This window comes from Pseudomonas sp. CFBP2511 (genome assembly GCF_030209255.1).
Classification (GTDB): Bacteria; Pseudomonadota; Gammaproteobacteria; order Pseudomonadales; family Pseudomonadaceae; genus Aquipseudomonas; species Aquipseudomonas avellanae.
This window is the reverse complement of record NZ_JARVSI010000016.1, coordinates 1-56260: the sequence shown is the minus strand read 5'-3', so window position 1 is coordinate 56260 and position 56260 is coordinate 1. Positions and strand designations below refer to the sequence as shown.

The following is a 56260-nucleotide window of genomic DNA, read 5'->3' as shown; positions in this document are numbered from 1 at the left end:
TTGAAGTATTCCTTGATAAGCCAGAAACCGCCGTCGTTGACGTGGGAAAAGATCACCGAGCCTGCGCCCGTCGCCAGCACCAGCAACTCGGGATGGGGGTAACCCAGGCCCATTGCCACAGGCGCAACGATCCCCGATGCGGTGGTCATCGCCACCGTCGCCGAGCCCGTCGCCACACGCATCAGTGCTGCGAACAGCCAGCCCATCAGCAAGGGCGACAGATGAAAGTCCTGCGCCAGACCGACGATCTGGTTGGTCACGCCGCTGTCGACCAGAATACGGTTCAAACCGCCACCGGCACCGACCAGTAAGGTGATACTGGCGGTAGGTGCCAGGCACTCATTGGTGAATTTCAGAATCGAGTCGCGATTGAATCCCTGAGCGATGCCCAGCGTCCAGAAGCTCAGCAAAGTGGCCAGCAGCAGAGCGATCACCGAGTTGCCGATGAACAACAGAAAGCCATTGAACGCGCTGCCCGGCGTGCTGATCAGGTTGGCCCAGCCGCCCAACAACATCAGCACCACCGGCAACAGGATGGTGGCCATGGTCAGGCCGAAGCTGGGCAGCTTTGCGCGGGGTTCCCGGTCGAGAAACTGCTTCGCCAGCGGGTTTTCAGCCGGCAAATGGATGCGCGGCACGATAAATTTGGCATACACGGGCCCGGCAATGATTGCTGTGGGTATGCCGATCAGAATGGCGTAAAACAGGGTCTGCCCCACCGACGCCTGATAAGCCTGAACGGCCAGCATCGCCGCAGGGTGCGGCGGCACCAGCGCGTGTACCACCGACAGACCGGCCACCATCGGCAGGCCGACCATCAGAATCGACACCCCGACACGACGCGCTACGGTAAACGCAATCGGCACCAGCAGCACAAAACCCACTTCAAAAAACAGCGGCAAGCCGACCAGGAACGCAATACAGACCATGGCCCAGTGCGCATTACGCTCACCAAAGCGGTCAATCAGCGTGCGCGCCACCTGCTCGGCCCCGCCGGACTCGGCCATCATCTTGCCAAGCATGGTGCCCAGCGCCACAACCAGCGCGATATGCCCCAGCGTTTTGCCAACCCCGGCCTCATAAGAGGCAACCACGCCACTGGCCGGCATCCCTGCAACCAGCGCCAGCCCGACCGAAACAAGCGTAATGACAATAAACGGATTGAGCCGATACCGCGCGATCAGCACGATCAAGGCAATGATTGCGACAGCGGCGTAGACCAACAGCGAAATACCGGGTGACGGCGACATAGCGACGGTTCCTTGCAGAGGCGACAGGCGAGGGCGCAACAGCAACGGCTCTGGCCGTCAGCTGGGAGGCAACCCGGGAGTACTCGGCAGGGGTGAGGCAATGAGAGAGTGCAGGGAGGTTTCAGGGCGATCACAGGCATTCATTGTTTTTATCTCTGTTTTCGTGATGAAAATAAATTACACGAAAACCAGATATAAACAAATATATGAAAATAAATTTCTTTTTGTGCTGTGCTGTGCTGTGCTGTGCAGGGTGGGGTCAGGAATGTGCGTCTGTCACGTCTCCCCGGCCCTGCTTTTCAGGAGCGGATGTCAGGACGCCAGCAACTGCTCCGCATAGCGTGCAACGACGTGGCCAAAGGCGACCTGCTTGCCGGCATCTCCTGAGCGCAAACTCTGCACCAGATGCGTCAACTCCGCCTCACTGGCGCTCAATATGAACTGGTCATCAAAAATGCCTGTGATCGCTTCCTGACGTCTTCTCGTCAGGTAGGCGATATCGAGTGCGAGTTTCTCGATCATCGTGGCGGCGGCAAGGTCTGCGGATTCAGTGTTTTGAATTTTTCCTGTCAGCAGATAGCGAAATCGCTGTTCGCAATCGTCTGCCAGTGGAGAAATGTGCAGCGTTTCATCGAACCAGTTGCTCTTGTAGCAGGCTGTTATGCAATTCGCGTTTTTGTGGGTTCTGTAAGGTTGGATAAGTGGGCATCCAGTCTTCATTTGCGCTGGCTTTCCATTCGGTAAATGACGCAGGCTCAGTTCCCTTGATGATGCGTCTCATCGTCCAATAAGCTCCTTGCGCTTGAGCAGTGCTTCGGCACCTGCGAACTCGGGTAGATCGGGGGCTTTTTTCTTTAGTGCATCAAGCTGCAGCCTGGCTTTTTCAAGTTCATTGTTTTCCAGCGTGCTGAACAGCTCATCAAGCAGCACTTCAATTTCGGGTTCGCGCTGCGGTACGCCCATGACTTCTTCCAAAATGGTGCTGGAGTCCAGGCCATAGGTTGCTCGCGGGTGAGAGCTGTCGCCATTCTTCAGCAGGATGACCTCGCCCGGTTGCAGGCTGCCAATCACTTGAGGCGAGTGGCTGGCGGCGATGAACTGGACGTTGGGGAATGCTTTTTTCAGTGCTGGAGCAATAGTGCGTTGCCAGCCGGGGTGAAGATGGATATCGAGTTCGTCGATGACGATGATCCCGTTTGTTTTGCTCAGGACATCCTTTCCCATGTGCGGGTTGAGCAGGCAGATACGTCGGGCTATATCGGCAAAGAGCGCGACCATTCCGCGTTGTCCGTCACTCAGGTCGTTGAAGGGGATTAATTTCTCTCCTAGATCGACAACCAAGCCTCGAAGCTCCATGTCGTACTCTATCCCCTTGGAATCGGGTAATGCACACTGGATTGCTGAATTTATCCAGGTCAGCTCATCGTCGAAACCCCCGTTATGGCGGGCCCGTGACATCCTTTGTAAGCGCTCCAGCGTTTTGCCTATGAGCCAGTTTTCAAAACTCTCTAAATTAGAGGCTGCGTCAAACCAGCCGGTGTAGGCGTTCAGTCTTGATGGTTTGCTTTGCGCTGCCTGCTCGGGGGTCACAGGAGATGCTAGCCAGCGTCGATTGGCTTTATAGAAAGCGAACACCGGTAAATCAGTCGGGAGAGTCGCATCCAGTATGCGTAGCTTCTCCTGAAGTTTTAGGCTTATAGGCACGCTGTAGCTAGGTATGGGGCTGTTACGCTCGAATGATACGTCCCATTCAGGGAAGTCAAATGCATCACCGTTGGCCGAAATTTTAATAGGGAAGTTGCGCTCAAAACGAAGTCTGTCCTCAAATTTCACAATAGTGAATCTGGCGTCAGTCTCCGTGATAAGAGAATGATTTGGTGAGTAACTTGTCTCCATCGTTTGCAGAAAGTTTCTGAAACAACAAGCCACCCCCAACAGCAGCGACGTCTTCCCACTCCCATTAACCCCCACCACCAGATTGAAACCCGGCTGGAAGTCAAAATGAGCATCTTCGTAACAACGAAAATTCTGCAGGTGGAGGTGGTCGAGGCGCATGTCGGTTTCCTTTACCAGAGCGGGCGGATGCGCCAGTGTACCTTGGCTCACCCGATGCGCCATCGCCCGATGTGTGACTAAACCCTCGCCCCCAACGGCTGCAACCTCGCCAACCTCAACGCCACGCCCAGCGCCATCAGTAACAGTGCCCCGATAAACAGCCCGATGCCGTTCCAGCCCGCGTAATGCCAGAACACGCCACCGCCGGTTCCGGCTACGCTTGAGCCTGCGTAATAGCAGAACAGGTACAGCGACGCAGCCTGACCTCTTGCCGTTGTGGCCCTGCGGCCTACCCAGCTGCTGGCCACTGAATGCGCGCCGAAGAAGCCGAAGGTGAAGATCAATACACCGGGGATAACCAAGGCCAGTGGTGTGAACAGCGTCATGATCAAGCCCGCCAGCATCATCACGATCACGGCCCAGAGCACTTTCCGACGACCCAGCCGGTCGGCCAGCGAGCCGATCTTCGCCGAACTGTAGATGCCCGACAGGTACACCACGGAAAACACGCCGACCACGGCCTGGCTGAGGTTGTAGGGCTCGCTCAACAAGCGGTAGGCGATGTAATTGAACAGTGTGACGAAGGCGCCCATCAGCAGAAAGCCAATCAGAAACAACAGCGGTAACCCTGCGTCTTTGAACTGCACCACAAAGCCGTCCAGCAGGCTGCGCGGGTGCAGCGAGCGGGGGCGGAAGTTGCGTGACTCCGGGAGGATTTTCCAGAACACCACAGCGGCGATCAGCGCCAGCCCGCCGACCACCAGCATTGCTGCGTGCCAGCTCACATAATCGATCATGACCCCGACAATCAGCCGCCCGCTCATTCCGCCGACCGCGCTGCCACCGATATACAGCCCCATCGCCAGACCCAGATGAGTGGGGTGTATTTCCTCGCTCAGGTAGGTCATCGCCACTGCCGCCAGCCCGCTCAGCGACAGGCCCACCAGTGCCCGTGTGATGAGCACGCCTTCCCAACTGGGCATCAACGCGCTGGCGATGGTGAACAGCGACGCGCAGAACAGCGCCATGACCATCACCGACTTGCGCCCGAGCCGGTCGGATATCGGCCCGGTGATTAGCAGGCCGATGGCGAGCATCGCTGTGGCAACTGACAGAATCAGGCTGCTCTGGGCGGCCGAGAGGGAGAACTCGGTGGACAGCGTCGGCATCATCGGCTGGACGCAATACAGCAGTGTGAACGTCGAGAACCCACCCGCGAACAGCGCCAACGCGGTGCGTTTGAACAGCGGCGTGTTCTTTTCGATGTAGCTGTCGCCAGACGGTTTAGCGGACGTATTCAGGTCGGTGGTGGGCGGGGCGACGGCAGGATTCAAGGGAGACCTCGGAGCACGGTTGGGCTGGCATTGAAAAAATCATATAGCCCGTCAATCATTCCATCCAATATATTGTTCGACCTGTTTGATAGGTAAAACGTCTTAATGGAGGCCGCATGGAATTGCGCCATCTGCGTTACTTCATCGCAGTTGCCGAAGAGCTGCATTTCGGCCGTGCAGCACTGGCGCTGGGCATTTCTCAGCCGCCACTCAGCCAGCAGATTCAGGCGCTGGAGCAGGAACTGGGTACGCGTCTGTTCGAGCGCACCAACCGGCGCGTTGAGTTGAGCGAATCCGGGCGGCTGTTTCTTGATGAGGCGCGTCTGGTGTTGGCCCAGGTTGATAAAGCCACTGATGTCGCCCGACGCGCGCAACTGGGTGAAATCGGTGAGCTGAAGATCGGCTTTACATCGTCTGCGCCGTTCACTTCCAGCATTCCGCAGGCGATCTTTGCGTTCCGCCAGGCCTACCCCGACGTGCACCTGACCCTGACCGAAATCACCAGCCAGGAAGTGGCCGCAGGGCTTGAAGACAAGACCATACAGGTCGGCATCATGCGCCCGCTGGCGTTGCCTGATTCACTGGTGGTGTTTGAATTGCTGAACGAACCGCTGGTAGCCATCATGCGTGCCGACCATCCGCTGGCGGCCAGCACCGAGGACGGAATCTACATGGCAGCGCTGGCCGCCGAGCCCTTTGTGTTCTTTCCACGCACCTATGGCAGTGGCATCTACGCACAGGTCCTGAGCCTGGCCCGCGCCGCAGGGTTCAGCCCGTTGATCACTCAGGAAGCAGGGGAAGTGATGACCATCATCGGCCTGGTCGCAGCCGGCTTGGGCGTGACGGTGTTGCCTGCGTCCTACCGCCGAATGCGCATTGACAGCGTGGTCTACCGCAACGTCCTCGACCCCGGCGCGACCAGCGCGGTGTGGCTGGTGCAGCGCAAGGACGAACAGTCACCTATGGCCAAGGCGTTTACCGAACTCTTGACGCGGAGCGTCGCACGGTAGTGCGGTTATCGTGCCTCACGCCCCGGAGATTGAGGTCTTAACCCCAACGCTTGAAGATCAGGGAGGTATTCACCCCGCCAAAGGCAAAGTTGTTGTTCATCACGTATTCATTGCTCATCTGCCGGGGTTCGCCGAGGATGTAGTCCAGTTCGCCGCAGTGTGGGTCTACATCGACCAGGTTCAGCGTGTGGATGTAGCGATCACTGTTGAGCATTTCGATGCTGAACCACGACTCCAGTGCGCCGCAGGCACCCAATGTGTGACCAAGAAAACTTTTTTGTGAGCTGAGCGGCATGCGTGGGCCGAACAGGCTGCTGGTGGCGAGGGTTTCGGCGATGTCGCCTTGTTCCGTAGCCGTGCCGTGGCCGTTGACGTAGCCGATGGCTTCGGGAGGCAAACCGGCGTCTTCCAGCGCCAGTTCCATCGCGCGGCGCATGGTGGCCTGTTCCGGGCGAGTGCTGTGCGCGCCGTCGGCGTTGCTGCCAAAGCCGACGATCTCGGCATAGATGTGCGCGCCACGCGCCTGGGCGTGTTCAAGTTCTTCGAGCACCAGCATGCCGCCGCCTTCGCCGATCACCAGCCCGTCGCGTCCGCTGTCGTAGGGCCGTGGCGTGGTGTGCGGTGAGTCGTTTTTCAGGCTGGTTGCATACAGAGCATCAAAGACCATCGCTTCGGTCGGGCACAGTTCTTCGGCGCCGCCCGCGAGCATCAGCGGCAGACGCCCGAACTTGATCGCCTCGTAGGCGTATCCGATACCCTGACTGCCACTGGTGCAAGCGCTGGACGTCGGGATCAAGCGTCCGGTCAGGCCGAAGAAGATACTGAGGTTAGCCGCCGTCGTGTGCGGCATCATCCGCACGTACGAGTTGGCGTTGAGGTTCAGCGCCACCGAGTTGATCAGCATGTTGCCGAACGCCTTGATCTCGTCGGTACTGCCGGTGGACGAGCCGCAGGCAGTGCCCATGCGGCCGTCACGAATGATCGGATCATTCAGCAGCCCGGCGTCGATCAGCGCCTGTTCTCCAGCCCCGACCGCCAGCCGCGATACACGGCCCATGCTGCGCAATTGCTTGCGCGTCCAGTGCGCGGGCACGGCGAAATCATCGATGGGCCCCGCAAGCCGGGTGTTCAGCTCGATGAAACGGTCCCACTCGTCCATCCGCCGAATACCACTACGGTTTGCCGTGAAGCTCGCATTGATGGTGGCCCAGTCGCTGCCCACCGAGGTAATGCCGGACATGCCGGTAACCACCACACGCTTCATCAGCACAACCCTCCATTGACGGCCAGCACCTGACGGGTGATGTAGCTGGCTTCCGCCGACATCAGGAAATTCACTGCGCCTGCAACTTCTTCGGGAGTGCCCATGCGCTGCGCCGGGATCATTTTCATCAGTTCATCTACGGGAACGTTCTCGTCGAGCATCGCGGTGTCGATCAGCCCTGGCGCTACGCAATTGACGGTGATCTTGCGTTTGCCCAGTTCGATGGCCAGCGCTTTGGCTGCACCGATCAGGCCCGCTTTGGACGCGCTGTAGTTCACCTGGCCGCGGTTGCCGATCAGGCCTGAAACCGAAGTGATACAGACGATACGCCCCGCCGCGCGACGACGGATCATCGGCATGGTCAGCGGGTGCAGCACGTTGTAGAAGCCATCAAGGTTGGTGCGCAGCACCTGATCCCAGTCGTCGTCGCTCAGTGCCGGAAATGCGCCGTCGCGGGTCAGGCCGGCATTGAGCACCACGCCGTAATACGCGCCGTGGGTTTCTACGTCATCTTCCAGAATCGCCTTGCAGGCGACGCGGTCCGAGACGTCGAATTGCAGCACCCGCGCCTGACGGCCCAGCGCGATGATTTCGGCTTGCACCGCTTCTGCTTCGCTGCGACCGGTGCGGCAGTGCAGGACCAGGTCGTAGCCAGCGCGGGCCAGACGCAAGGCAATGGCGCGGCCGATGCCACGGCTGGAGCCGGTGACCAGTATCGATTCAGTCATGCCGGGGCTCCTTCAGCCAGGTAGTCAGCAGTGTTGGGTGGGCAATATACATTGAGGCGGGCAAACGCTGTGATGTCCGGGCCGGTGAGGGTGCATTCGAACACACCCATACCGCTGTCGTCCTGCAGGGAGCGGATGGCATGAATGTGCAGTTCGCTGCCAGCCGGGAAGCGCGCCACGTTGCAGTCGAACTTGCGGCTGCCGAGCAAAAAGCCCAGCTTGACCGCTTCGCCCTTGCTGCGCGCCTGACAGCCTGCGTAGGCCGCCACGCTTTGCGCCATCAGCTCGATGCCGAGCCAGGCGGGCAGGCTGCCGTCCGGCTGGTTGAACAGACCATCGGCGCGCACGGTCAGGCGGGTGTTGATCTGCTCTTCGTCGAAATTCAGCACCTGATCGATGAGGATCATGTCGCCAGCATGGGGGATGAGTTCGGCGAGCTGCCACTCGATCATGGGGCATCTCCGATAATCAGGCTGATGTTGTTGCCACCGAAAGCAAAGGAATTGCTCATCATGTAGCGCGTGTCGGCAGCGGCCAGGCGTGCGCCCGGCACGGTCCAGTGCAGCGCGGGTAACAGCGGGTCGGCGGCGCCATCCCACACCTGCGGGGGCAGGGCGTGTTCAGTGTTTTGCGGCACCAGACTCAGCCAGCAAAAGGCGATTTCCAGCGCCCCTGCCGCGCCCAGCGTGTGGCCGCTGAGTGATTTGGTCGAGGAGCAGGGCACGCCCTCCGGGAACACCGCCTGTACCGCCAGGCTTTCCATGGCATCGTTGAGTTGCGTCGCGGTGCCGTGCAGGTTCAGGTAGCTGATCTGCGCAGCCTCAAGTCGGGCGTTGCTCAAGGCTTGCAGCATGGCATCCCGCGCACCGCGCCCGCTGGGTTCAGGGGCGGAGATATGGTGAGCGTCGCAATTGGCACCTGCGCCCAGCAGCGCAATCGAGTGCGTGCTGCCAGCCTCGCGGGTCATGAGAAACAGCGCCGCCGCCTCGCCAATGTTGATCCCGTTGCGATTGAGGGAAAACGGGTTGCACAGCTGTGGCGACATGGCTTCAAGTGCCGAGAAACCGTTCAGGGTCAGTTTGCACAGGCTGTCGACGCCGCCGCACAGCACCGCATCGCACAGGCCCATGTCCAGCGCCCGGCGCGCACTGAGCAGCGCCCGCGCGCTGGAGGTGCAGGCGGTTGAAATCACATAGGCCGGACCGCTCAATTGCAGCCAGGTGGCCAGAAAGTTAGCGGGTGCACCGAGTTCCTGCTGCCGATAGTCGTAATCGGCGGGGAAGGTCTGGTCGCGTAGCCAACTGGCCATGCTGCTGCTCGCTTCATCGATGCCCGACGTACTGGTGCCGATGATCACGCCAATGCGCCCGGCACCGTATTGCTCGATAGCCTGACCAATCTCGTCTTTGATTTGTAGGGCCGCGGCCAGCAGCAATTGATTATTGCGGCTGTGCTGCGAACGCATGGCAGGCGGCATGGCGGGCAGTGCACCCTTGACCGCGCCCACCGGCAATGCCCGCTCCGGCACCCAGCCGCTTTCGACCACCATGCCCGAGCTGTCGCCTGCGAACAGCCTGCGCGCGACTTCTTCGCGGCTGTCACCCAGCGCGCAGATCACGCCCAGCGCATTGAGGTAGGCGGTCATTGCGCGCGCTCGTCGTTCAGCGGTGTGACCTGGTAGCTCAGCCCGTCCTTGAGACGAATGGTGAAGGCGTTCGCCGATTGATACTCAACCAGCCAGCGATCATCCAGGCGGCGTTGCATACCCTGGCGGTAAGCGCTGGGATAGCGGCCATGCATTTCCATGTCCGGAGTCATGGCGAACATCAGCGCCGCAAACAGCTCGCGGGCTTCAGGGTTGGGCGGCAGCAGGCCGTCGGCTTGCCATTGCCCGTTGATCAGCAACTGGCGGGCCTGAGGAATGCCCAGCGGGTCCATCATCGACCAGCGCAGCCCGGCGTTTTCTCGCTGAATGACCAGCATCCAGTCCTGACGCTGATCGGTTTGCCGACGTTCGATGTGCAGTTGCATCGGCAAGTTCAGGGTCGGTGCAGTGGTCGGCAGCGGTGCCTGCGCAGCGCAGCCGCCGAGCAGCAGAAAAACCACGAACAATAGGCGAATCATGAGGCGTCACCTCGCAGCGGCTTGCGGGCCACGACATTGACCAGGGTTTCTTCGCGCTGGCCGAATGGCTTGGGCTTTTGCAGCTTCAAGGCTTCGAGCAGGCCGAAGTCTCTGGCGCGGCTCCACCACAGATAAGGGTAGGAAACATTGCCGGCATCGAACTCGAAACCTTGCTCGCGGATCATCTGCAGATAGTCGGCGGCGCTCTTCTGTACGTGCATCGGGTGGCGGAACAGCCAGCGGATTACCCACGTGTCGATGTAGGCCTCGGTGGACTCGGCAAACAGCAGATAGCCGCCCGGTTTGAGCACCCGGTAGAACTCGGCGAGCGCCTGTTGCTGCTCGACCAGATGATGAAAGGTCTGGTGACAGAACAGCACATCGACGCTGGCGTCCGGCAGGTGCAGGGCTGCGCAATCGCTGCCGATCAACTCGACATCGATGCCGCGGGCCTGCGCTTCGAGGCGACTCATTTCAAGGCTGTCCGGGTCTGCATCGACGCCGATCAGTTTCGACGGGGAAAAAACCTTGCTCAGGTGCTGGAACGACTTGCCCTGCCCGCAACCTGCATCCAGCAGCACGGGTGCCGTCGGTGGCGGGCTGGCGAACAGGCTGCGTAAATCGTTTATAGCAACGCGCAACACCCGGTATTGCCAGATGTGGCTGCGCAGAAACCACAGACCAAAGCGGGTTTCCTCGACGTAGCTGTCACTCATAAACGGACGACTCATGAGCCGCCGTCCGCACAGATTTCCGACAGCATGCGCAGGCGGCGTTTTGGCTCGCTGACGAACGGGTTGCGCTCGTCCCAGGCATAACCGGCCAGAATCGCACTGATCATACGGCGAATATCCGGGGTGCTTTCGGGGTAGAAAATCACGCTCTGGAACGTGCCGTTGTACCAGCCTTCGACGTAGGCCCGAAAGGTATCGACGCCGCGTTTCAAGGGGATGGCGAACTCGGTTTCCCAGTCCACGTTTTCGCCCTGCAACTGTCGGTTCAGCACGCCGGCGGCCATGCTCGCCGAGCGCATGGCGATGGTCACGCCCGAGGAGAATACCGGGTCGAGAAACTCCGCCGCATTACCCAGCAGCGCAAAGCCCTTGCCGTGCAGGGTTTTGACGTTCGCCGAGTAGCCACCGATGGTCCGCGCAGGCGTGTCCCAGACTGCATTTTTCAGCACGCTGGCCAACTGCGGCGTTTCATCGATAAAGGCGCGCAGGCAGGCGTCCAGATCGTCGGGCTTGCCTTTGAAGCGCTCGGCCGAGGCCACGACGCCCACTGAGCAGCGGCCCTCGCTGAACGGGATCGACCAGAACCATACGTCGCTGTGCTGCGGATGGATGCTGACGAGGATCTTCTGGCGGTCGAAAGGCGGGCTTTCGATGCGGTCTTCGATGTGCGTAAACACCGCCTGACGCAGCGGAAAGCCTGAGGGCGCTTCCAGGTCCAGCAAGCGCGGCAGCACGCGGCCGTAACCGCTGGCGTCCAGCACAAAGGTCGCATGCACGCTGTATTCGCTGCCGTCTTCGCGCCTTACCTGCAAAACCGGCTGCGGGCCGTCGAAGTCGGCACTGATGATTTCCTGCTGATAGCGGATATCCACGCCCTGCAACTCGGCCTGATCGGCCAGCAGTTTGTCGAACTCGCTGCGCTGCACCTGAAACGTGGTGGTTTTGCCGTTGCTGAACGTGTCGCCAAAGTCGAAATCGCTGTACTGCTCGCCGCGTGCAAACGCTGCACCGTTCTTGCGCTGAAAGCCGGCGGCGTTCACCGCATCGAGCATCCCCGCTTCTTCGACGAAGTCCAGGCAGTGGCAGAGCAGGCTTTCGCCGATCGAGAAGCGCGGGAACAGTTGGCGCTCGATGATCAGCACGTCGTGGCCCTGGCGTTTGAGCAAGGCAGCAGCGATTGACCCGGCAGGGCCGGCACCGATGACGACGACCTGACGAATTTCCCTATCAGTGATGGGCACAGGTATTCCTTTCCGGTTTGGCGGTTGCAAGGGAGGGCTGCACGGTAACGCGACCCATGCCGGTGAGTGCCGGCAACAGCGTCGCGAGCAGGCCCATCAGCATCAGGGCGAAATACAGCGCCGGGCTGATGAGTTGCTGTTGCAGCAGCAGATTGAGGAAAACGATTTCGCTCAAGCCACGAATATTCAGCAGCACGCTTTCACGCCAGCGGCTGGCCCCGGCGAACGACGGCGGGGCCCAGCGTAGGCCAATCCAGTTGCCGAGCAGCTTGCTGACAATCGGCAGCACGATCAGCACGGCCAGTTGCAGTGCGCTGAGTTCGCCGAGGGCGCTGTGTACGTTGATCTGCACGATGCCGAAGGTCAGCAGCAGCGGGATGGCCAGGCGGTTTTGCACAAAGCCCCGCTGTGCGGCGCTCAGCGGCGGCACCCAGGCCTGGCCGAGGCGCGCCATGCACAGCAGATACCCAATACCGAAAATCAGCGCGTTGAGCCGGTAATGCTCAGCGACCATCAGCAGAATGAAAAACGTCAGGCTGTAAAGCAGCGGCTGGCGCAAACGCAGCAAGCTGAACAGCAGCGGCACGCAGGCACCCAGCAAGGGTAACAACAGGCTGCTCAGGTGCAGGCTGCCCTGAGCGATGGCGAACAGGCTCCAGCAGGTCAGGTCGATAAGAATCGCGGTCTGCACGAGGCGGCGAGTGGCGGCAGGCGGGTAATCGATGTGCTGCAGATACAGGTAAAGCACCGGGATCGCGGTGATGGCGAACACTAGCCCGATGGCCAGCGAACTGATCCACGCTTGCTCCGGCAGCAGCCATGCGGCACAGGCCAGCCCGCTCAGAAATGGCACCAGAAAGCTCGGCACGGCGATTTTCAGGCTTTGGCGGTCAAGTCTCAGGTCGATCACATCGCTGAGAATCTGCCCCAGCACGATGGCAAACGCCAGGCCGTACAGGCTTTTCAGCCAGACGGGAGACACCAGTTGCGCGCCGCTGAGTTGCCAGTGGGGTTCTATCCAGAACAGCATCAGCAGCGGCAAACCGAAGGTTGCCAGCAGCAGTTGGCTGACGATAGGGATCAGGCCCAATTGCCGACCTGCCCAAGTGGCCAGCGCGAACAAGGCCAGCGCCATCAGCCAGAACGCCACCACCATCATGCGTGCGGCTCCCCGGAGTTGACCTGCGTGCGAGCAGTTTTTCGCGGGCTTGCCCACGGTGCCAGCAGAAAACTGAAGGCCAGCCCCAGGCTGACCGACAGGCCGAAATTGCTGATCGCTGGCGTGCCGGAAATGGCCAGCAACCCGAACGATAGCCAAGTGGTGACCGCCGCCAGCAGGGTGCCCAGCAGGCTGACCGCCGCACCGCCGATCTGCTCGCGCATCAGAATCGCGTAATCGACACTGATCGCCGTGACCAGCAGCAGGCCGAACAGGCTGAACAGGGTCAGTGGCTGGCCGAGCCAACCCAGGCTGGCAAGGCTGCACAAGGCGGCGAGCAAGGGCAGGGCGACGACGCGTAACGCGCCGTTGAAGCCGAACGGTGCGATCAGCAGCAGAACGATCAGCACGCACGAGGCTAGCTTCAATTCGGCTGCGCTGATTTGTGTGTGGGCGAACACATCGTTGAGTTCACCCAGGCGGTCCACCAGTTGCACACCTTCCAGGCCGATGGCTTGCACACGCAGCAACGCCATGCTGTTCAGGCCGCGCAGGCTGACGATGCTGGCTACCTGAGCGTCGCCTTCGGCATCTTCGCTGGCGCCCAGCCAGAGCGTGCGCCACGGTTCGCTGAGCGGGCCTTGAAGCGCCTGATCAATGTCTTGCGTCGGCAGTGCCTGCAATTGAGCGAGTTCGGTTTTCAAGGCGCTGGCCGGAACGCCGAGCTGCACCAGTGGTGTCCAGTATTGCGCCAATTTGCCCAGTGCATCACGGGTCGCCTGTTGTTCGGCTGGCGAATCGAGCAGCTGATTGATCGCCATGTAGCCTTGCAGCTTGTCCATGCTGACCAATTGATCGAGACGCTGGGTCAGCGCCGACTGGCGGTCGAGCAACTGCTGTTGGTCTTTGCCGCGCACCAGAAAAAACTGGCTGGTGGGCTGATAGCCGGTAATTCGCGCGATGGCTTGTGCTTCGTCGGTCAGCGCCTGAGGTGCCGAGACCCATTGGCGAATATCGTTCTTGGTGGTCAGGTGCCAGAGCCCGCCGCCACAGAAGGCCAGCAGCAGCGCGAGCAGGATCGGCGTGTTGATGCGCTGCAACAATGCGGCGCGGCAATCGAGCATCTGTTGCGCCAGTTTCAGCGGCCATTGCGCGGGACGAATTTCTACCCTGGCGAGCAATGCAGGCAACAGGCAGACGGCTGTCAGGTACGCACCGATCAGCCCCGCTGCCGAGAACACGGCAATTTGCGTCAGTGCCGGGAACGGCGTCCAGGCCAGGGCGAGATAGCCAATGCAACTGGTGATCAGGCTCAGGCTCAGCCCCGGCAGGGTCAGGCGCAGGGCGGGCCAGCTGCGCCAGGGCTTCATGCTCCAGCTTTTCGACAGGTAATGCAGCGGGTAATCCACCGCCACGCCGATCAGGCTGGAACCCAGCACCAGCGTCATGACGTGCATGCTGGCAAACAGCGCCACGCAGGCCACCGCACCAAACAGCATGCCGACCACCACCGGGACAAAGGCCAGCAATACACTCCAGCGCCGGAAGGCCAGCAACAGCAGCAATAGAATGCCAACCGTTGCGCCACCGCCCACCCAGGTGATCTCGCGACTGGCCTGTTTCTGGCCGTCTGCGGCGTACAACAGGCCGCTGGCTGCCAGCAACTGACCACCCGCCTGAGCGGCCTGCCCCCGCGCTTTTGCCAGCAGGTCGGCGACCTGACCGGGCAAGCGCATGTCGAACGCATCGCTGCGGGTTCGCGAGCGCAGCAGCACCCAGCTTTTGCCTTCGGCGGTCGCAATCAGCGCGCCGCTGGCCAGGTCCGCCTCGACCGAGCCCTGTTTCGGCAGCCCGTTCTGAATACGTCCGGTCAGGCCCAGCCAGTCATCCTGGCCCGGCACCAGGCTGAAACCGGCAAACGGGTCGAACAGGGTTTGCACGCGCTGCTCGATGAAGGCCTTCGGGTCGTCGATCAGCAGCGTGCGGTCCACAGCTGGCAACATCGCGATTCGGCCTTGCAGCAACTGGGTGCGCAGCGCGGGCAGATCGGCCTGCAGCGACCACTGGACCTTTTCGAACGGGCCACTGGCCTGCCATTGCTCGGCCAGCGTGCGCGCCAGCTCGACGGCTTGCTGGCGATCAGCGTGACCGACCAGCACCAGCATTTCGCGATTAAGCGGCGCCTGCATGCGCTTTTCGGCACTCGTTACCAGCGCGTCATTGTCAGTGCCCGGCACCAGCTCCATGAGGTTGGCCGACAACGGCGAGCGGTCGTGCCACTGCCAGCCGGCCAGCGCCAGTACGCCCGCCAGAATCAGCAGGAACAGCCTCGGCAGCAGCCGCTCAGTTGTTGAAGTCATTACGCTGCGCATCGGTCAGGGTAGGGGCGCTGTTGCTGTCGATCATTTTCAGGACCGTGCTGTCGCCCTGGGTTTCCAGCAGTTCAATGCGCTGGACCAGCTCGCCGCCATCGATGTTGATCTGCCTGAACACCTGTTGCAGCAACAGCGAGCGCGGTGTCAGCGTGAGGTGCCAGGCGTTCGCTTCGCCCTTGAGCTGCAAGTCGAAATCCCGTTGCAGGCCGCTGCTGTCGCCTTGCAGCACGGCCAGAAACAAGCGGTTCTGCTCGGCGCCGGCATTTTTGTTTGGCACCGGTTTCCAGGTACTGACATCGCCGACGGTTTCGCGACGGGCAATGCCGGTGGCGTTGATGCGGTAATCCTGTTTCAGCGGTGTTTCCAGCAGCCAGAGCAGCCCGAAATCCTTGGCGAGCACGAAGCGGCCTTTGCTCAGCAGCGGCTGCGGCAGGGCGCGCAGGTGTTTTTCCTGAATGAAACGGCCTTGCACCACCGCAGGTTTGGCCAGTTGGTCGCTCAGTTGTTGCAGATCGAAAGCCTGCGCCAGTGAAGACAGGCACAGCAAACCCAGCAGCATCAAGGCTCGGCACAGACGGTTCATGGCAACGCTCTCTTTACGGCATCGATAAAGACCTGGGGCGAGGCCAGCTGCATTTCGTGGCTGTCGCGGTCAACTGCGACCTGCACGGTGCTGGCACGGGTCAGGCGCTCGCCGGTGTCGGCGTCGGTGATCAGATAGTTGATTTTCAAGCGGTTCTCCCACTCCACCAGACTGGCGCGCACGTTAAGCTTCTGGCCGAACACGGCACTGCGCACATAGCGCAATTGCAGGTCGATCACCGGCCAACCATAACCGGATTCGAGCATTTGCATGTAGTTATGGCCAATGTGGTCGAGCAGCGCGCAACGCGCCACTTCCAGGTATTTGACGTAATGCCCGTGCCAGACGATGTTCATCATGTCGACGTCGAAAAACGGCACCACGATTTCAGTGTTCAGGTGCAGAAAACCCTTACTGCGCATGCAACCTCCAGCGGCGGTTGGCGATGTGTTTCAGGCACAGACGCAGTTCGCTTTCCAGTGCACGGTCTTCGATGACCGGAGCAAAGTCTTCGCCCAGTTCTGCGTGCATGCTGGCCAGCGCCGGTGGCAGCGGGCGCGCATCGGCGCCCTTGCTGCGCAGCCAGACACCCTGATTGGCGGCGATCAGCGTGGCCGCGGCGACCTGTTCGGTCAGCTCCAGCACACGAATGGCGTCACGCGCAGCGATTGTGCCCATGCTTACCTTGTCCTGATTGTGGCATTCGGTGGAACGTGAGAACACACTGGCCGGCATGGTGTTTTTCAGCGCTTCGGCGGTCCACGCGCTGGTGCCGATCTGCACTGCCTTGAAGCCATGATTGAGCATCGCCCGCTCGGCGCTGGCACCCGACAGGTTGCTCGGCAAGCCGTGGTTGTAGCGCTCGTCCACCAACAGCGCCAGTTGCCGGTCGAGCAAGTCCGCGACGTTGGCCACCAGGGTTTTCAGGCTGTCCATTGCAAAGGCGATATGCCCGCCGTAAAAATGCCCGCCGTGCAACACGCGCTCGGCTTCGGCATCGATAATAGGGTTGTCATTGGCGCTGTTCAGCTCGATCTCGATGAACGAACGCAGCCAGTTCAGGCTGTCGGCCAGCACGCCCAGCACATGCGGTGCGCAACGCAGCGAATAGCGATCCTGCAAACGGTGCAGCGGAGCGGTTGGCGCGTCGATGGCCAGGTCCTGACGCAGCCACGCCGCCACTTGCATCTGGCCCGGGTGCGGCTTGGCGGCGAACAGGCGCTCGTCGAAGTGCTCCGGATTGCCTTGCAGCGCCACCACATTCATCGCGGTGATGCGGGTGGCCAGTTGCAGCAGGTAATCGGCGCGGGCGAAGGCCAGGCAGGCGATGCCGGTCATGACAGCGGTGCCGTTCATCAGCGCCAGTGCTTCCTTGGGGCGCAGCACCAGCGGCGTCCAGCCCAGTTCGCGATGCACATCGCTGGCCAAACGGCGCTCGCCACGGAACATCACCTCGCGCTCACCGGACAGGGTCGCGGCCACGTACGACAGTGGCGTCAGATCACCGCTGGCACCCACCGAGCCTTCTTCCGGGATCAACGGCAGCACGTCCTGATGGATAAATGCCTGCAAACGCTCGAGCAGTTCGACCCGCACCCCGGAAACGCCCTGACACAACGACTGCAAGCGCGCCGCCAACACTGCGCGGGTGGCCTGGGCGTCGAGCAGTTTGCCCAGCCCGCAACCGTGAAACGTGTACAGATAACGCGGTAGCGCCTCGACATGCTCCAGCGGCACCGCCACCACGCAGGAATCCCCGTAACCGGTGGTGACGCCGTAGATCACGCCTTCCTTGCTCAGCAACGAATCGAGAAACTGCGCGCCCCTGGCGATGCGTGCGCGAAATTCATCGTCGCCTTGCAGCGCGCTCGGTGCCTGACGATTGGCCAGGGCCAGCACGTCTTCGATACACAGGGCGCGTTCGCCGAACATGATCGGGTCAGGAACTTGATTCGTCATCGGACTTCCAGAATGGGTAGAAATTGAACCACTGCTGTGGCGCTTCAAGGCAGTAATGACCCAGGCGCTCGGCATAGCGCGTGGCCCAGTGGGCGATCACCTGAGTGCGGTCGCTGCGACGCCATTCGATGGCGTCGGCGAACGGTTCGAGAATCACCCGATAGCCCTTCGGGCCCTTGAGGCAGAAAAACAGATTGACCGGGCACTTGAGCAGACCGGCCAGCAGCCACGGGCCTTGCGGGAACGTCGCGGGCTGGCCGAGAAAGTCGACCCGCACGTTGCGCCCGCCATGCAGCGCAACGCGGTCGCCAGCAATGGCCAGCCACTCGCCTTCGTCCAGACGCTGACTCAGTTGCAGCATGATCGCCGGGTCCAGCTCGCTGACCTGAATCAGCCGCAGGTTGGTTGCCCCGGCTTCACCGAGCAGGCGATTGAAGCGTTCGGCATGCTTGGTGTGTACCAGCACGTTCATGGTGATCTTCTCGCCGAGTTCGGCCAGCGCGCGGCACACCTCAAGGTTGCCCAAGTGCGCGCCCACCAGCATCTGCCCGCGTGCGCCACGCAGGCTCTGGCGCAGCAATGCCGGGTCGATGATCTCGATCTGCTCGATGCCCAGCCTGCCGTTCCACACGTCGAGTTTGTCGAGCAGCGCCTCGGCAAATGCCATGAACTGGCCGAACACCCGCCGTTGGCTTGGGCGCAGCTCAGGCCGGGCGCTCCAGTCCGCCAGGCGCTGCTGGTATTCCCAAATGCTGTGCCGGGCACGACGGCCGAACACAAAGAAATACAGCACGATGCCATACAGCACAGGGGTGAGCAGGCGACGGCCGAGCACGCGCATGCCCCAGGCAGTGAGCTTCATGAGCATGAAGCTGCCGCGCTCCTGGTGGCTGGCCCAATGCTCCCTGGGCGATTTGTCGATGCTCATGAGCGCCACCGTCGCCAGAGGATCAGCGGCAGGCGCATCAGCATGCCAAAGAACAGTTTGGCGTGCATGGTCGAGATCAGCGCGTTGTCGTGAAACAGGCGGAAATGCGACAGGCCGTCCTGTGGATAATGAACGCGGGTCGGCAGCCAGCGCATCGCCTGACCGCGCCACGCCAGGCGCACGAGGATCTCCGAATCAAAATCCATGCGCTTGCCGATCCGCACCGCGTCGATCAGCACGAGCACCGGCGCCAGCGGGTACAGGCGAAAGCCGCACATCGAGTCGCGAATCTGCAATGACAGGGTGTTGATCCATACCCACACGTGAGTGAGATAGCGGGCGTACAGGCGGCCTTTCGGCACGCTTTCGTCGTACTGCGGATAGCCGCAGATCAGCGCTTCGGGGTACTGACGCGACTGCTCCAGAAACACCGGAATATCGCTCAGGTCATGCTGGCCGTCGGCATCGACCTGCAAGGCATGACTGAACCCCAGCCGCGCTGCCTCCCTGAACCCGGCCATGACCGCGCCGCCCTTGCCTTGGTTGACCGGCAGGCACACCAGATAGATTTCGTCGCCTTGGGCGAGCTGTCGCAGCACGGCGGCGCAGGCCGGGCTGCTGGCGTCGTCCACCAACACGCAGGGCAGCCCGGCGGCGCGCACGGCCTTGACGACGTCGGGCACGGCCAGCTCGTGGTCGAACACCGGAATGATCACGCAAGGCTTATGCATGCGCACCTTCCAGCACAACCCGACCGCTGGAGCACGGTGCGTTTTCGCTGTTGTGAAAGGCGAAATGCAGCTTGGCGCGTGTAGCATCGAAGCGCAGGGTCAGTTTCAGTCGGTCACCGGGGCGCACCAATTGCTGAAATTTGAGCACTTCCATGCCGGCAAAATCGGGTGGCAGGTCGAGCAATTGTTGGCCCAAATTGATTGCCCATTGCACCTGAAGCACGCCGGGCAAGACCGGTGCCTTGGGGAAGTGGCCGCTGAAAAAAGCCAGGTCGGGCGGGACCATCAGGTTCAGGTGCCACTCGCCATCAACCATTTGTTGGTCGAGTACTTCCGGCTGTTTGGGGCGTGGCGCCATGAGCAGTGCCTGAACGTCCGTCTGCGCCAGTTTGCCCTGGGTATTGAGGGGCATTTGCCGCAATAGACGCCAGCGGCGCGGCAGGGCGATGGTTTCGCAATGCGGTCGCAGATGCTCGCGTAAGGCTTCGGTGAGTGCGCGACGGCCCTGATTACGCAGGGCCAGCAAGCCGCTGTCGCTCAGCACCAGCAGAGCGCCGAGTGACGCACGATTTTCCTGCACCACACCCAGGCGCGCTTCGCTGACCCAGCCATGGCTGGCAAGCGCTTGCTCGATCAGCGGCAATGACACGCGCTTTTCTTCCAGTTTGACGATACGGTCCAGCCTGCCCAGCAGCTCGAATCGCCCGTCATCGCCAATCAGCACGGCATCGGCGGTTTGCTCGACATGGCCGGATGGCAGGTAAGGCGAACGGATGCGCAACGCACCTTCGCTGTCCTGACTCAGTTCGATGCCGTCGAAAGCCTGCCAGCGCTGTTCGCCCTGACGCCAGGCGATACCACCGGTTTCCGAGCTGCCGAGAATTTCCGTTGGCCATTGTCCCAGACGCTGATGCAGGCTTTGCGCAGCCTCGCCAGGCAGGGCGCCACCGGATGAAAACACCCGGCGCACGCTGCTCAGGCTGTTCCAGTCGAGGTTGTCGCCCATGCGCTTGAGCAGTGCCGGGCTGGCGACCCAGGCAAAGGACGGGTATTGGCGGCTGGCCCGTTGCAGGTCTTCGGCAAATGGCAACTGGCGACGCACGAACGGGCGCGCCGCGCACAGCGGCCATAGCAGTCGGAACAGCAAGCCATAAATGTGCTGGGTCGCGACGCTGCCGATCATGCACGCCGAGCCAAGCTGCGCGCCCCACAGCTGCTCCAGCCCGCAGACTTCGTTGGCCAGTTGGCGCAGACGCTTTTCAATCAGTTTGGGTTCGCCGCTGGAACCCGAGGTGCACAGGCTCAACCGGCACTGGTCGAGGTCCAGCGTGGCCGCTGCGAGAGGCGCAGCCTGTAAATCGCTCAGTTGAGCGTCGCCCGGCAGGTCGGTCAGCCACAGATCGACCTGGCTCGCCCAGCGCTCGCGGGTCTGGCCCTGCAAATCGGCGGGCAACAACACATGCACGCCCGCGCGCCAGGCACCGAACAGCGCGACTGCCAGCTCGGCGGCATCTTCAAGGTGCAGCGCAAGGTTTTTGATACCACGGGCTTGCAGCCCTGCCGCCACGCTTAACGACTGCTCACAAAATTGCGCGTGATCCAGCGCAGGGGTCTGGGTCAGCAGCCGGTCGGGCAGGGCGTCGAGCAGCAGGTCTTGCAGATTCAACCAGTTCATGCGATCCATTTCACTTGCCGTCCGTAGCGGGTGGGCGAGCTATCCATTCAGCAGCGAACAGCAGCCCCATCAATCCATAGGAAATCAGGCCGGTGTACAGCGCCCACCACGACAACGGTGCCCACAGCGTAAGCATCGCTGCAGTCAGGCCATTGGCCAGAAAGAACAGGCACCAGATCTGTGTGACTTTGCGGGTGTAGCAGATGCCGGATTCGGGCAGTTGCGGGCGGGTGATGCGCGCCATTCTTTCCACGATCGGCGGACCGTAGATCAGGCTCGAGCCAAACAGACCGAGCATGAACGTGCTGACCAGCACCGGGTACCAGCGCAGCATCAAATGGCTGTCGAGCACACCGAGCACCACGCAAAAGGCCAGGGCCACACTCGCCATCGCCAGGCTGCCGGGTTTGCGTTCGCCGGTCAGCGCACGCGCCGCCCACAGGCTGCCAAGCAGCAGCGCGAACTGCCACGGGGCGAAGTGCTCGGTGCCCCAGTAGACGGCAAACGGATACAGCACACCGGCCAGTACCAGAATCAGGCCAATCAGCCGCTTCATTCGGCTGCGTTGACCAGGCGGTAGACGGCCTCGACCACGTCGTCGACGGTTCTGACCGACTTGAATTCTTCTGCAGCAATCTTTTTGCCGGTCTTGCGTTTGATGTGGTCGATCAGGTCCACGGCATCGATGCTGTCGATTTCCAGGTCCTGATACAGGTTGGCGTCCAGCGTGACCCTTTCAGGCTCCAGTTCGAACAGTTCCACCATCGCGGCGCGGAGGATTTCGAAGATGTCTTCACGGGTTTGCATGTTCAATTCTCAGGCCGGTTGTCTGGCGCTGACGAAGGCCGCAAGGCTGTCGACGCTGGCGAAATGGTTACGGGTGTCCTTTGCATCGGCGTCTATCTTGATGCCGTAGCGTTTCTGGATGGCCAGGCCCAGTTCCAGTGCATCAACCGAATCCAGGCCCAGTCCTTCGCCGAACAGGGTCATGTCGTTGCCGATGTCTTCGGGGGTGATGTCTTCGAGGCCCAGGGCATCGATGATCAGCAATTTAATGTCCTGGTGCAGATCGCTCATCTGAGGCGAGCTCCTTGGTGAAATAGTCATGCAGGTAATCGTTGAGCTTGCGGGACGCTACGGGCGGTGGCCCGAGCGCACTGAAGGCATTGGGGTCTATATCGGCGCCGACGCACAAACTGAAGTGCACACGGCGCTGGGGAATGCGATACCAGGGTTCGGCCTTGGTCAGGGTTGTCGGATGGACCTTGATGGTCACCGGCGTGATCATGCTCGCGCCCCGCAGCGCAATGGCCGCCGCGCCACGGTGAAAGACCGGCGGCTGGCCGGGCTGGGTGCGCGTGCCCTCGGGGAAGATGATCAATGTCTGGCCGCTTTGCAGGCGCTCCACGGCGGCGTCGAGCATATCCATGCTGCCGTCGTTGCTTATGTAGCCGGTCGAGCGCACCGGGCCGCGGGTAAACGGGTTTTCCCAGAGGCTGCGCTTGACCACGCAGTTGGCGTCACGCACCAGCCCGATCAGGAACACCACATCGATCAGCGACGGGTGATTGGCGATGATCATCTGGCCGGGACGTCCCAGCTTTTCTGCGCCCCGAACCTCGTAGGTCAGCACGCCCATGCGCGCCATTATGCGGATGAAGCGCCAGAACAGTCGGCTGATGGTGCGCCGGGCGCGGCATTGATGACTGGCGGCGCTGCCGGGCAGGCAATCGAGTACCGGAAAAACGAACAGTCGCAGGCACAGGCCGCTCATCCCGAACAGGGCAAAGCTGATGCCGGTTGCCAGCAGCCGCCAGTAATAAGCGTCACGGCCTTTCTTCAGTGGTTGCGTTGCCAGTTCCATAACCGGTTATTCCAGGGGTGCAGGCAGGCGGATTGATCAGTGTGCAAGGCTTGCAGCAGGTTCAGCGCATGGGGCCACTGAGTCCGCTCTGTGCCTTGCGTATCGGTGTTCAGAGACAATTGCCATTCATTGCCGGGCGTCAGCAGTAAGCCGACGGCGTAAGGGAACGGCACGTCATCAATCCATTGGGCATAGGCTTGCGGTGGTTGCTCTTCTGTCACCACCAGCAGCACGGCTTCGGCTCCTTCAGCCAGCAGCGCCGCTGCCTCGAATGCTCCATATTCCAGGCCATCGCCTGCGGCTGCCAACGCCGTCATTTCACTGGTTTCGCCACGCATGATCGACCACAGACCAATCACTGCGTTATGTACCGACAAACTGAATTGCGTGGGTGAAAGCGGTTCTTCTGCGGCCAGGTCACGCAGAATTTCGAATGTTCTCGGGGTTTCGCCGTGGCGCGAGACGAACACCAGCGGCACGCGCCCGTAGCCTTCGGTCAATGGCCAGCCCACCGCAAACGCCATGCGCGCCATGCGACCAAGCCGTCGGCGTTGCATGGCGGGAAGAAAAGACACGTCCGGCGCTTCGTCACTGGTTTCCAGCAGCGTCGGGGTCAGGCTCCATTGTCGCCAGTCGTCCGCGCTCGCCAGGCCCGGTGCCCAGGCTTGCCATCGTGCAATATTGAAGGTGATCAAGACTTCTCTTCCCGCCCCTGCGGGCATGTTTCTCACTACATCGATATCAGGTCGATATCAGCCTGGGTGCGGTAATTGACTGAGTGCGCGCATTATCCCGATGGGGCTCGTTACTAGCAAATTTGTTACATAAAAACCGTTTACAGACGTGTATTTTAAGGTTCAAGTCGCATTTTTGATGACAAACAGGCAGAGGTGCTTTGCTGTAACCTCACGGTTGTCATCTGCAGTGCCTAGACTCGACCGATCCTGAGGTCTTTATCGGCCACTCCTGCTGTTTCTTCATCTTTCAAGGAATCCAAAGCATGCGTCGCGTGGTATTCAATCAGAAGGGCGGTGTCGGCAAATCGAGCATCGCCTGCAATCTGGCTGCAGTCAGCGCTCACGAAGGCTATCGGACGCTGTTGATCGACCTCGATGCCCAGGCCAACTCGACTCAGTACCTCACGGGCCTCACGGGCGACGACATTCCGATGGGCATCGCCGAGTTCTTCAAGAACACGCTGTCGGCGGCACCGTTTGCCAAGAAAAACCACGTCGATATCTATGAAACACCTTTCGACAACCTGCACGTGGTGACCGCCACCGCCGAGCTGGCTGATCTGCAGCCCAAGCTTGAGGCCAAGCACAAGATCAACAAACTGCGCAAATTGCTGGACGAGCTGAGCGAAGATTACGAGCGGATTTACCTGGATACGCCGCCAGCATTGAATTTCTATGCGGTTTCGGCGTTGATTGCTTCAGATCGCGTCCTGATCCCGTTTGACTGCGACAGCTTCTCCCGGCAGGCGCTGTATGGGCTGATGCGCGAGATCGAAGAGCTGAAAGAAGATCACAACGAGGATCTTCAGGTTGAAGGCATCATCGTCAACCAGTTCCAGCCCAGGGCCAGCCTGCCGCAGCAGATGCTCGACGAACTGATCGCCGAGGGCCTGCCGGTACTGCCGGTCTACCTCAACGCATCGGTGAAAATGCGCGAGTCGCATCAGGCCAACCTGCCCCTGATCCACCTCGACCCACGGCACAAGCTGACACAGCAGTTCGTTGACCTGCACCACTTGCTGGAGACCAATGCCCATCCGTGATGGGTATGTACCGCGCTTAGCGTCGCACGATAGTTGAGATTAGATGAGCTGGACGCGGAGCACTGGCCAGAAATCATCGCGGCCGGAGCACCTCGGGCGTGTAGCTGCCGTCTCTGAGTGAGCAGGCCAGATGCTCGGCATGCAGCCGCGCCGCCAAGGCAAGTTCGGTGGAGATGGTGACAGCAGCGTCCATGTCGGCGTGGACGTGTTCCTGCGAGGCGCTCAGGCGGTTGCTGCCGGGTTTGCAGCCGCACTCCACTGCATGTCCCTGCGTGGCAACCGCCACCAGATCGTCGACATACGTCGGGTTGCCCTGAGCAATGAAACCGATGCTCGTGCACATCGGGCACCACACCGGATCACCCATGCGGGCAACGCGGCGCTGGTCGATGACTTCGCTTGAAGACCCGCTCAGCACAAACCCGCCGGTGGTGGTTGGATCGCCTTCCCTGACTATGAACGACATGGCAGTGCTTCCTGTGGGTTCTGGAAGCCTGAAGGCTAGGCGAGAATCGGCTGCCCGATTGTGCAAAAGCCCTGTTAAAGACCGGTCCTACGCAAACATCAGCAGGGCGTTTCGCAAATGTTACGCAGTCCGGCAAAAAATGATCACATTCCCCATCGTTACTCCAGCCGTAATGATCCGTCTCGCTGCTTGATTGATGCCTGCCGCTATCGCTCCTAAGGTGGCCCTCGACAGCAAAATCGTGGAGCGATCATGACAACAACAACTTCCCCCGACGCACGCTGGACACGTCGTCGCACCGAGAAACAGCGGCGTCTGGAGCAAGTACGGGCGCTTGCCGATGGCGTGGTGTTGCCGACCGATAAAATCGTCGCGGCGCTTGAGGCCTTGCTGGTTTCCGGTGATCGGGTGGTGCTTGAGGGCAATAACCAGAAACAGGCGGATTTTCTGTCCCGCGCGCTGGCCAAGGTCGATCCGGGCAAGGTGCATGACCTGCACATGATCATGCCCAGCGTGGGCCGCGCCGAGCACCTGGACCTTTTCGAGCAAGGCATCGCACGCAAACTGGACTTCTCGTTTGCCGGCACGCAAAGCCTGCGCATCAGCCAGTTGCTGGAAGACGGTTTGCTGGAAATCGGTGCGATACACACCTACATCGAACTGTATTCGCGGCTGGTGGTGGACCTGATTCCCAACGTGGTGCTGGCCGCAGGCTTCATGGCCGACCGGGCCGGCAACATCTACACCGGCCCGAGCACCGAAGACACCCCCGCGTTGATCGAACCGGCCGCCTTCAGCGATGGCATCGTTATCGTTCAGGTCAATCAACTGGTGGATGACGTCAGCGAGCTGCCCAGGGTGGACATTCCTGCCTCGTGGGTCGACTTCGTGGTCGTGGCCGACAAGCCGTTCTACATCGAGCCGCTGTTCACCCGCGACCCGCGCCACATCAAGCCGGTCCACGTGCTGATGGCGATGATGGCGATTCGCGGCATCTACGAAAAACACAACGTTCAGTCGCTGAACCACGGCATCGGTTTCAACACGGCCGCCATCGAACTGATCCTGCCGACCTACGGCGAGTCGCTGGGGCTCAAAGGCAAAATCTGCCGCAACTGGACGCTCAACCCGCACCCGACCCTGATCCCGGCCATTGAAAGCGGCTGGGTCGAGAGCGTGCATTGTTTCGGCACCGAACTGGGCATGGAAAACTACATCGCCGCCCGCCCGGACGTGTTCTTCACCGGGCGCGACGGCTCGCTGCGTTCCAACCGGCAACTCTGCCAACTGGCTGGCCAGTACGCCGTTGACCTGTTCATCGGCGCGACCCTGCAGGTCGATGGCGAGGGGCATTCCTCGACCGTCACCCGTGGGCGCCTGGCAGGTTTCGGTGGCGCGCCGAACATGGGTCATGACCCGCGTGGCCGCCGCCATGCGACCCCGGCCTGGCTGGACATGCGCCAACAGACCGAAGACGGCCCGGCTGCCTATCTGGAGCGCGGCAAAAAACTCGTGGTGCAGATGGTCGAGACGTTTCAGGAGGGCGGCAAACCGACCTTCGTCGAAACCCTTGATGCGGTCGAAGTGGCGAAGAAAAGCGGCATGCCGCTGGCACCCATCATGATCTACGGCGACGACGTCACCCATTTGCTGACCGAAGAAGGCATCGCCTATCTCTACAAGGCGCGCAGCCTGGAAGAGCGTCAGGCGATGATCGCCGCCGTGGCGGGCGTGACCGTGATCGGCTTGCGCCATAACCCGAAAGACACCGCGCGCATGCGCCGTGAGGGGCTGATTGCGCTGCCCGAAGACCTCGGTATCCGGCGTACCGACGCCAGCCGCGAACTGCTGGCCGCCAAGAGCATTGCCGACCTGGTTCAGTGGTCCGGCGGCCTCTACAACCCGCCTGCCAAATTCAGGAGCTGGTGATGAGCGCACTTCAACGGACACCGCAACCCGCTTCGCTGGCCGAACGACTGGCCGATCTGGCCGTCGATGCGTTGATCGACGAAGCCGATCTGTCGCCCAAGCCCGCGCTTGTGGACCGCTGCAGCAATGGTGCGCACACCGATTTGCACCTGGGGCTGATGCATTCTTCGGCGCTGTCGCTGTGGCCGACCTTCAAGTTGATGGCCGACGCCGCCGCGCAATTCCAGGCAGTGGGCGAGCCATTGCGGGAGGCGCTGGGGCGTCTCGGTCGTGAAGGTGAAGCCACGATGCTGCGCACCACATCAGGCGTGAATACCCACCGCGGTGCGATCTGGGCGCTGGGCCTGCTGGTGACCGCCGCAGCGCTCGACCCGCAAGACTGTGGGCCTGACGCAGTCTGCCAGCGCGCTGCCAGTCTGGCGTTGATCAAGGATCGGCAGGTGCTTGCGCAAAACAGCCATGGCAGTGAAGTGGTGCGTCGTTATGGTGTCATGGGCGCCCGCGAGCAGGCCCAGCACGGCTTTCCTGCCGTTATCCGGTGTGCCTTGCCGCAATTGCAACGCAGCCGCGCAGCCGGCAGCGGCGAGCAGAACGCCCGGCTGGATGCGCTATTGGCAATCATGACCACCCTGGCCGACACCTGCGTGCTGCATCGCGCCGGTCTTGAAGGCCTGCAGACCATGCAGAACGGCGCACAGCGCGTGCTGGACGCTGGCGGCAGTGCCAGCCTGGCCGGTCGTCGCGCGCTGAACCAACTGGATCAGCAACTGCTGGCCCTCAACGCCTCGCCTGGCGGAGCGGCTGATCTGCTCGCCGCCTGCCTGTTTATCGACGGCCTGGAGCCTGCGCTCGGCCCTGTTTCGAGGAGTGCCTGAAATGGAAACCCTGTCTTTTGAATTCCCCGCCGGACAGCCGCCCAAAGGCCGTGCGCTGGTGGGCGTGGTCGGTTCCGGTGATCTGGAAGTACTGCTGGAGCCTGGTCAGCCAGGCAAATTGTCGATTCAGGTGGTGACCTCGGTCAACGGTGCCTCGCTGCGCTGGAAACATCTTTTCGAGCGCATGTTCGATGGCCAGACCCCGCCCGCGCTGAGCATCGACATTCATGACTTCGGCGCAACGCCTGGCGTGGTGCGCCTGCGTCTGGAGCAGGGTTTCGAGGAGATCGGTCATGACTGATAACGCACGTTTGCTGAGCCAGCACAGCTTTATCGAACTCGATGCCCGCCAGCGCGCCCGCGCCTTGCTGGATGCCGGCAGCTTTCGGGAATTGCTCGGCCCGTTTGATCGCGTCATGTCGCCCTGGCTGGCCATGCAAGGTGTCGTGCCGCAGGCCGATGACGGCGTGGTGGTTGCCAAGGGCACCGTTGATGGCCTGCCGGTAGTGATCGCCGCCATCGAAGGCTCTTTTCAGGGCGGCAGCATGGGCGAAGTGGGCGGCGCGAAAATGGCCGGTGCGCTGGAACTGGCCGCTGAAGACAACCGCAACGGCATCCCTACTGCCGCCATCGTGCTGCTGGAGACAGGTGGCGTGCGTTTGCAGGAAGCCAATCTGGGCCTGGCGGCGATTGCCGAGATTCATGCTGCGATGGTCGATCTGCGTCAGTACCAGCCGGTGATCGGTGTGGTGGCGGGCAGTGTCGGCTGTTTTGGCGGGATGTCCATTGCCGCCGGTTTGTGCAGCTATTTATTGGTGACTCAGGAAGCCCGGCTCGGCCTGAACGGACCGCAGGTGATCGAGCAGGAAGCGGGCATTGAAGAGTACGACTCACGCGACCGGCCCTTTATCTGGAGCCTGACCGGTGGCGAACAGCGTTTTGCCAGCGATCTGGTAGACGGCTTTGCTGCCGACGATGTGGCCGACATCCGCCAACAGGTCAGCGGCTGGCTCAAGCAGGGCGTGCCGGCAACGCATCGCAGCGGTCAGTACGCGCTGTTCCTGCAACGCCTGGCCAGTCTCGACATCGAGCCACAAATCGATCCGCAGAGCGTACGCACTCTCTATCAAGGAGCCCGGCCATGAGCCATTCACAACGGGGTTTGAACTGGTTCAACGCGCTGAGCGCAGACGCGAGCGAAGTGACCGGTCTACCTGCTTCGCTCAAAGTGGCCGATGGCTTGCTGGGTGAGCAGCCGGTGCGCTTTGTGGCGGTGATTGCCGACACCAACAACCGCTTTCCTCGGGCGCGTCAGGGTGAAGTCGGCTTGTTGGAAGGCTGGGGTCTTGCCAAGGCGGTGGACGATGCCATCGAACAGGATCGCGAGCGCGCCGAAAAACGTGCGCTGATTGCGATTGTCGATGTGCCGAGCCAGGCGTATGGCCGTCGCGAGGAAGCGCTCGGCATCCATCAGGCGCTGGCCGGCGCGGTAGACAGTTACGCGCGGGCGCGGTTGGCCGGGCATCCGGTGATTGGCCTGTTGGTTGGCAAGGCGATGTCCGGCGCATTCCTGGCTCACGGCTATCAAGCCAATCGGTTGATTGCGTTGCGCGACCCTGGCGTGATGGTGCACGCGATGGGCAAGGCCTCGGCCGCCCGCGTTACCCAGCGCAGTGTCGATGACCTGGAAAAGCTCGCCGCCAGCATTGCGCCCATGGCTTACGACATCGACAGCTACGCCAGCCTCGGCCTGCTGTGGGAAACCCTGTCGGTCAGCCAGATCGAACAGCCCGCTGTGGACGACCTGACCCAGGTCCGCCAGGTGCTGAGCAGCGCGATCAAGGACGTGCAGGCCAGCGGTGTCGACCTGAGCAGTCGTCTGGGTGCCAGCAACCGTAAAGCCTCGGCGCACGTGCGCCAGTTGTTGCGGGCGCAGTGGTGATCGACAGCGCTTTCGCAGTGCTGCCCCATGATTTGTTGTGGGGCATGCCGCTGTCTGCCTTGCCGGACGATGCGCCCCAATGGGTGTTCGATACGCTGCTGGCCGGGCAGCCGGTGGTAGTGCGCCGCCAGGCCATGCCAGCCGGTCAGGTGGCCGTGGGGTTGCGCGGCCGTGGGCGTGAGCAGCGCTATGCCGCGAGCATGTGGCTGACGGATGTCTATCGCCGGGTGACTCCCGAGCAACTGATCGATTGCCCGAGCGAGCATATTCAGGACTGGCCAGCGCTGCGTGCCTTGCGCCAGGTCCGCCCGGTGATGGATGCGCTGGAGCGGGTCTGGGGTGTCGGCGGCAGTGCCGGATTCGAATTGGCCAGCGGCATTGCCGCGCTGAATCAGGACAGCGATCTGGACCTGATTCTGCGCACGCCTGCGCCGTTCAGTCGCCGCTGTGCCGCCGAGCTGGTTGAAGCGCTGGCAGCATCGGTCTGCCGGGTGGATGTCCAGTTACAGCTTGATCAAGGCGCCGTGGCGCTGCGCGAATGGGCGCGGCCATCGGGAAGGGTACTGCTCAAGACCGCCAGCGGCGCGCGACTGGTGAGTGACCCGTGGCATCTGGCCGAGGTGTGCGCATGAGCAGCCTGTGGGTGTTTCCAGGTCAGGGCGCGCAGCAGGCGGGCATGCTGCATCAGTTGCCGGATGACCCTGTGGTTCGCGATTGCCTGCAAGACGCTGCGGATGCGTTGGGTGAGGACGTACTGGCGCTGGACACTCCTCAGGCGCTGCAAGCGACCCGCGCCGTTCAGCTGTGTCTGCTGATCGCCGGAGTCGCCTGCGCCCGGCTGTTGCAGGCGCGCGGCTGTGTGCCGGATTACGTCGCAGGGCTGTCCATCGGTGCCTATCCGGCAGCTGTCATCTGTGACGCGCTGGCCTTCGACGATGCCGTGCGGCTGGTCGCGCTGCGCGGCGAACTGATGCAGGACGCCTGGCCCGAAGGTTATGGCATGACCGCTGTCATCGGTCTGGATCAGACCCAGGTCGAGGCGCTGATCGGCCGGGTACACAGCCCGGGTTCGCCGGTGTTTCTCGCCAATATCAACGCCGATAACCAGATGGTGATCTCGGGCAGCAACGAGGCCATGCGGCAGGTCGGGCTACTGGCCAAAGCGGCTGGCGCTGCCGCCATCAAGCGCCTCGCAGTCAGCGTGCCATCGCATTGCGCCTTGCTGCAAGCGCCAGCGCAGCAACTGGCCGAGGCTTTTTCCAGCATCGAGCTGAAAGCGCCGAAGGTGCGCTACCTCAGCGGCAGCACGGCGCGCCCAGTGCTGAACGCCGAAAAGCTGCGTGACGACCTGGCGTTCAACATGTGCCGGGTCATCGACTGGCGCAGCGCCGTGGAAACCGCCTACGAGCGCGGTGTGCGCCTGCACATCGAGCTACCACCCGGTGCCGTGTTGACCGGCCTGGCGCGCAAGGTCTTCCAGCAAGGAACGGCGCTGGCTTTTCAGGCTGCGCGGCTGGACAGTCTTGTCGCGTTGTCGCGTGAGGAGGGTCGCCGCAGCCCATAGAGCCGCCGTGCAGCTGCTATGAAGGACAAAAACAACAACTTCAGCAATGCAAACAGAGGAATAACAACAATGATTATCTACGGTGTTGCACTACTGGCCATCTGCACGCTTGCGGGCGTGATTCTCGGTGACATGCTCGGCGTTCTGCTGGGTGTCAAATCCAACGTAGGCGGGGTCGGGATCGCCATGATTCTGTTGATCTGCGCACGCCTGTGGATGGAGAAAAACGGCGGCATGAGCAAAGACTGTGAAATGGGCGTCGGTTTCTGGGGGGCGCTGTATATCCCGGTGGTGGTCGCGATGGCTGCGCAACAGAATGTCGTCACCGCGCTGAAGGGCGGGCCTGTTGCCGTTCTGGCCGCTGTCGGTTCGGTGGTGTTGTGTGCCTGCACCATCGCCGTGATCAGCCGTACCAACCGGGGCGAGCCATTGCCCAGGGAAGAGCCGCTGCTGAGCCCGGTGATCCCTGAAATCACTCCGGCTGGAGGTCGCTGACATGTGGGATCTCATCGAAAAAGGACTGGAACACAACGGCCTGATCACCGCCTTCGCCTTCGTCGGCATCATTATGTGGGTGTCGGTGGTGCTGTCAAAACGGCTGACGTTTGGCCGCGTGCACGGCTCGGCCATCGCGATTGTCATCGGGCTGATCCTGGCCTGGGTCGGCGGCACCTTGACCGGTGGCCAGAAGGGGCTGGCCGATATCACCCTGTTCTCCGGCATCGGCCTGATGGGCGGGGCGATGCTGCGTGATTTCGCCATCGTGGCGACGGCCTTTGAAGTGCAGGCCACCGAAGCCCGCAAGGCCGGGCTGATCGGTGTGATCGCCTTGCTGTTGGGCACGATTCTGCCGTTTATCGTGGGTGCGAGCATTGCCTGGCTGTTTGGCTATCGCGATGCAATCAGCATGACCACCATCGGCGCAGGCGCGGTGACCTATATTGTTGGCCCGGTGACGGGTGCTGCCTTGGGCGCGACCTCTGACGTCATGGCGCTGTCGATTGCCACCGGCCTGATCAAGGCGATTCTGGTGATGGTCGGCACTCCCATGGCTGCGCGCTGGATGGGGCTGGACAACCCGCGCTCGGCGATGGTCTTCGGCGGTCTGGCCGGCACCGTCAGCGGCGTGACTGCCGGGCTGGCGGCTACGGATCGGCGTCTGGTGCCTTATGGCGCGCTGACTGCAACGTTCCACACCGGGCTGGGCTGCTTGCTTGGCCCTTCGGTGTTGTATTTCATCGTGCGCGCTATCGTCGGTTAGTCCATGCCCGTCAGGTCGCCTGTTCCAGCAGGCGATTCGCGTACATCCGGCACTCGGCCAGCAGCGCCAGCAGGTTGGGATCGCGCTCTTTGGATTTGAGAAAGACCACGCCAATGTGTTGCTGCATCCGGTAGCGGCTTTGCAGCGGAATCAGGCGCACGCGGTTTTCATAGACCGCTGCTATGCGCCCCGGCAGCAGCGCATAGCCGACGCCGGAGCTGACCATGCTCAGCAGAGTGAAGATGTCATTCACCTGCATCGCCACCTTGGGTTCGAACCCTGCCTGCTGAAAAACCCGTACGCCGTCGCGATGGGTCGCAAAGCCTTGGGTGAGGGTGATAAACGTCGCCTCGCGCAGGTCGCTCAAGTCCACTTCGTGGTGCTCGGCAAAGGGCGAGTCGGTGGGCACGGCGAGGAAGATATCGTCGGAAAACAGCGCCAGATGCTCGCAATCCGGGTCATTGGTGCTCTCGTCCAGCGACACCAGCATGGCATCGACTTCCATGTTCTTGAGCTTGTAGAGCAGGTCGATGTTCGAGCCCAGAATCAAGTCGATGTTCAGCTCGCTGCGGCGGATCTTCAGGCCCATGATCAACTGCGGCACCGTCTTGACCGTCAGCGAATACAAGGCTCCGAGCCGGAATCGCGCCGCCGAAAAGCCCGCCGCCTGACGGGTCAATTCAACCGTTGTGAGCACATCCTGCACCAGTTTCTGCGCACGCTCTTCCAGCACATAAGCGCTTTCCAGCGGCGTCAGATTGCGCCCTTCGTGCTTGAACAGCGGGCAGCGCAGGGCGCTTTCCAGTGAATGAATGGCGCGGTGCACGCTGACGTTGCTGGTCTGCAACTCTTCTGCCGCACGGGCCAGATTGCCGGTGCGCATGAAGGCCAGGAAGATTTCGAGTTTCTTGAGCGTGAGTTCGTCATCGATCTGCATGTCGTGGCGCTTGTTGTTGGTGTGAACTGATTGTGCCCTGTAATGACAGATACGTTGCTCTTTGTTTCAATAAGCCGGAGCCTCTGCAATCAGGGTTTTCTCTAGACGAGGGCAATAAGCGGATGTATTACGGAGAAAAATTCAACGCCTGGTCTCATTTGGTGGGCGCAGTGCTCGCCACCGTCGGTGCGATCTGGTTATTGGTGATAGCCAGCCTGCAGGGCGACGTCTGGAAAGTGGTCAGCATGGCCATTTATGGCGCGTGTCTGGTGACGCTGTACAGCGTCTCGACGGTGTACCACAGCGTCAAAGGCCGCTCGAAATCGATCATGCAGAAGGTCGATCACTTTTCGATCTACCTGATGATCGCTGGCAGTTACACGCCGTTCTGCCTCGTGACACTGCGCGGTGCGTGGGGCTGGACGTTGTTCGGTATCGTCTGGGGGCTGGCGCTGATCGGCATTTTGCAGGAGATAAAACCCCGTTCCGAAGCGCGCATCATGTCCATCGTGATCTACGCGGTGATGGGCTGGATCGTGCTGGTGGCCGTGAAACCGTTGATCGCTGCGCTCGGCCTGGCGGGCTTCATCTGGCTGGCAGGCGGCGGCGTGCTGTACACCGTCGGCATCCTGTTCTTCGCCTACGACCAGATCCGCCACTTTCACGGCATCTGGCACCTGTTCGTGATTGGCGGCAGCTTGATGCACTTCGTGGCGATTTGTTTTTATGTGCTGTGAAAGTGGCCAGGTTCAGGCCTCAATGGCTGGGTAGATGCAAATCCTTGTGGGAGCGAGCTCGCTCCCTCCCCGCCGGTGTCTGACTCTGAGCGTGCAGCGCGTTTGAGGACGCATCAAATGATCAGAAATCGCCCCACAACTGCTGCGCCACGCTGAGCGCAACCACCGGGGCGGTTTCGGTACGCAGGACTCTCGGGCCGAGGCGGGCGGCGTGGAAGCCAGCGTTTTGTGCCTGATCGACTTCTGCGTCATTCAAGCCACCTTCCGGGCCGATCAGAAAGGCCAGGCTGGCGGGTTTGGCATGGCTGGTCAGCGGTTCGGCCACCGGGTGCAGCACCAGTTTCAGGTCGGCCTCGGTGAGCTTGATCCAGTCGGCCAGCGGCATCGGTGGGTGAATGACCGGCACCACCGAGCGACCGCATTGCTCGCACGCGCTGATTGCGATCTGCTGCCAGTGCGCCTGGCGCTTCTCGGCGCGCTCGTCCTTGAGGCGCACTTCGCAACGCTCGCTGACAATTGGCGTGATCTCGCTGACGCCCAGCTCGGTCGCCTTCTGAATCGCCCAGTCCATGCGCTCGCCACGCGACAAGCCCTGACCCAGATGAATGCGCAAACCTGATTCAACCTGCCCGGCAAAGCGTTCAGTCAGTTGCACACGCACGCGTTTCTTGCCGACCTCCAGCAGCGTGCCGCGAAACTCCTGGCCTGAGCCATCGAACAGTTGCAGGGCATCGCCCTCGGTCATGCGCAGCACACGGCTGATGTAATGCGCCTGGGCTTCAGGCAGTTCGTGCTCGCCCAGGCTCAGCGGCGTTTCAGTGAAAAAGCGGGACAGTCTCATGGTGTGTCTCGGTTCCGGTGTTTGTTCTGTGATGACGCTGTCGCGGACAAGCGAAGCGTCGCCCGGTCCGCTCGTGGGAGCGGACTTGTCCGCGAAGAAGTCAGTCGCGACGCCGCAAATTCCAGCCCTAGCCCGGATCCCTGAAATCCGGATGAAAATTCTCGCGCACCGCCACACTGATGCTGCTGCGCGTCGCGATATCAATACCTTCAGTGGCCACTTCTGCGAGAAAGTCGATCTGCTCCGGCGTAATCACATACGGCGGCAGGAAATACACCACGCTGCCTAGCGGCCGCAGCAATGCGCCACGCTCCAGCGCATGCTGAAAGACCTTCATGCCCCGGCGTTCCTGCCACGGGTAGGCAGTCTTGGTGGCCTTGTCCTGAACCATCTCGATAGCGATGGCCATGCCGGTCTGGCGTACTTCCGCCACATGCGGGTGATCCACCAGGTGCGCCGTCGCCGTTGCCATGCGCTGCGCCAGCGCCTTGTTGTTCTCGATGACGTTGTCCTGCTCGAAAATATCCAGCGTCGCCAGCGCCGCAGCACAGGCCAGCGGGTTGCCGGTGTAACTGTGCGAATGCAGGAAGGCGCGCAGCGTGGGGTAGTCGTCGTAGAACGCGTCGTACACGTCGTCTGTGGTCACGCAGGCCGCCAGCGGCAGGTAGCCACCGGTCAGCGCCTTGGACAGGCACAGAAAATCCGGACGGATGCCCGCCTGTTCGCAGGCAAACATGGTCCCGGTACGGCCGAAGCCCACGGCGATCTCATCGTGGATCAGGTGCACGCCGTAGCGGTCACAGGCTTCGCGCAGCAGCTTGAGGTAGATCGGGTGATACATGCGCATGCCGCCCGCGCCCTGAATCAGCGGCTCGACGATCACGGCTGCGACGCTGGCGTGATGCTCGGCCAGGGTCTGCTCCATGGCCGCAAACATGTTGCGCGAATGCTCTTCCCAGCCCATGCCATCGGGGCGGTGATAGCAGTCGGGGCTTGGCACCTTGATGGTGTCGAGCAGCAGCGCCTTGTAGGTTTCAGTAAACAGCGGCACGTCACCGACCGACATCGCCGCCATGGTTTCGCCGTGGTAACTGTTGGTCAGGGTGACGAAACGCTTCTTGGCCGGCTGGCCGCGATTGAGCCAATAGTGAAAGCTCATCTTCAACGCGACTTCGATGCACGAAGAACCGTTGTCGGCATAGAAGCAACGCGTCAGACCTTCCGGTGTGAGCTTGACTAGCCGCTCGGACAGCTCGATCACCGGCTGATGGCTGAAACCGGCGAGAATCACGTGCTCCAGCTGGTCGACCTGGTCCTTGATGCGCTGGTTGATGCGCGGGTTGGCATGGCCGAATACGTTGACCCACCAGGAGCTGACAGCGTCCAGATAACGCTTGCCTTCGAAGTCTTCAAGCCACACGCCTTCGCCACGCTTGATGGGTATCAACGGCAGATTTTCGTGGTCTTTCATCTGGGTGCAGGGGTGCCACAGTACCTTGAGGTCACGCTGCATCCACTGGTCATTGAGGCCCATTTGCAATCTCCGGGTAGCGACTCGCTTGATGCGAGGACGAACAATCGCGCAAGCCTATGCAATGCCCGGCTGCGGGACAACCTCTGATGCCGTTTTAACGGCTGATGGACATTGCTGGCGGCTATTTGATGGCTCGCGTATCCTGCGCAGCGAGTCGATCCTTCTGGCTGACTTGCCCAATCTTTCCTACGTTTTTTCGGAGTTCGCCGAATGCTTTCTGGGTGGCTGCGCGCGTGTGCGCTGATAGTTGCAGGGCTGGTCAGCGTTTCTACGCTCGCCGACGAAAAACAACGCACGGCGATCGTCGTCGGCGGTGGCCTGGCGGGCCTGACCGCTGCCTATGAGCTGCAAACCAAGGGCTGGCAGGTCACGCTGCTGGAGGCCAAACCTGCGCTGGGTGGTCGCTCCGGCCTGGCCACCAGCGAGTGGGTCGGCAACACCAAGGCCCAGCCGGTGCTGAACCGCTACCTGGACAGTTTCAAGCTGGCGACCGTGCCCGCGCCTGAATTTGTGCGCACGCCCAGCTACCTGATCGACGGCGTTTACTTCACCCAAGCTGATCTGGCGCTCAAACAGCCTGCGACCGCCGAAGCCATCAAGCGCTACAACGAGACGCTGGACAACCTGGCGCGCTCCGTTGATGACCCGCAAAACCCGGCGGCCAATAGCACATTGTTCGCCCTGGACCAGATCAACGTCGCCAACTGGCTTGACCGTCTGAGCCTGTCGACCACGGCGCGTCAGTTGATCAATCAGCAGATTCGTACACGCTACGACGAGCCTTCGCGCTTGTCGCTGCTGTATTTCGCCCAGCAATCGCGGGTTTACCGTTCGGTTGACGAGCGTGATTTACGCGCCTCGCGCCTGCCCGGTGGCAGCGCGGTGTTGACTCAGGCGTTCGTCAAACAGCTAAAGACCGTCAAGACCAACTCGCCGGTGACGGCCGTTGTTCAAGACAAGGACAAAGTCACCGTTCAGGCTGGCGCAACCAGTTACAGCGCTGATTACGTGGTCATGGCCGTGCCGCTGCGTTCGTTGGGCAAGATCCAGATGACGCCCGCGCTGGATGCGCAGCACATGGGCGCGATCAAGAGCACCAACTACGGCTGGCGCGACCAGATCATGCTCAAGTTCAAGACCCCGGTCTGGGACAGCAAGGCGCGCATGTCCGGTGAAGTGTTCAGTAACACCGGCCTGGGCATGCTGTGGGTAGAACCGGCCCTCAAGGGTGGTGCCAATGTGGTGATCAACCTGTCCGGCGACAACGCACGCATCATGCAGGCCTTTGGTGACAAGCAGATCGTCGATCAGGTGCTGATCCGCCTGCACGCGTTCTATCCCGAGGCGCGCGGGGCCTACACCGGCTACGAAATCCGCCGTTACAGCGTTGACCCGTCCACGGGTGGCTCCTATCTGGCGTTCGGCCCTGGCCAGATCAGCAAGTACTGGCGCTTGTGGGAAAGGCCGATTCTGCGAGTAGCCTTTGCTGGCGAGCACACCGACACCCTGTACCCTGGCACGCTGGAAGGCGCCTTGCGCAGCGGTCAGCGTGCGGCCAGCCAGGTGCAGGATCTGGCGGCTGGCAAATCGTTTGAGCCCGTCAAGGTTGCTCCGCCGAAAGCGCCGGCACCGGCTTCGCAGAAATCCGAAGGCAATTTCTTCAGCAACCTGTTTGGTGGCGGTTCTGCCGACAAACCGGCTGAGCCGACCACGCCGCAGGCCAGCAAGCCAGGCTTCTTCTCGCGTCTGTTTGGTGGTGCTCAAGAGCCAGCTCCAGCCCCTGCTCCGGTAGAGAAGGCCCCGGAACCTGCTCAGGCCCCCGCGCCTGTTGCTGCCCCGGTGCCAGTGGTTGCGCCGGTGGTTCAGCCAGCCAAACCGCCGGTAAAAGCAGAATCTGCGAAAAAGCCTGCAGCCAAGGCTGACGCGGCGAAAAAACCGCAGCCCTCGGAAGCCGCGAAGAAAGAAGCTGCCAGGAAGGAAGCGGCAAAGAAAGAAGCCGCGAAAAAAGAGGCGGCAAAAAAAGCTCAGGCCAAACCGGCTCCGGCCAAGGCGCCCGCTGAAAAAGCCCCCGCAGACGTCAGTAACTGACCGAGCGCGAGCTGACTGAAAAGGGACGCGGTTGATACCGCGTCCCTTTTTTTTGTGCCTGCTGAATTCGTTCTGGGTATGAGGACCGACCACATCGAGACGGATCATGCCGTTCATCGGCATCGAACGGCCGATGGTCATTGCAAAGTGTTACTGACTTTGATTTATCGGGATGCTGTTGCTGCAAGGGTGGTAGGCGTTGGCTTTGCCGACGTAATCGGAACACTGGTCATTGAAATGACTGATCGTATTGTTCGATACATCCGAGCGAAAATTTGCGCTTTCATTCGATAGATAAAAAGCTAGTCTGGTAACACTTCTGACAAGGTATTGGGAATGCAGCTACGTAATTCATCCTCTCGCTACGGTCTGGTCAGCATGGTGCTGCACTGGGGTGTGGCTGCTGTCGTGTTTGGAATGTTCGCGCTGGGGCTGTGGATGGTCGGGCTGGATTACTACGATACGTGGCGCAAGGCCGGCCCTGATCTGCACAAGAGCATCGGCATCACCCTGTTTGCGGTCATGTTGATCCGTGTGGTCTGGCGCTTGCTCAGCCCGCCACCGCCGCCGTTGACCAGCTACAGTAAGTTGACGCGCATCGGTGCTGCGTTCGGCCACTTGTTTCTGTATGTGGCGCTGTTTGCCGTGATGTTCGCCGGTTATCTGATATCCACCGCCGATGGCGTGGGCATCCCGATATTCGGCTTGTTCGATGTGCCTGCGCTGGTTTCGGGCCTTCCTGAACAAGCAGAAACGGCTGGCTGGATTCACCTTTACCTGGCCTGGGTCATCGTGATTTTTGCGGGGCTCCATGGTCTGGCAGCATTGAAACACCACTTCATCGATCGCGATGTGACCCTCAAGCGTATGCTGGGTCGTCATTGATTGTTCAACCAAAACGGGAATAAAAGCATGTTGAAGAAGTCTCTCGCCGCTCTGGCTCTGGGTACCGCACTGTTGTCTGCTGGCCAGGCCATGGCTGCCGACTACGTTATCGACAAGGAAGGCCAACACGCATTCGTTGACTTCAAGATCAGCCACCTGGGCTACAGCTTCATCCACGGTACATTCAAGGACTGGGACGGCACGTTCAGCTTTGACGCTGCCAAGCCTGAAGCCAGCAAAATCAATGTCGAGCTGAAAACCGCCAGCCTGTTTACCAACCACGCTGAACGCGACAAGCACATCTCCAGCAAAGACTTCCTGGACGTTGCCAAATACCCTGAAGCGAAGTTCGTCTCTACCGCTGTCAAATCGACCGGCGAGAAAACTGCTGATGTGACCGGCGACCTGACCCTGCACGGCGTGACCAAGCCCATCGTGATCAAGGCAACCTTCAACGGCGAAGGCAAGGACCCGTGGGGCGGCTACCGTGCCGGCTTCAACGGTACTTCGACGCTGAACCTGAACGACTTCGGCATCAAAGGCCCTGGCCCGACGTCGCAGACCCTGGACCTGGACATCACCTTCGAAGGCGTACAGAAGAAGTAAGTGCACGCTTGATCGACAAAACGCCGGCCTTAGGGTCGGCGTTTTTGTTTGGGTTCTGCTTTGTGGGGAAGGTGTATGACTATCGTGCCAATGCTCCGCGTTGGCATGCATTTCGTGACGCTCTGCGTCACAGATCGGCGCCGCGCTAGCGCCTCAAGATCGGACGCGGAGCGTGGGAGCGATGATCAACATCCTCCAGGCCCACAAACAAAAACGCCCCGAACAGGTCGGGGCGTTTTGTTGTTGCCGGGCTATCAGCTGTCGCGGTTGCGGGTCAGCAGGGCCGGTTTTTCACCGCGTGGGCGTGCTGGCAACTGGTCCAGTTGCTCGGCAGACGGGAAGCGGTCGATCTTGGACTCTTTGTGCACGATCTTTGGCTGAGGCTGGCCGTCGCGTGGGGCGCGTACAGCGGGCTCCTGGCCTTCGCGCGGCAAGGGTTGATCTTCGCGTGCCGGGCGACGACCGCGCGGCTGGCTGTCGCGCGAGCGCGGCGCCGAAGAACCCGAACCATTGCGCTTCGGTGCACCAGCACCAGAACCGGTACGTGGCGCGCCACCCGCAGGGCGGCCCGAATTGGCCGGACGTGCAGCGCCGCCGGCCGCCGGTGCAGCGCCAGGCGCAGCAGCAGGGCGACGGCCACGGTTTTGGCCTTTACCCTGATAAGGGCTTACGTAGTCAGCACGATTGCCGAAGTTATCGACTTCGTCGTCGCGAAACTCGTCCGGGGCACGATCTGATGCCTGACGCGGAGTTGAAGGCTGCACTGCACGCTGTTCGCTACGAGGCGTGCCCTCACGGGGCTTTTTTTCGCGTGGCGGCCGGGCTGGGCGTTCGCCTGTAGCCGCCGCAGCGGCAGGTTTGTCCTTACCTTTATCCTTGCCCTTGTCGCGACGACCACCGTTGTTCTTGTCGCCATCGGCACGCGCAGGACGTGCGCCGCGCGAGTTGCGAACATCGGGACGCTCACGCACTTCAGGCTTCTCGGCCTCAACTGCAGTGATATCGAAGCCCATTAGATCGCCGTCGGCAATCTTCTGTTTGGTCATGCGCTCGATACTTTTGAGCAGCTTCTCTTCGTCCGGTGCAACCAGCGAGATAGCTTCGCCGGAGCGACCTGCACGGCCGGTACGACCGATACGGTGCACGTAGTCTTCATCGACGTTAGGCAGCTCGAAGTTGACTACATGCGGCAACTGATCGATATCCAGACCGCGCGCGGCGATATCGGTAGCCACCATGATGCGCACATCACCGGCCTTGAAATCGGCCAGCGCTTTGGTACGTGCGTTCTGGCTCTTGTTGCCGTGGATCGCTACCGCCGCAAGGCCGTGTTTGTCCAGGTACTCGGCGAGACGGTTGGCACCGTGCTTGGTGCGCGTGAACACCAGCACCTGTTCCCAGGCGCCCACGGTGATCAGATGCGCCAGCAGCGAACGCTTGTGGTTGGCAGCCAGACGGAAAACCCGTTGCTCGATGCGCTCGACCGTGGTGTTCGGCGGCGTGACTTCGATACGCTCCGGGTTGTGCAGCAGCTTGCCGGCCAGGGACGTGATGTCATTGGAGAAGGTCGCTGAGAACAGCAGGTTCTGACGCTTGGCCGGCAAACGTGCCAGGACCTTTTTGACGTCATGGACGAAGCCCATGTCGAGCATCCGGTCTGCTTCATCGAGCACCAGAATTTCGACGTGGGACAGATCGACGCTGCCTTGACCGGCCAGATCGAGCAGGCGGCCAGGGCAGGCCACCAGTACGTCTACACCACGGGACATGGCCTGAACCTGTGGGTTCATGCCGACGCCGCCGAAGATGCAGGCACTGACGAACTTGAGGTCGCGGGCATAGAGCTTGAAGCTCTCGTGCACTTGCGCGGCCAGTTCGCGAGTCGGGGTCAGGACCAGTACGCGGGGTTGGCGCGGGCCGTGACGCTGGGATTTGTCCGGAACACCATTGGGAAACAGCCGCTCCAGAATAGGGAGGGCGAAACCACCGGTTTTACCCGTACCGGTCTGTGCCGCAACCATCAGGTCGCGACCTTGCAACACGGCGGGGATGGCCCGCTGTTGCACTGGGGTAGGCTGGGTGTAGCCCGCTGCCTCGATGGCGCGGACTAAAGCCTCGGAGAGACCGAGGGAAGCAAAGGACATGAGTAATCCTGTTCTGTTGGAGCTTAAGCTCAAGGGATGTCTTGCCTGGCGCGAATGGCGTGTAAAGACAACGCGATCCCGTCCGGTCCTGCCGGGTCTTCAGTACATCTCGTGACGTCTGCGCTTGATGAAAAGTGCGCTGATGGCGTGAACGAGTGACGATTGCAAGACCGAGCGTCCGGGCGTAAGCCTGGCGGGAAGGCTGGAGTATAACAGAGCGAGCGCAATACGCTGCTTTCATGCTGCCCAACGGTGTATCAGGCCGCGATCTGTGGGGAAGCGCCCGACAGATCGCGGCTTTACAGGGTTATCAGCGTGGCAATTGCAGATTGTTCCACACCGCCAGGCTCGGTTCTGCCTGGTTCAGCGTGTAGAAGTGCAGGCCCGGGGCGCCACCCTCCAGCAGGCGTTCACACATCTGCGTGATGACGTCTTCGCCAAACGCCTGAATGCTCTGCACATCATCGCCATAGGCTTCCAGCTGCTTGCGGATCCAGCGCGGGATTTCCGCACCGCAGGCATCGGAGAAACGCGCCAGCTTGCTGTAGTTGGTGATCGGCATGATGCCCGGCACGATCGGAATGCTCACGCCCATCTTCTCTACACGTTCGACGAAGTTGAAATAACTGTCGGCGTTGAAGAAGTACTGGGTGATCGCACTGTCGGCACCGGCGTTGGCCTTGGTGACGAAGTGCTTGAGGTCATCCTCGAAATTGCGCGCCTGCGGATGCATTTCCGGGTAGGCGGCGACTTCGATGTGGAAGTGGCTGCCGGTTTCTTCACGGATGAATGCCACCAAGTCATTGGCGTGACGCAGCTCACCGCTGGCCATGCCCATACCGGAAGGCAGGTCGCCGCGCAGGGCAACGATGCGTCTGATACCCGCATCCTTGTACTGGGCAAGCAGGCTGCGCAAGTCTTCCTTGCTGTCCCCAACGCACGACAAATGCGGCGCGGCGGGCACTTTTACTTCGTTCTCCAGCTGAAGCACGGTATTGAGCGTGCGGTCGCGGGTAGAACCACCGGCACCGTAAGTGCAGGAGAAAAAATCGGGGTTGTACGTAGCGAGCTGACGAGCAACGGTCAGCAGCTTTTCATGTCCAGCGTCGGTCTTGGTAGGAAAGAACTCGAAGCTGAAGCGGCGTTCTTGAGACATGGGGGAGGAGACCTCCAGCTTTTAGCTGCAAGTTGCAAGCTGCAAGAGGGCTGTATGCCTGGCTCCGCAGTCTTACGCTTGCCGCTCACGGCTGTTTAGTAACGATAAAGAAACGAGCTTAAAGCCCAAGCTGCAAACAAGAAAAGCGCACTTGCTTGCAGCTTGAAACTTACCGCTTACAGCTATCAATCAATAGCGATAAGCGTCTGGCTTGAACGGACCTTCGACGGTCACGCCGATGTAGTCGGCCTGGGTCTTGGTCAGTTTGGTCACAACACCGCCGAAACCGCGGACCATTTCCAGGGCCACTTCTTCGTCGAGTTTCTTCGGCAGTACTTCAACGGTCAGACGCTCGGCTTTCTTGGCAGGTGCCAGGTCAGCGTACTTCTGATCGAACAGGAAGATCTGCGCCAGCACCTGGTTGGCGAACGAGCCGTCCATAATGCGGCTTGGGTGGCCAGTGGCGTTGCCCAGGTTGACCAGACGGCCTTCGGCCAGCAGGATCAGATAGTCGTCGTTCTGTGCGTCGAACGCGCCAGCACCGGTGCGGTGAATCTTGTGCACCTGTGGCTTCACTTCTTCCCATGCCCAGTTCTTGCGCATGAAAGCGGTGTCGATTTCGTTGTCGAAGTGGCCGATGTTGCACACGACAGCGCGTTTTTTCAGCGCCTTGAGCATGTTCGAGTCACAGACATTGACGTTGCCGGTGGTGGTCACGATCAGGTCGATCTTGCCCAGCAGCGCTTTGTCGATGCTCGCTTCGGTGCCATCGTTTTCGCCGTCGATGAATGGGGAAACCAGCTCGAAACCGTCCATGCAGGCCTGCATGGCGCAGATCGGGTCGACTTCAGTCACTTTGACGATCATGCCTTCCTGACGCAGCGACTGGGCCGAGCCCTTGCCCACGTCACCGTAGCCGATCACCAGTGCCTGCTTGCCGGACAGCAAGTGGTCGGTGCCGCGCTTGATGGCGTCGTTCAGGCTGTGACGGCAGCCGTACTTGTTGTCGTTCTTGCTCTTGGTCACCGAGTCGTTGACGTTGATGGCCGGGATTTTCAGCTCGCCCTTGGCCAGCATGTCCAGCAGACGGTGAACGCCGGTGGTGGTTTCTTCGGTCACGCCGTGGATCTTGTCCAGCATCGCCGGGTATTTCTTGTGGATGATCTCGGTCAGGTCGCCGCCGTCGTCGAGGATCATGTTGGCGTCCCATGGCTGGCCATCCTTGAGGATGGTCTGCTCGATGCACCACTCGTATTCTTCTTCGGTTTCGCCTTTCCAGGCGTACACGGCAATACCGGCGGCGGCGATGGCAGCAGCGGCCTGGTCCTGCGTGGAGAAGATGTTGCACGACGACCAGCGTACTTCGGCACCCAGGGCAACCAGGGTTTCGATCAGCACGGCGGTCTGAATGGTCATGTGGATGCAGCCGAGGATTTTCGCGCCTTTGAGCGGCTGCTCAGCGGCATACTTGCGGCGCAGACCCATCAGGGCAGGCATTTCGGATTCAGCGATGATGGTTTCGCGACGACCCCAGGCAGCCAGGGAAATGTCGGCAACCTTGTAGTCGTTAAATTCTGCAGGCGTGATTACAGCACTCATTGAGAGTCTCCATTCCATAAAAATGCGAATGGGCGCCGTTGTGCGTTTAAGGCTTGCCGGTTGTGATCAACCTGACAAACAACGCCCCATCCGAGCCTGACAGGGTAAACCTGCTGCAGCGCCCCTCGGACAGGTGGCGGGAACGGTATCAAGCGTAGATGACCGTTTTGAAACGGTTGGCAGTATAGCTGTGCTGGCGATTCTTCCCAAGGCTTTCTGTCGGGTAACTGGCCACCCTATTGCCATCTGGCTGTAATCGGGTGGATGCACAATTGCAATGACGCAGGCATGGGCGTTGGCCGCCGGCTCTGCCATCATGCTCGTCTCTACCGGCCAGACGCTCAGGAGTGAACATGAATTTCCACACCCGCAAATGGGTCAAGCCCGAAGACCTCAACCCCAACGGCACGTTATTCGGCGGTAGCCTGCTGCGCTGGATCGATGAGGAGGCGGCGATTTACGCGATTGTCCAGCTGGGCAATCAGCGCGTGGTGACCAAGTACATTTCCGAGATCAACTTCGTCAGCGCTTCGCGTCAGGGCGACATCATCGAGCTGGGTATCACCGCCACCGAGTTCGGTCGCACCTCGATCACCCTCAAATGCCAGGTGCGCAACAAGATCACCCGCAAGAGCATTCTGACGGTCGAGAAGATCGTCTTCGTCAACCTCGACGAAGACGGCCAGCCCGCCCCGCACGGCCGGACTGAAATCCGCTACATCAAGGACCAGTTCGACGTAGAGGATTGATCCATCTTCCAAGACCGGACGCGGAGCGTCCAGAACGGCATGCGACGCGGAGCGTCGCACGATAGTCGTGTAGAGCGGACAGGGCGACGCTTCGCTTGTCCGCGATCTGACGGGAACCGGCAGCAAAACCGGTGTATGCGGTACATCAGGCGCAACCAAAGTCGTCTGGTTTAGGGCCGCTTCGCAACCCATCGCGGACAAGTCCACTCCCACAAAAGCCAAGCTTTTCGGGCTCTTTCAGAGTTGCGTATGACGCTGAGCGCTCAGTTCAGCCCTTCGCCTGCAACGCCCGCAACCACGCCAACCCTTCGCTGGTGTCGCCTTTGGGGCGGTATTCACAGCCTATCCAGCCGGTATAGCCCAGCTCGTCGATGACGTTGAACAGGTGTTCGTAATTCAGCTCGCCCAGGTTCGGTTCATGGCGATCCGGTACCCCTGCAATCTGAATGTGGCCAATACCCGCAAAGTCGCGGCGCAGTTTGCTGGTCAGGTCGCCTTCGACGATCTGACAGTGATAGCAGTCAAATTGCACCTTCAGGTTATCTGCACCCACCTGCTTGCAGATGGCCTGCGCCTGATCCTGACGGTTGAGAAAGAAGCCCGGCATGTCGCGGGTGTTGATCGGTTCGATCAGAATCGTGACGCCAGCTGACTTCGCCTGCTCGGCCGCAAACGCCAGGTTTTCCAGATAAACCGCTTGATGGCGCTCACGCAAAGCTTCGCTGGGCAGCAGACCGGCCATCACGTGCACACGGTCGTTGCCCAGCACCTGCGCATATTCCAGCGCACGTTCGATGCCGCTGCGAAACTCCGCTTCGCGGCCCGGCAGCGTGGCGATCCCGCGCTCGCAGTTATCCCAGTCGCCCGGCGGGGCGTTGAACAGCGCCTGCACCAGACCGTTGTCGCTCAGGCGTTGTTTGAGTTCCTGCGGCGTGTAGGCGTAAGGAAACAGGTACTCGACCGCGCCGAAACCATCGGCGGCGGCTGCGGCAAAGCGCTCAAGAAAATCATGCTGCGGGTACAGCATGCTGAGGTTGGCGGCAAAACGAGGCATGTTAACTCCAGTCTTCAAAGGGTCAGACGAATGGCCAAAGCAGCAGGGTGATCACAAAGCCCAGTGTGCCGAGCAGCGTGACCAGTACGGTCCAGGTGCGCAAGCCGTCGGCGACGTTGAGGCCCGCCAGCTTGGTGAACATCCAGTAACCGGCATCGTTGATGTGCGACATGGCCAGACCGCCACCGCCCATCGCCAGACACAACAGAGCCAAGTGGTTGGCGCTCAGGTCCAGCGTGGCGATCAGCGGGCTGAGAATGCCGGCAGTGGTCACCAGCGCAACGGTGGTCGAGCCCTGCACCGCGCGCAGCAACAGCGTCAGCAGAAAGCCCAGCGCCAGCACCGGCAAACCGGTATTGCGCAACGCCTCGGAAACCACCGCACCGATACCGGTATCCACCAGCACCTTGCCGAACACGCCACCGGCACCGGCAATCAGGATAACCATCGCCACACCCGGCAAGGCAGAGCCGATTACGTCGGACACCTGCGTGCGGCTCCAGCCACGACGCGAACCCAGCAGCCAGGCGCACAGCAGTGTGTCGATCAGCAGCGCCACCAGAGGCGCGCCGAGAACCGTCAGCATTGCACGCAGCGTGGACGTCGCAGGCAGCAAGGTGGTGGCCAGCGTGCCCATCAGAATCAGCACGATCGGCAGCAGAATCAGCGCAATGATCAGCCCGAAACCCGGTGCAGGCGCTGGAGGCAGTTTGCTCGCCAGGCTGCTGGCGCTTTCTTCCGCGCCCAGGGTTTTGGTTTCGGTGGCTTCACGCACGCCGGAATAATCGTTGCGCGCCCAGGCTTCCAGGTCTTCGTTGGTGACATGCGGGCCGTAGACTTCGGCGCGAATATCATCGGTCATCGGGTAGGTCTTGCGAGTCATGCGGCCTGCCACGAAGTAGCCGATCATGCACAGCACCGCGACAATCGGGATACCCAGCATCAACACACGACCCAGGTCCGCGCCCAACTGGCTGGCCGCAGCAACGGCGCCAGGGTGTGGCGGCAGGAACGCATGCACCGCCAGCAACGCAGCACACATCGGCAGCGCGAAAATCAGCAGCGGCTTGCGCGCGGCACGGGCCACGCCGTAGGCCAATGGCATGAGAATGATCACGCCGACCTCGAAGAACACCGGAATACCCACCATGAAGCCGGCAACGGTCAGCGCCAGCGGCGTGCGCCTGTTGCCGAAACGGTTGATCAGCGTCCTGGCCAGTGCTTCGGCCCCGCCCGACAGCTCGATGATGCGTCCGATCATCGCGCCCAGGGCGATGATGATCGCGATGTGGCCGAGGGTCTTGCCCATGCCGCCTTCAATGGTTGCCACCAGATCTGCCGGCTTAACACCGGCGACCAGCGCCACGATGATGCTGACCAGCATCAACGCAACGAACGGCTGAAATTTATACTTGAGCACCAGAAACAACAGCAGTGCGATGCCCGCACCGGCCACGACCATCAACATGAGCGGCGTCATGCCCGTGCACTCCGGTCAATGGCAGTAAAGAGTGACAACGAAACAGCGGGGTAAGGGTGAGTCATGCTCTCGATTCCTGTTGTTATTGTTTTTCGGCCGCGAGGCGCAGTGCGCCCCTCGATCAATGTGTGTCCGTTACCACTTCGCGCCGAACACCTGACGCAATTCTTCCAGCGCCGCCGGGGCCAGCGGTGCAGGTTTAGGGTTGCTTATCAGCCACAGACGGGCGGTTTCTTCCAGCTCTTCCAGGGCGTAACAAGCCTTGGCCACCGAGCTTTCCCAGACCACCGGGCCGAGCCGCTCAAGCATCACGCCGCGTACGCTGTTGGCCAGCTCCGCCACGCGCTCGGCGACTTTCGGCGAGCCCGGACGCTCGTAGGGGATCAACGGGATGTGCCCGACTTTCATGACTTGATAGGGCGTCAGTGGCGGCAGGATGTCATCTTCACGCCACACGCCGGCCAGGGTCAGCGCCACCAGATGCGTCGAGTGGGTGTGCACCACGCCGCCGACTTCCGGGTTGCGGTCATAAACTTCGCGGTGCAGCGCCAATGTCTTGGACGGCTTGCTGCCGGACACCCATTCACCGGCCAGATTGACTTTGGCGATGTCTGCCGGGTCCATGCGGCCCAGGCAGGCGTCGGTCGGGGTGATCAGCCAGCCGTCATCAAGACGTGCGCTGATGTTGCCCGCGCTGCCGACCGTGTAGCCACGGCCATACAACAGCCGGCCGACGTCGCAGATTTCCTGACGCAGGGCGTTTTCATCAATCATCAGGCTTCTCCCGCCAATTGCTTGAGGGCCTTGGCGAAGAAGTCGCGTGCGCCGAAGTTGCCGGATTTCAGCGCCAGTGCCAGCGGTTGCGCGCCGCTGCTGACGGTGGCCGGAACGCCCGGATCGATCTGTGCGCCGATCTGCAGCAACTGCACGCCCAGCGCCTGAACGACAGCCCCGGAGGTTTCGCCGCCAGCGACCACAAAGCGGCGCACACCCGCGTCCAGCAGCCCTTTGGCGATTTCGCCCAACGCGGCTTCGACCATCGCCCCGGAGCGCTCGACGCCCAGCTCGTTCTGTACGGCTTTGACTTCATCCGGCGTGCTGGTGGCGTAAATCAACACGGTTTGCCCGGCGTCTCTGGCAAACGCCAGCGCCTGCTCGACCACCGGCTTGCCTGCGGCCAGATCCAGCGGATTGATGCGCAGGGCAGGGCGATTGGCTTCCAGCCAGGCCGCGACCTGGCCGTTGGTGGCAACCGAAGCGCTGCCTGCCAGCACCACTTCGCCGCCGCTGATCGCAATCTGTTTGGCCGCGTCTATGTCGCGCAGCTTGCCCGCCTTGCGGAAGTTGCCCGGCAGGCCCAACGCCAGCCCCGAACCACCGGTCAGCAGTGGCAGGTCGGCGCAGGCTTCGCCCAGTGTGTACAAATCGGCGTCCGACAGCGCATCGGCAATCGCCATACGCACACCTTCAGCGCGCAGTTCGGCAATTCTGTTGCGCACGCCCTCGACACCTTGGGCAATGCTGTCGTAGCGCAACAGGCCGACTTTGCCGGTGGTCTGCGCTTGCAGCACGCGCACCAGATTGGCGTCGGTCATTGGCGTCAGCGGGTGGTTCTGCATGCCCGATTCGCTGAGCAACTGGTCCTGTACGAACAAATGACCGCGGAAAATCGTGCGGCCGTTTTCCGGAAAGGCCGGGCAGGCCAGGGTGAAGTCGCTGCCCAGTTGTTCCAGCAGTGCCTCGCTGACCTGACCGATGTTGCCGGCGGCAGTCGAATCGAAGGTCGAGCAATACTTGAAGAAGATCTGCTCGCACCCGCGCTCGCGCAGCCATTCCAGCGCAGCGAGGGATTCAGCCACGGCGTCGGCGCTTGGCGTGGTGCGCGATTTCAGGGCAATGACAATCGCATCGGCGTCCAGGCCTGCAGCCATCTCGGCGCTAGGGATGCCGATGCTCTGCACGGTGCGCATGCCGCCGCGCACCAGCATGTTGGCCAGGTCGGTCGCGCCGGTGAAATCGTCAGCAATGCAGCCCAGCAGCGGGCGAGCGTTATTCAGGCTCATCAGTCGCTCCTCAGGCTTTTTCAGGCTTGGCTTTCGGCAATTCGATGCCCGGGAAAATCTTGATCACCGCCGAGTCGTCTTCGCGGCCGAAACCGGCACTGGAGGCCTGCATGAACATCTGGTGCGCAGTGGCCGACAGTGGCAGCGGGAATTTGCTGCTGCGTGCGGTATCCAGCACCAGGCCCAGGTCCTTGACGAAGATATCCACAGCCGACAGCGGCGTGTAATCGGCATTGAGGATGTGCGGCACGCGGTTTTCGAACATCCACGAGTTACCGGCACTGTTGGTGATCACTTCGTACAGCGCGTCCGCATCGACGCCTTCACGCAGGCCGAGCGCCATCGCTTCGGCACTGGCAGCAATGTGCACGCCGGCCAGCAACTGGTTGATGATTTTGACTTTCGAGCCCAGCCCGTGAACATCGCCCAAGCGGTAGACCTTGCCGGCCATGCCAGTGAGGATGGCTTCGGCCTTGGCGTAGGACTCGTTCGGGCCGGAGGTCATCATGGTCATCTGGCCGGAAGCGGCCTTGGCTGCGCCGCCGGAGATCGGGGCGTCGAGGTACAGCAGGTTCTGCGCGGCCAGGCGTTCACCCAGCTCGACAGCGAAAGTCGGCGCCACGGTGGCGCAGCCGATCACCAGGCTGCCCGGACGCAGGGCCGCGATGGCGCCGTTTTCACCAAACAGGACAGTTTCAGTCTGCTCGGCATTGACCACAACGGTAATGATCACGTCGCAGGCAGCGGCCATGCTGGCTGGGGATTGGCAGGCAACACCGCCTTCCTGGGCGAACGCTTCGGTCACGCTGGTGCGCACATCGCAGGCATGCACAGTGAAGCCGCTGCGCAGCAACGAGCGGGCAATGCCCAGACCCATTGCACCCAGGCCGATAACGCCGACATTTTTGCTGTTCATGCAGTAATCCTCAAAGTCAGTGCCGATGCCTGTGTTGCCGGCATTCGAGCGTTTATTGTTCTGATCTGTGAATCCGATAGTGAATCAATGACTAGATAATGTGAAGTATTTTTATTTTTCACAAAATTTAACATCGATAGGGTTTCTCCATCAGGCTTTTCCATCGCCCACAAAAAAGCCCCTGATAGGGGCTTGATTGGAACCGTTCGGTCAGCAACGTAGAGCATCGCTTGCTACACGATCAGAATTTCGGCACCGGTGCGCTGGTGGCGTTGCGCAGCGAGCCGCTTTCCTGACGTACAACCTCTTTGGGCTTGTAGGCACAAAAGCCTGGGCGCGGTCCGATTTTCGGATGGTTGCGGCAGGTGTCCGGGCGCTTTTCATAGATGGTGCACAGGCGGCTTTTGCGATCCAGGTACAGGCAGTCATTGTTGCTCATGCGCTGCAACGTGAAGATTTCCGACTTCTGGTTGTAACGCTCAACGATGCCTTCCTTCTGCAGACGCTTGGCGATGTTCTTCGCCGGGTCGCCACGCTCGAACTCATCGACGATGCCGATGCGGATCAGGTCCTTGATCTTCACTTCTACCGGCAACGTGCAGCAGCTGGAGATACAGCCCCCGCACATATGGCTGGAGTACTTGGCCCAGGTGTCGATGCGATCGAGTTCTGCGGCGGCGATCAAGGTGGGTTTCATTTTATTTCAGAATTCCGGGTGTATCGGGGCGCGCGATCATACCGGTCCGCGGCCATTTGCAGTAAGTAAAAATTGTCGAGGCGACTGTCGGTATTGCCCGTATCACCGGTTGCGAGCGCCACGCCTGCCGAAAGTACTCAGTCAGCAGGCGTGGTCATGCAGGCGGCTGACTCAGGACTTGAGCTTGTCGTCGGCCCTGAACATGCTGCGGATCCCGCGCACGGCCTGGCGGATGCGGTCCTGATTCTCGATCAGCGCGAAACGCACGTGATCGTCGCCGTATTCACCAAAACCGATGCCCGGCGAAACACAGACCTTGGCTTCGGCCAGCAGCTTCTTGGCGAACTCCAGCGAACCCAGGTGCGCGTAGGCTTCGGGAATCTTTGCCCAGACGTACATCGACGCCTTGGGGTTTTCGACCATCCAGCCCAGTTCGTGCAAGCCTTTGACCAGCACGTTGCGGCGCTGGCGATACTGCTCGGCGATGTCGAGCACGCACTGCTGATCGCCTTCCAGCGCGGCAATGGCGGCGACCTGCAACGGCGTGAAGGTGCCGTAGTCGTGGTAACTCTTGATCCGCGCCAGCGCGTTCACCAGCTCGGGGTTACCAACCATGAAGCCGATCCGCCAGCCCGCCATGTTGTAGCTCTTGGACAGGGTGAAAAACTCGACGGCAATGTCCTTGGCGCCCGGCACCTGCATGATCGACGGGGCTTTCCAGCCGTCGTAGACGATGTCGGCGTACGCCAGGTCGTGAATCACCAGCACGTCGTACTGTTTGGCCAGCGCCACCACACGCTCGAAGAAATCCAGCTCCACGCATTGCGCGGTTGGGTTCGATGGGAAGCCGAGAATCATCATCTTCGGTTTGGGAATCGAGCCGCGAATGGCCTTTTCCAGCTCGGCGAAGAAGTCCACGCCCGGCACCAGTGGCACCGACCGCACCTGGGCGCCGGCAATCACGGCACCGTAGATGTGGATCGGGTAACTGGGGTTTGGCACCAGCACGGTATCGCCCTGATCCAGCGTGGCGAGCATCAAGTGCGCCAGGCCTTCCTTTGAGCCGATGGTCACGATGGCTTCGCTTTCAGGGTCGATATCGACCTCGTAGCGTTTCTTGTACCAGTTGGAAATGGCCCGGCGCAGGCGCGGAATGCCGCGTGAGGTGGAGTAACCGTGGGTGTCTTCGCGCTGGGCGACGGTGACCAGTTTTTCGACGATGTGCGGCGGCGTGGCCCCGTCGGGGTTGCCCATGCTCAGGTCGATAATGTCTTCACCACGACGACGCGCAGCCATCTTCAGCTCGGCGGTGATGTTGAACACGTAAGGGGGGAGTCGATCTATGCGCGCAAAGCGGCGCGGCGAACCTTGGTCAGCCATGAGTGTCTCGCAAACGTAAGCGCCCGGAACCGTCCGAGCGACGTGGCCACATGAGGCGGCCTGCTGCGCAAGATAAGGGGGGCGATGGCGTTTTGTCCACAGGGTTTTTCAGCCAGGCACCGCCCGCGACATTCGGCCCCCACCAAACGGTAGCGGCGGTGTAGAATCGCGCTATTCATCGCCATTCATCCCCCGGCGGGTTTATGAGCTCAGGCCGAGTACACGGTGATCCCGTGGTGTTCGGTTTCTTCGCTGCCTGTGGTCACTGCCGCTCGCCCGCGACGTCAATAGAAGCTCACTCCCTACCCTGATCAGCCCTAGTTTTGCCGGAGTGCTCCAATGCCTGATTACCGCTCGAAAACGTCCACCCACGGCCGCAACATGGCCGGCGCCCGTGCCCTGTGGCGCGCAACGGGCATGAAGGACGAAGATTTCAAGAAACCGATCATCGCCATCGCCAACTCCTTCACCCAGTTCGTACCGGGCCACGTCCACCTCAAGGACATGGGCCAACTGGTCGCCCGTGAAGTCGAACGCGCCGGTGGCGTGGCCAAGGAATTCAACACCATTGCGGTCGATGACGGCATTGCGATGGGCCATGACGGCATGCTGTATTCGCTGCCAAGCCGCGAGATCATCGCCGACTCGGTCGAATATATGGTCAACGCGCATTGCGCCGACGCCATCGTGTGCATTTCCAACTGCGACAAGATCACCCCCGGCATGCTGATGGCGGCACTGCGCCTCAATATCCCGGTGGTTTTCGTGTCTGGCGGGCCGATGGAAGCGGGCAAGACCAAACTGGCCAGCCACGGCCTGGACCTGGTCGATGCAATGGTGATCGCTGCCGACTCCACCGCCAGCGACGAAAAAGTTGCCGAATACGAGCGCAGCGCCTGCCCAACGTGCGGTTCGTGCTCGGGCATGTTCACCGCCAACTCGATGAACTGCCTGACCGAAGCGCTGGGCCTGGCCCTGCCGGGCAACGGTTCTGCACTGGCCACCCACAGCGATCGCGAGCAACTGTTCCTGCAGGCTGGCCGCACCATCGTTGACCTGTGCCGACAGTACTACAAGGAAAACGACGATTCGGTGTTGCCGCGCAACATCGCCAACTTCAAGGCGTTCGAAAACGCCATGACGCTGGACATCGCCATGGGCGGTTCGACCAACACCATCCTGCACTTGCTGGCGGCTGCTCAGGAAGCCGAGATCGACTTCGACCTGCACCACATCGACCGTCTGTCACGCAAGGTTCCACAGTTGTGCAAGGTCGCGCCTAACATCCAGAAGTACCACATGGAAGACGTACACCGCGCGGGCGGGATCTTCAGCATCCTCGGCGAGCTGGCACGCGGCGGTTTGCTGCACACCGACCTGCCGACCGTGCACAGCAAAACCATGGCCGAAGGCATCGCCAAATGGGACATCACCCAGACTGACGACGAAGCGGTGCACACCTTCTTCAAGGCAGGCCCGGCCGGCATCCCGACGCAGACCGCGTTCAGCCAGTCGACCCGTTGGGAAAGCCTGGACGACGACCGTGAAAACGGCTGCATCCGCAGCGTCGAGCATGCCTACTCTCAGGAAGGCGGCCTGGCCGTGCTGTACGGCAACATCGCGCTGGATGGCTGCGTGGTGAAAACCGCCGGTGTCGATGAGTCGATCCACGTCTTTGAAGGCAACGCCAAGATCTTCGAAAGCCAGGACAGCGCCGTGCGCGGGATTCTCGCTGACGAAGTGAAGGCGGGCGACATCGTCATCATTCGTTACGAAGGCCCGAAAGGCGGTCCGGGCATGCAGGAAATGCTCTACCCGACCTCGTACCTGAAGTCCAAAGGGCTGGGTAAAGACTGTGCGCTGCTCACTGATGGCCGTTTCTCGGGCGGTACCTCTGGCCTGTCCATCGGCCACGCCTCGCCGGAAGCAGCAGCGGGTGGTGCGATTGGTCTGGTGCGCGATGGTGACAAAGTGCTGATCGACATCCCGAACCGCTCGATCAACCTGATGATCGACGACGCCGAGATGGCCGAACGTCGCGCTGAACAGGACAAGAAAGGCTGGAAACCGGTCGAGCCGCGTCCACGTAAAGTGACCACCGCACTCAAGGCCTACGCCCTACTGGCGACCAGCGCCGACAAGGGCGCTGTGCGTGACAAGGCATTGCTGGACAAATTGGTGCCTTGATTTGCCCGATCAAAAAAAGCCCTGACGTTCACTAGTCGGGGCTTTTCTTTATTTAACACAGCCCCCTCTTTTCAAGCCCGACGCCTTAAGCCAACGTTGCGGGCCGCAGTCTGATTACTCCGCTCATTACTCTGTAAGAAATGAGCGACAGCCTCTTATGAATTAGCCGACGCGCCCGTTGGCCATCTTGTACTACTTCAACGCCGTATCAGTAGTAACGTTGCTCGACGACCTGATCCGGCAATTTGATGGTGTAAGCTCGGAAAGAAGCGTATAGACTCCCGCCCTCTCTATATCAGCACTCTTCATCAAAAGAGGGCTGGTTTTATATCGGAGCAACAATGTTAAAGGATCTAACGGCTGTATTCGCGCCACA

General features: G+C 61.1%; 54 protein-coding genes, 1 pseudogene and 1 riboswitch (1 of these 56 cut by a window edge). Of the genes and pseudogenes, 17 read left to right on the top strand and 38 right to left on the bottom strand.

All coding sequences use genetic code 11. From position 1 onward, the window contains the following. The 4 genes and pseudogenes from QRN38_RS14230 to QRN38_RS14215 form a co-directional block, all read right to left on the bottom strand. A protein-coding gene (locus QRN38_RS14230) for a GntP family permease (protein ID WP_005739583.1) crosses the window boundary here: on the bottom strand, positions 1 to 1250 show its 5' portion. 100 nt of this gene lie to the left of the window's left edge; only the first 1250 of its 1350 coding nucleotides appear in the window; it begins with the start codon at positions 1248 to 1250; its stop codon lies off the left edge, out of view. A 312-nt stretch (positions 1251 to 1562) separates the two neighbouring features. After that, positions 1563 to 2031, bottom strand: a pseudogene (locus QRN38_RS14225) (HNH endonuclease family protein). Next, positions 2028 to 3305: an AAA family ATPase gene (locus tag QRN38_RS14220; RefSeq protein ID WP_057418330.1), complete on the bottom strand. Its 1278-nt coding sequence runs from the start codon at positions 3303 to 3305 to the stop codon at positions 2028 to 2030. The pseudogene QRN38_RS14225 and the gene QRN38_RS14220 overlap by 4 nt, the downstream one beginning before the upstream one ends. 77 nt (positions 3306 to 3382) lie before the next feature. Continuing rightward, on the bottom strand, positions 3383 to 4639 hold the full coding sequence (locus tag QRN38_RS14215) for an MFS transporter (protein ID WP_011105319.1): 1257 nt from the start codon (positions 4637 to 4639) through the stop codon (positions 3383 to 3385). Positions 4640 to 4755: 116 nt separating this feature from the next. On the opposite strand from QRN38_RS14215, the gene QRN38_RS14210 reads away from it, so the two are divergent. Continuing rightward, positions 4756 to 5649: a LysR family transcriptional regulator gene (locus QRN38_RS14210; protein WP_005765469.1), complete on the top strand. Its 894-nt coding sequence runs from the start codon at positions 4756 to 4758 to the stop codon at positions 5647 to 5649. 37 nt (positions 5650 to 5686) lie between these two features. Here QRN38_RS14210 and QRN38_RS14205 read toward each other — a convergent pair whose 3' ends face one another. From QRN38_RS14205 to QRN38_RS14110, 20 genes are read right to left on the bottom strand one after another with little or no spacing between them, the layout of a single operon-like run. Then, a complete protein-coding gene (locus QRN38_RS14205; protein ID WP_057418331.1) occupies positions 5687 to 6913 on the bottom strand; it encodes a beta-ketoacyl-ACP synthase in 1227 nt (408 codons plus the stop codon). Further along, positions 6913 to 7641 carry a 3-oxoacyl-ACP reductase FabG gene (fabG, locus tag QRN38_RS14200; RefSeq protein ID WP_005765466.1) on the bottom strand — a complete coding sequence of 243 codons (729 nt, stop codon included), beginning with the start codon at positions 7639 to 7641 and terminating at the stop codon, positions 6913 to 6915. The genes QRN38_RS14205 and fabG overlap by 1 nt, the downstream gene beginning before the upstream one ends. Further along, positions 7638 to 8093 carry a hotdog family protein gene (locus QRN38_RS14195; RefSeq protein WP_057418332.1) on the bottom strand — a complete coding sequence of 152 codons (456 nt, stop codon included), beginning with the start codon at positions 8091 to 8093 and terminating at the stop codon, positions 7638 to 7640. Before QRN38_RS14195 ends, fabG begins: the two co-directional genes overlap by 4 nt. Next, complete coding sequence (locus QRN38_RS14190; RefSeq protein ID WP_057418333.1) at positions 8090 to 9286, bottom strand: beta-ketoacyl-[acyl-carrier-protein] synthase family protein; 1197 nt, start codon at positions 9284 to 9286, stop codon at positions 8090 to 8092. The genes QRN38_RS14195 and QRN38_RS14190 overlap by 4 nt, the downstream gene beginning before the upstream one ends. Then, the gene (locus tag QRN38_RS14185) at positions 9283 to 9765 is read right to left on the bottom strand and encodes a lipoprotein (RefSeq protein WP_005765461.1); all 483 of its coding nucleotides are present in this window, start codon (positions 9763 to 9765) and stop codon (positions 9283 to 9285) included. The genes QRN38_RS14190 and QRN38_RS14185 overlap by 4 nt, the downstream gene beginning before the upstream one ends. Continuing rightward, entirely contained in the window at positions 9762 to 10496 is a 735-nt protein-coding gene (locus QRN38_RS14180; protein WP_057418334.1) for a class I SAM-dependent methyltransferase, read from the bottom strand. The genes QRN38_RS14185 and QRN38_RS14180 overlap by 4 nt, the downstream gene beginning before the upstream one ends. Continuing rightward, positions 10493 to 11740: an NAD(P)/FAD-dependent oxidoreductase gene (locus QRN38_RS14175; protein WP_005765457.1), complete on the bottom strand. Its 1248-nt coding sequence runs from the start codon at positions 11738 to 11740 to the stop codon at positions 10493 to 10495. The genes QRN38_RS14180 and QRN38_RS14175 overlap by 4 nt, the downstream gene beginning before the upstream one ends. Further along, a complete protein-coding gene (locus QRN38_RS14170; protein WP_010212054.1) occupies positions 11727 to 12899 on the bottom strand; it encodes a membrane protein in 1173 nt (390 codons plus the stop codon). Before QRN38_RS14170 ends, QRN38_RS14175 begins: the two co-directional genes overlap by 14 nt. Beyond that, positions 12896 to 15259, bottom strand: a complete 2364-nt coding sequence (locus QRN38_RS14165) for an MMPL family transporter (RefSeq protein WP_057418335.1) — start codon at positions 15257 to 15259, stop codon at positions 12896 to 12898. Before QRN38_RS14165 ends, QRN38_RS14170 begins: the two co-directional genes overlap by 4 nt. Then, positions 15243 to 15857: an outer membrane lipoprotein carrier protein LolA gene (locus tag QRN38_RS14160; RefSeq protein WP_005765451.1), complete on the bottom strand. Its 615-nt coding sequence runs from the start codon at positions 15855 to 15857 to the stop codon at positions 15243 to 15245. The genes QRN38_RS14165 and QRN38_RS14160 overlap by 17 nt, the downstream gene beginning before the upstream one ends. Continuing rightward, positions 15854 to 16279, bottom strand: a complete 426-nt coding sequence (locus QRN38_RS14155; RefSeq protein WP_057418336.1) for an acyl-CoA thioesterase — start codon at positions 16277 to 16279, stop codon at positions 15854 to 15856. Before QRN38_RS14155 ends, QRN38_RS14160 begins: the two co-directional genes overlap by 4 nt. Next, positions 16269 to 17816 (bottom strand): HAL/PAL/TAL family ammonia-lyase, encoded by a 1548-nt coding sequence (locus QRN38_RS14150; RefSeq protein ID WP_057418337.1) that lies wholly within the window; start codon positions 17814 to 17816, stop codon positions 16269 to 16271. Before QRN38_RS14150 ends, QRN38_RS14155 begins: the two co-directional genes overlap by 11 nt. After that, positions 17797 to 18744 carry a lysophospholipid acyltransferase family protein gene (locus QRN38_RS14145; RefSeq protein WP_057418338.1) on the bottom strand — a complete coding sequence of 316 codons (948 nt, stop codon included), beginning with the start codon at positions 18742 to 18744 and terminating at the stop codon, positions 17797 to 17799. The genes QRN38_RS14150 and QRN38_RS14145 overlap by 20 nt, the downstream gene beginning before the upstream one ends. Beyond that, entirely contained in the window at positions 18741 to 19475 is a 735-nt protein-coding gene (locus QRN38_RS14140) for a glycosyltransferase family 2 protein (protein WP_007245621.1), read from the bottom strand. The genes QRN38_RS14145 and QRN38_RS14140 overlap by 4 nt, the downstream gene beginning before the upstream one ends. Then, positions 19468 to 21150, bottom strand: a complete 1683-nt coding sequence (locus QRN38_RS14135; protein WP_024667051.1) for an acyl-CoA synthetase family protein — start codon at positions 21148 to 21150, stop codon at positions 19468 to 19470. The genes QRN38_RS14140 and QRN38_RS14135 overlap by 8 nt, the downstream gene beginning before the upstream one ends. A gap of 10 nt (positions 21151 to 21160) precedes the next feature. After that, the gene (locus QRN38_RS14130; protein ID WP_057418339.1) at positions 21161 to 21706 is read right to left on the bottom strand and encodes a COG4648 family protein; all 546 of its coding nucleotides are present in this window, start codon (positions 21704 to 21706) and stop codon (positions 21161 to 21163) included. Next, positions 21703 to 21957 carry an acyl carrier protein gene (locus tag QRN38_RS14125; RefSeq protein WP_005765439.1) on the bottom strand — a complete coding sequence of 85 codons (255 nt, stop codon included), beginning with the start codon at positions 21955 to 21957 and terminating at the stop codon, positions 21703 to 21705. Before QRN38_RS14125 ends, QRN38_RS14130 begins: the two co-directional genes overlap by 4 nt. 9 nt (positions 21958 to 21966) lie before the next feature. After that, positions 21967 to 22227, bottom strand: coding sequence for a phosphopantetheine-binding protein (locus QRN38_RS14120; protein WP_002551687.1), 261 nt, complete (start codon positions 22225 to 22227; stop codon positions 21967 to 21969). Next, positions 22202 to 23014: a lysophospholipid acyltransferase family protein gene (locus tag QRN38_RS14115; protein ID WP_005765436.1), complete on the bottom strand. Its 813-nt coding sequence runs from the start codon at positions 23012 to 23014 to the stop codon at positions 22202 to 22204. Before QRN38_RS14115 ends, QRN38_RS14120 begins: the two co-directional genes overlap by 26 nt. Beyond that, on the bottom strand, positions 22990 to 23709 hold the full coding sequence (locus tag QRN38_RS14110; RefSeq protein ID WP_057418340.1) for a beta-ketoacyl synthase chain length factor: 720 nt from the start codon (positions 23707 to 23709) through the stop codon (positions 22990 to 22992). The genes QRN38_RS14115 and QRN38_RS14110 overlap by 25 nt, the downstream gene beginning before the upstream one ends. A 305-nt stretch (positions 23710 to 24014) precedes the next feature. Here QRN38_RS14110 and QRN38_RS14105 point away from each other — a divergent pair, with 305 nt between their 5' ends. Continuing rightward, entirely contained in the window at positions 24015 to 24794 is a 780-nt protein-coding gene (locus QRN38_RS14105) for a ParA family protein (protein ID WP_005621136.1), read from the top strand. 73 nt (positions 24795 to 24867) lie between these two features. On the opposite strand, the gene QRN38_RS14100 is transcribed toward QRN38_RS14105, so the two are convergent. Continuing rightward, on the bottom strand, positions 24868 to 25260 hold the full coding sequence (locus QRN38_RS14100; RefSeq protein WP_005765431.1) for a PAAR domain-containing protein: 393 nt from the start codon (positions 25258 to 25260) through the stop codon (positions 24868 to 24870). Positions 25261 to 25512: 252 nt separating this feature from the next. On the opposite strand from QRN38_RS14100, the gene mdcA reads away from it, so the two are divergent. From mdcA to madM, 9 genes are all read left to right on the top strand, one after another. Further along, positions 25513 to 27189 (top strand): malonate decarboxylase subunit alpha, encoded by a 1677-nt coding sequence (mdcA, locus tag QRN38_RS14095; RefSeq protein ID WP_054090214.1) that lies wholly within the window; start codon positions 25513 to 25515, stop codon positions 27187 to 27189. Next, positions 27189 to 28064 (top strand): triphosphoribosyl-dephospho-CoA synthase, encoded by an 876-nt coding sequence (locus QRN38_RS14090; protein WP_011105305.1) that lies wholly within the window; start codon positions 27189 to 27191, stop codon positions 28062 to 28064. The genes mdcA and QRN38_RS14090 overlap by 1 nt, the downstream gene beginning before the upstream one ends. 1 nt (position 28065) lies before the next feature. Next, positions 28066 to 28365 carry a malonate decarboxylase subunit delta gene (locus tag QRN38_RS14085; RefSeq protein ID WP_003378783.1) on the top strand — a complete coding sequence of 100 codons (300 nt, stop codon included), beginning with the start codon at positions 28066 to 28068 and terminating at the stop codon, positions 28363 to 28365. Next, on the top strand, positions 28358 to 29209 hold the full coding sequence (locus tag QRN38_RS14080; RefSeq protein WP_057418341.1) for a biotin-independent malonate decarboxylase subunit beta: 852 nt from the start codon (positions 28358 to 28360) through the stop codon (positions 29207 to 29209). Before QRN38_RS14085 ends, QRN38_RS14080 begins: the two co-directional genes overlap by 8 nt. Continuing rightward, entirely contained in the window at positions 29206 to 30006 is an 801-nt protein-coding gene (gene mdcE / locus QRN38_RS14075; RefSeq protein ID WP_005765423.1) for a biotin-independent malonate decarboxylase subunit gamma, read from the top strand. The genes QRN38_RS14080 and mdcE overlap by 4 nt, the downstream gene beginning before the upstream one ends. After that, a complete protein-coding gene (locus QRN38_RS14070; RefSeq protein ID WP_057418342.1) occupies positions 30000 to 30638 on the top strand; it encodes a malonate decarboxylase holo-ACP synthase in 639 nt (212 codons plus the stop codon). The genes mdcE and QRN38_RS14070 overlap by 7 nt, the downstream gene beginning before the upstream one ends. Then, positions 30635 to 31570, top strand: a complete 936-nt coding sequence (gene mdcH / locus QRN38_RS14065; RefSeq protein WP_057418343.1) for a malonate decarboxylase subunit epsilon — start codon at positions 30635 to 30637, stop codon at positions 31568 to 31570. Before QRN38_RS14070 ends, mdcH begins: the two co-directional genes overlap by 4 nt. A gap of 69 nt (positions 31571 to 31639) precedes the next feature. Next, entirely contained in the window at positions 31640 to 32065 is a 426-nt protein-coding gene (gene madL, locus QRN38_RS14060; protein ID WP_005765417.1) for a malonate transporter subunit MadL, read from the top strand. A 1-nt stretch (position 32066) separates the two neighbouring features. Next, entirely contained in the window at positions 32067 to 32831 is a 765-nt protein-coding gene (gene madM, locus QRN38_RS14055; RefSeq protein ID WP_005765415.1) for a malonate transporter subunit MadM, read from the top strand. A gap of 10 nt (positions 32832 to 32841) precedes the next feature. Here madM and QRN38_RS14050 read toward each other — a convergent pair whose 3' ends face one another. Beyond that, the gene (locus tag QRN38_RS14050) at positions 32842 to 33768 is read right to left on the bottom strand and encodes a LysR family transcriptional regulator (protein WP_007245633.1); all 927 of its coding nucleotides are present in this window, start codon (positions 33766 to 33768) and stop codon (positions 32842 to 32844) included. Between the two features lie 122 nt (positions 33769 to 33890). Between QRN38_RS14050 and trhA the strand changes: the two genes are divergently transcribed. Further along, positions 33891 to 34505 (top strand): PAQR family membrane homeostasis protein TrhA, encoded by a 615-nt coding sequence (gene trhA / locus QRN38_RS14045; RefSeq protein ID WP_005765411.1) that lies wholly within the window; start codon positions 33891 to 33893, stop codon positions 34503 to 34505. A 121-nt stretch (positions 34506 to 34626) separates the two neighbouring features. Here trhA and QRN38_RS14040 read toward each other — a convergent pair whose 3' ends face one another. Both QRN38_RS14040 and QRN38_RS14035 read right to left on the bottom strand, forming a co-directional pair. Then, entirely contained in the window at positions 34627 to 35346 is a 720-nt protein-coding gene (locus tag QRN38_RS14040; protein WP_007247347.1) for a 16S rRNA (uracil(1498)-N(3))-methyltransferase, read from the bottom strand. Between the two features lie 127 nt (positions 35347 to 35473). After that, complete coding sequence (locus tag QRN38_RS14035; RefSeq protein ID WP_011105299.1) at positions 35474 to 36880, bottom strand: adenosylmethionine--8-amino-7-oxononanoate transaminase; 1407 nt, start codon at positions 36878 to 36880, stop codon at positions 35474 to 35476. A 210-nt stretch (positions 36881 to 37090) separates the two neighbouring features. Between QRN38_RS14035 and QRN38_RS14030 the strand changes: the two genes are divergently transcribed. The 3 genes from QRN38_RS14030 (at position 37091) to QRN38_RS14020 (ending at position 40459) form a co-directional block, all read left to right on the top strand. Next, entirely contained in the window at positions 37091 to 38968 is a 1878-nt protein-coding gene (locus QRN38_RS14030; RefSeq protein ID WP_057418344.1) for a flavin monoamine oxidase family protein, read from the top strand. Between the two features lie 336 nt (positions 38969 to 39304). After that, positions 39305 to 39853 (top strand): cytochrome b, encoded by a 549-nt coding sequence (locus QRN38_RS14025; protein WP_003378760.1) that lies wholly within the window; start codon positions 39305 to 39307, stop codon positions 39851 to 39853. A 27-nt stretch (positions 39854 to 39880) separates the two neighbouring features. Further along, on the top strand, positions 39881 to 40459 hold the full coding sequence (locus tag QRN38_RS14020; protein WP_003378759.1) for a YceI family protein: 579 nt from the start codon (positions 39881 to 39883) through the stop codon (positions 40457 to 40459). A 254-nt stretch (positions 40460 to 40713) separates the two neighbouring features. On the opposite strand, the gene rhlE2 is transcribed toward QRN38_RS14020, so the two are convergent. The 3 genes from rhlE2 to ahcY form a co-directional block, all read right to left on the bottom strand. Then, the gene (gene rhlE2 / locus QRN38_RS14015) at positions 40714 to 42603 is read right to left on the bottom strand and encodes an RNA helicase RhlE2 (RefSeq protein WP_005765402.1); all 1890 of its coding nucleotides are present in this window, start codon (positions 42601 to 42603) and stop codon (positions 40714 to 40716) included. Positions 42604 to 42913: 310 nt separating this feature from the next. Then, positions 42914 to 43759 (bottom strand): methylenetetrahydrofolate reductase [NAD(P)H], encoded by an 846-nt coding sequence (gene metF / locus QRN38_RS14010; RefSeq protein ID WP_005765400.1) that lies wholly within the window; start codon positions 43757 to 43759, stop codon positions 42914 to 42916. A gap of 189 nt (positions 43760 to 43948) precedes the next feature. Then, positions 43949 to 45358: an adenosylhomocysteinase gene (gene ahcY / locus QRN38_RS14005; protein WP_005765398.1), complete on the bottom strand. Its 1410-nt coding sequence runs from the start codon at positions 45356 to 45358 to the stop codon at positions 43949 to 43951. A gap of 23 nt (positions 45359 to 45381) precedes the next feature. Continuing rightward, a riboswitch (S-adenosyl-L-homocysteine riboswitch) is annotated at positions 45382 to 45491 on the bottom strand. A gap of 220 nt (positions 45492 to 45711) precedes the next feature. Between ahcY and QRN38_RS14000 the strand changes: the two genes are divergently transcribed. After that, the gene (locus QRN38_RS14000; RefSeq protein ID WP_002551711.1) at positions 45712 to 46107 is read left to right on the top strand and encodes an acyl-CoA thioesterase; all 396 of its coding nucleotides are present in this window, start codon (positions 45712 to 45714) and stop codon (positions 46105 to 46107) included. 268 nt (positions 46108 to 46375) lie between these two features. On the opposite strand, the gene otnI is transcribed toward QRN38_RS14000, so the two are convergent. The 7 genes from otnI to alaC form a co-directional block, all read right to left on the bottom strand. Continuing rightward, complete coding sequence (gene otnI, locus QRN38_RS13995; protein ID WP_007247341.1) at positions 46376 to 47161, bottom strand: 2-oxo-tetronate isomerase; 786 nt, start codon at positions 47159 to 47161, stop codon at positions 46376 to 46378. Between the two features lie 22 nt (positions 47162 to 47183). Then, positions 47184 to 48641: a GntT/GntP/DsdX family permease gene (locus tag QRN38_RS13990; protein WP_057418345.1), complete on the bottom strand. Its 1458-nt coding sequence runs from the start codon at positions 48639 to 48641 to the stop codon at positions 47184 to 47186. A 135-nt stretch (positions 48642 to 48776) separates the two neighbouring features. Beyond that, on the bottom strand, positions 48777 to 49415 hold the full coding sequence (otnC, locus tag QRN38_RS13985; RefSeq protein WP_005765392.1) for a 3-oxo-tetronate 4-phosphate decarboxylase: 639 nt from the start codon (positions 49413 to 49415) through the stop codon (positions 48777 to 48779). After that, the gene (otnK, locus tag QRN38_RS13980; protein ID WP_024666049.1) at positions 49415 to 50704 is read right to left on the bottom strand and encodes a 3-oxo-tetronate kinase; all 1290 of its coding nucleotides are present in this window, start codon (positions 50702 to 50704) and stop codon (positions 49415 to 49417) included. The genes otnC and otnK overlap by 1 nt, the downstream gene beginning before the upstream one ends. 10 nt (positions 50705 to 50714) lie before the next feature. Continuing rightward, complete coding sequence (ltnD, locus tag QRN38_RS13975; RefSeq protein WP_322928537.1) at positions 50715 to 51647, bottom strand: L-threonate dehydrogenase; 933 nt, start codon at positions 51645 to 51647, stop codon at positions 50715 to 50717. Positions 51648 to 51861: 214 nt separating this feature from the next. After that, positions 51862 to 52317 carry a YkgJ family cysteine cluster protein gene (locus QRN38_RS13970; RefSeq protein WP_003383161.1) on the bottom strand — a complete coding sequence of 152 codons (456 nt, stop codon included), beginning with the start codon at positions 52315 to 52317 and terminating at the stop codon, positions 51862 to 51864. Between the two features lie 171 nt (positions 52318 to 52488). Next, a complete protein-coding gene (alaC, locus tag QRN38_RS13965; RefSeq protein WP_005739631.1) occupies positions 52489 to 53697 on the bottom strand; it encodes an alanine transaminase in 1209 nt (402 codons plus the stop codon). Between the two features lie 339 nt (positions 53698 to 54036). On the opposite strand from alaC, the gene ilvD reads away from it, so the two are divergent. Then, positions 54037 to 55884 carry a dihydroxy-acid dehydratase gene (gene ilvD, locus QRN38_RS13960; RefSeq protein WP_057418346.1) on the top strand — a complete coding sequence of 616 codons (1848 nt, stop codon included), beginning with the start codon at positions 54037 to 54039 and terminating at the stop codon, positions 55882 to 55884. The last annotated feature ends 376 nt before the right edge of the window (positions 55885 to 56260 follow it).

Bases quoted from the DNA above. Each gene is read 5' to 3' on its own strand.
- QRN38_RS14150 (WP_057418337.1), bottom strand. From the start codon at position 17,816: ATGACGAATCAAGTTCCTGACCCGATCATGTTCGGCGAACGCGCCCTG.
- alaC (WP_005739631.1), bottom strand. From the start codon at position 53,697: ATGGCTGACCAAGGTTCGCCGCGCCGCTTTGCGCGCATAGATCGACTC.
- QRN38_RS13970 (WP_003383161.1), bottom strand. From the start codon at position 52,317: ATGAAACCCACCTTGATCGCCGCCGCAGAACTCGATCGCATCGACACC.
- otnI (WP_007247341.1), bottom strand. From the start codon at position 47,161: ATGCCTCGTTTTGCCGCCAACCTCAGCATGCTGTACCCGCAGCATGAT.
- QRN38_RS14195 (WP_057418332.1), bottom strand. From the start codon at position 8,093: ATGATCGAGTGGCAGCTCGCCGAACTCATCCCCCATGCTGGCGACATG.
- QRN38_RS14155 (WP_057418336.1), bottom strand. From the start codon at position 16,279: ATGCGCAGTAAGGGTTTTCTGCACCTGAACACTGAAATCGTGGTGCCG.
- ahcY (WP_005765398.1), bottom strand. From the start codon at position 45,358: ATGAGTGCTGTAATCACGCCTGCAGAATTTAACGACTACAAGGTTGCC.
- QRN38_RS14115 (WP_005765436.1), bottom strand. From the start codon at position 23,014: ATGGAACTGGCAACGCAACCACTGAAGAAAGGCCGTGACGCTTATTAC.
- QRN38_RS14000 (WP_002551711.1), top strand. From the start codon at position 45,712: ATGAATTTCCACACCCGCAAATGGGTCAAGCCCGAAGACCTCAACCCC.
- QRN38_RS14145 (WP_057418338.1), bottom strand. From the start codon at position 18,744: ATGAGCATCGACAAATCGCCCAGGGAGCATTGGGCCAGCCACCAGGAG.
- QRN38_RS14125 (WP_005765439.1), bottom strand. From the start codon at position 21,957: ATGCAAACCCGTGAAGACATCTTCGAAATCCTCCGCGCCGCGATGGTG.
- QRN38_RS14185 (WP_005765461.1), bottom strand. From the start codon at position 9,765: ATGATTCGCCTATTGTTCGTGGTTTTTCTGCTGCTCGGCGGCTGCGCT.
- otnC (WP_005765392.1), bottom strand. From the start codon at position 49,415: ATGATTGATGAAAACGCCCTGCGTCAGGAAATCTGCGACGTCGGCCGG.
- mdcH (WP_057418343.1), top strand. From the start codon at position 30,635: ATGAGCAGCCTGTGGGTGTTTCCAGGTCAGGGCGCGCAGCAGGCGGGC.
- QRN38_RS14170 (WP_010212054.1), bottom strand. From the start codon at position 12,899: ATGATGGTGGTGGCGTTCTGGCTGATGGCGCTGGCCTTGTTCGCGCTG.
- QRN38_RS14210 (WP_005765469.1), top strand. From the start codon at position 4,756: ATGGAATTGCGCCATCTGCGTTACTTCATCGCAGTTGCCGAAGAGCTG.
- QRN38_RS14205 (WP_057418331.1), bottom strand. From the start codon at position 6,913: ATGAAGCGTGTGGTGGTTACCGGCATGTCCGGCATTACCTCGGTGGGC.
- QRN38_RS14165 (WP_057418335.1), bottom strand. From the start codon at position 15,259: ATGACTTCAACAACTGAGCGGCTGCTGCCGAGGCTGTTCCTGCTGATT.
- QRN38_RS14105 (WP_005621136.1), top strand. From the start codon at position 24,015: ATGCGTCGCGTGGTATTCAATCAGAAGGGCGGTGTCGGCAAATCGAGC.
- QRN38_RS14020 (WP_003378759.1), top strand. From the start codon at position 39,881: ATGTTGAAGAAGTCTCTCGCCGCTCTGGCTCTGGGTACCGCACTGTTG.
- QRN38_RS14040 (WP_007247347.1), bottom strand. From the start codon at position 35,346: ATGAGACTGTCCCGCTTTTTCACTGAAACGCCGCTGAGCCTGGGCGAG.
- QRN38_RS14100 (WP_005765431.1), bottom strand. From the start codon at position 25,260: ATGTCGTTCATAGTCAGGGAAGGCGATCCAACCACCACCGGCGGGTTT.
- metF (WP_005765400.1), bottom strand. From the start codon at position 43,759: ATGTCTCAAGAACGCCGCTTCAGCTTCGAGTTCTTTCCTACCAAGACC.
- mdcE (WP_005765423.1), top strand. From the start codon at position 29,206: ATGAGCCATTCACAACGGGGTTTGAACTGGTTCAACGCGCTGAGCGCA.
- QRN38_RS14085 (WP_003378783.1), top strand. From the start codon at position 28,066: ATGGAAACCCTGTCTTTTGAATTCCCCGCCGGACAGCCGCCCAAAGGC.
- QRN38_RS14180 (WP_057418334.1), bottom strand. From the start codon at position 10,496: ATGAGTCGTCCGTTTATGAGTGACAGCTACGTCGAGGAAACCCGCTTT.
- otnK (WP_024666049.1), bottom strand. From the start codon at position 50,704: ATGAGCCTGAATAACGCTCGCCCGCTGCTGGGCTGCATTGCTGACGAT.
- QRN38_RS14160 (WP_005765451.1), bottom strand. From the start codon at position 15,857: ATGAACCGTCTGTGCCGAGCCTTGATGCTGCTGGGTTTGCTGTGCCTG.
- trhA (WP_005765411.1), top strand. From the start codon at position 33,891: ATGTATTACGGAGAAAAATTCAACGCCTGGTCTCATTTGGTGGGCGCA.
- QRN38_RS14030 (WP_057418344.1), top strand. From the start codon at position 37,091: ATGCTTTCTGGGTGGCTGCGCGCGTGTGCGCTGATAGTTGCAGGGCTG.
- QRN38_RS14120 (WP_002551687.1), bottom strand. From the start codon at position 22,227: ATGAGCGATCTGCACCAGGACATTAAATTGCTGATCATCGATGCCCTG.
- QRN38_RS14140 (WP_007245621.1), bottom strand. From the start codon at position 19,475: ATGCATAAGCCTTGCGTGATCATTCCGGTGTTCGACCACGAGCTGGCC.
- rhlE2 (WP_005765402.1), bottom strand. From the start codon at position 42,603: ATGTCCTTTGCTTCCCTCGGTCTCTCCGAGGCTTTAGTCCGCGCCATC.
- madL (WP_005765417.1), top strand. From the start codon at position 31,640: ATGATTATCTACGGTGTTGCACTACTGGCCATCTGCACGCTTGCGGGC.
- QRN38_RS14025 (WP_003378760.1), top strand. From the start codon at position 39,305: ATGCAGCTACGTAATTCATCCTCTCGCTACGGTCTGGTCAGCATGGTG.
- QRN38_RS14050 (WP_007245633.1), bottom strand. From the start codon at position 33,768: ATGCAGATCGATGACGAACTCACGCTCAAGAAACTCGAAATCTTCCTG.
- QRN38_RS14090 (WP_011105305.1), top strand. From the start codon at position 27,189: ATGAGCGCACTTCAACGGACACCGCAACCCGCTTCGCTGGCCGAACGA.
- QRN38_RS14190 (WP_057418333.1), bottom strand. From the start codon at position 9,286: ATGACCGCCTACCTCAATGCGCTGGGCGTGATCTGCGCGCTGGGTGAC.
- mdcA (WP_054090214.1), top strand. From the start codon at position 25,513: ATGACAACAACAACTTCCCCCGACGCACGCTGGACACGTCGTCGCACC.
- QRN38_RS14135 (WP_024667051.1), bottom strand. From the start codon at position 21,150: ATGAACTGGTTGAATCTGCAAGACCTGCTGCTCGACGCCCTGCCCGAC.
- madM (WP_005765415.1), top strand. From the start codon at position 32,067: ATGTGGGATCTCATCGAAAAAGGACTGGAACACAACGGCCTGATCACC.
- fabG (WP_005765466.1), bottom strand. From the start codon at position 7,641: ATGACTGAATCGATACTGGTCACCGGCTCCAGCCGTGGCATCGGCCGC.
- QRN38_RS14035 (WP_011105299.1), bottom strand. From the start codon at position 36,880: ATGGGCCTCAATGACCAGTGGATGCAGCGTGACCTCAAGGTACTGTGG.
- QRN38_RS13990 (WP_057418345.1), bottom strand. From the start codon at position 48,641: ATGACGCCGCTCATGTTGATGGTCGTGGCCGGTGCGGGCATCGCACTG.
- ilvD (WP_057418346.1), top strand. From the start codon at position 54,037: ATGCCTGATTACCGCTCGAAAACGTCCACCCACGGCCGCAACATGGCC.
- QRN38_RS14130 (WP_057418339.1), bottom strand. From the start codon at position 21,706: ATGAAGCGGCTGATTGGCCTGATTCTGGTACTGGCCGGTGTGCTGTAT.
- QRN38_RS14080 (WP_057418341.1), top strand. From the start codon at position 28,358: ATGACTGATAACGCACGTTTGCTGAGCCAGCACAGCTTTATCGAACTC.
- QRN38_RS14220 (WP_057418330.1), bottom strand. From the start codon at position 3,305: ATGCGCCTCGACCACCTCCACCTGCAGAATTTTCGTTGTTACGAAGAT.